Raw genomic sequence first — 57,671 nt, forward strand, 5'->3', positions numbered from 1 at the left:
CAAAAAATCCTTCTTTTTTTATACAAAATCCTATAATCATTGTAATTACTATAAATACTCAAAAACAAAATTGTCGTCGACCTCCCGGGGTTTTTGCGCTACTGATGGTCGACGACATTTTATATAACCTAGTTTTTATTCTTTTTATTGATTCTTTTTTATCTATTTATTCAAAACACCATCAATAAGGATTTCATACTCCCTTGCAACATCCAGCCAAGTTCTTTTCATTACATTTGAAATTGCTTTCTTTTGTTTTTTTATTTCCAAATCATTTATTTTCCATAAACTCCCTATTGCCCTCTTTATTTCTTCAGTTGAATAGGGATCGAAGGTTATAAATTCATCTATATTCGAGATTACTTCCCTTACCACCTCAATATCACTCATAGCCACAGGAGTATTCACCGTTAAGGACTCCAGTATCTGAAAAGGACAGCTTCCTTCAAAGAGTGTTGGAATAATTGTACCCACTGCATAATTATAAAGTAAAGGAAGGTCATCCCAGGGCAGTTTTCCTAGGAAAATAACACTATTCCGCATATTTATATCCTTGCATTTATTGAGTATGGTCTTAATTTCACCCTCTTTGGGGCTATTTTTATAGTTATGAGTTAAAACCAAATCTAAGTTGGTCCCAGCCTCTTCATCACTTTGTTTAAACTTAAAAAATCCTTCAATAAGTCTGTCATGATTTTTATGAAGCCTAACAGCAGAAGGATAAACAATATAATCATTATATAATTTATATTTACTTCTAAAATTATCTTCATCATATAAACTAATAGAATTATACTCTTGCTTTGGAGCAGCTAATCTAATAACCTCTGTTTTTTCTATAGGTAATTTTAAAAACTTAAGACCTTCATTATCCCTTATGAAATAGGAATTAAATACAATTTTTGTGGCTTTTTCTACCAATTTTTTTACAATAAAAGTATATTCCTCATTAAAACCCGATTCATAACTATACATATGTTCAAAATGCATATAAACCAAATCATGTAAACATACTATAATAGGCTTTTTGAGCTGCAAAGCCAACCCCATTCCAATATACGGAACAACCCATGCGTCTACTGGAACATTCATATTTAACCATTCTACGCCATAAAATCTCTGAATAACTAATCTATCCGAAAAATATAACAAGATTTTTTTGAAGGCCTTATTAATAAAATAGAAATTATCACTATCAACTGCAACAGTTATAATTACATTTTTTTCATTATATAATAACCCTTCTATTAATCGTATCACAAATCGACCTATTCCCTCGCCCTCAAAACCGCCTTCCCCTAAAGGTATCGAATATCCTAGAAAAAAACCAATATGTTTTATATCATCTTTATCGTTCTCTCCGTCAATTTTATTGTTACTTTTTGGACTTTTCATTAATCCACAAGAAGGCTCAGTTGATTGACCCCATATTAATTTTGTAGTGGAATAATTGCTTAGATTCATATATAAGACCTCCTTTAAACATAACCAAGGATATTACTTTTTTTAACTTATAATCTCAGTTATAAGATCATAATACTCCATAGCTACATCTGTCCAGGTTCTCTTTAATGTCTGCTGGACTGCTTTTTTTTGCTTTTTAAGATCCTTTCTTTTAGCTTTACACAATTGATTAATCGCTTCTTCAATCTCTTCCAAAGAATATGGATCAAATGTTATAAATGAACGCAAATCCGGTATGACTTCTTCAATAACATCAATTTTACTCATTGCCACTGGAGTATCCATGATTAAAGACTCCAGTATCTGGAATGGGCAGCTTCCTTCAAAAAAAGTTGGAATAATTGTACCTTCTGCATATTTATAAAGCAATGGAACATCCTCCCATGAAAGTCTGCCTAAAAAAATAACACTATTTCTAATACTCATATTCTTACATTTATTAAGTATCTCTCTAATTTCTTTTTCCTTAGGCCTGTTTTTATAATTGTCAGTCAAAACCAAGTTTAGATTTGACACAGCACCTTCATCACTTCCCTTAAACTTTAAAAAACCTTCAATAAGCCTATCATGATTTTTATGAAACCTAATGACAGAAGGATAAACAATATAACTATCATGTAATTTGTATTTATTTCTAAAATCATTTTCATCACATATTCTAATAGAATCGTATTCCTTCCTTGGAGGAGCTAATCTAATAACCTTTGTCTTTTCCTCAGGCAGTTTTAAAAAGTCTATTCCTTCATTATCTCTTACAAAATAAGAATTAAATATTATTTTTACAGCTTTATTAGCTAATTTATTAGCAATAACTGTAAACTCATCATAAAAGTATGGATTGCCCTTATAAATTTCTTCAAAATGAATATATACTAAATCATGAAGACATAGAATAAATGGTTTATTTAGCCTAAGTGCTAATTCCATTCCCACATATGGAACAATCCATATATCTACAAGAACATTTCTATTTATCGATTCTACATCATTAAAGCTTTCAATAGATAATCTTCTATGATAATTAAGTATGTACCCTTTAAATGCTTCTTTAATAACGGGATAGTTTTGATTATTCACAACAATTTTAATAAGTACATCTTTGTTGTTTTCTAATAATCCTTCTATTAGCCGTACAACAAAGCGACCGATTCCTTCTCCTTCAAAACCACCTGACCCTAAATATATTGAATAGCCCAGAAAAAAGCCTATTGTTTTATTACTTTGATCTGCTACACTGATTAATTGATTTTTGCATTCTGATAATTGTCCCCATACAACTTCTGTAATATTGAATTTATTTAAGTTGGGATGATTTTCGCAAGAAATATGATCTTTTATTGACTCTTTTATTTTCATATATAAATTCACCTCTATCTAAAAATACCTGCTTGTTATAATTGAATAATTCAAACTTAACTCGTTATGCTAGTTCCTATATGGTGAGTTTCAATATTTTATTTTCGCAAATCTCCCTTCACTTTGTGTATCTCCATAAGCCTGTAAAATTCACTTTACAATCACAGCAGTTTAAGTTAATTTTTCAACAGTAATACTTAATACATCCAATATATTAATTCCATTCCATACAAACCTTATTTCCTTTAGTAAATCTGAATTCTCAGGTGAAATTTTTACAAATAAATCAATGATGTTTTTGCCAACTTTTATATTAGATACATCCCGACTATTTAATATTTTATATTGGAGCTTCCATATACCTATTGAAAAAGCACCTAGAGAAGATTTAGATTCATTAGAAGAATTTAACTCCATTGAAAACAGATATTCACCCGCTTTCATTTTACCTAAATAATTACCTATAAATATCCCTGCAGAATCAGTTCCCTCTTCTACCCTACGGCCTATAAATTTCCCTTTATGGTCATAGAGCAATTTTCCAGTAAAGGCATTAATATTTTCAATGCTAAAATTAACCCTTTCATCTGGCTGAGTAGGTAAATCCATTTTCATAGAATTATTTCTAAAACAATCATTTTTAGAAATATTATCAAGCTCAATATCTTCTTTATATTCATTTATTCTAAGATTTTTAACATAGGGTTGAATTTTTTTCAAAAAGTTTTTAGTCTTTGATAAAGCTGTTTCTCTACTGAAAATTTTCGAAAAAATATTATGCTGATTTTCTGAAAGCTTTTGCAGTTCATATAAATCATTTATATTTTTTTCCACCTGTCTTTTCATCTCCTGGGGATTAGCACACATTCCCAGTCTTTTCAACTCTTCATTGCTAACTCCAAAGTCCCTAGCCTCCTGGGCAAGGCCTGAGCTTTCAAGAAACATTACTGGCACTCCCATAGTTATTGCTTCAATTGGAGTATAATGCAAATGATAATTAGACCCTACACCAAAATAAACAAAAATCCTGCTCTCACTTATTTTTGAATAAAAATGATCATCATCAAGATATCCAAGAACTTTGTCCGAAATACTTCTAACTACTTCCTTTGAGTTTTTACCTAAAACAATATAGGGAATGTTTTCGAATTTCCTAGAAAACTCCTTAAAAATATGCCTAACTACTGGATTTCCATCTAAATAGGATATGGTAGTACTAATAAATGGTTTAGAGTTTTTACCCTTCCATTTGAATTTTAATCTTTTATTAGAAACAAAGGCATTTAAGTAAAACTTATTTTTTATTATTCTTGGGTCCTCACAATTTTCTAGATTATTCAACATGGGTGCCCAAATATATTTATCTGCTGAAGCTATTTTATTGATATTTACTTTCATTTTATTCATTACTTCAGTATAAGTGGTATAGCCTCCATGGCCAAATACTCTAAATACTATATAGCCCTGAAACCAGCTTATTATATTTTCCAAAATATCAGGATTACTTGAAACAAAAATAACATCAATCCACCTGTTGACTAAATCAGCTTCCTCGACACTTAACTTACCTTTATTTGTCCAAAAATCTATTCTTCTAATTTTTTCAGTAATATAGGTTGGAAGGGTACAAAATTTTCGCCAGTAAGGATATAAGTCATCATTTTCATTATCATATTTACCGTCATATTTTAACCAAAAGGGGTCTCCCAAACATGGTATCACCTCAGCTCCAGCTTCTATTAACATTAGAACCTCTTCATATCTCAGTGTTTGATGGGTACACAACCAAAAAATCCTAGGCGAAAGCATTTCGCAAGCCTCCCTAATTTTTTATATTTTTTATGTTCTCATCTTACTTTTTCAACAATAACTCTTGACAGCTCACATGTGTGAGCTCCATTCCAGAGAAAATTTATTTCCTTCACTGCATCAGAACTCTCCGATGATATACTCACAACTAATCGAACAATATTCCTTCCAGCTTTTAAATTTGATACATTTTGAGAACTTATTACTTTAAACTGAGGATTCCATACCCCTACTGATAGATCACCTATAGAACCCTTATATTCACTAAAATTATTTAGCTCCACAGTAAAAGCATATTCCCCAGGCTCCATCCTTCCCAGATAATTTGCTATAATTAATCCTGGAGAGTCTAGATTTTTTTCAACCCTACGAGCAATAAATCTTCCTTTATAATCATAAACTAATTTTCCAACTACCCCATTAACTTCTTCTATACTAAAAATAATTCTTTCTCCCCTATGAGAGGGTAAATCATTTTGAATTGATAGCCCCTGTAAAGCTTTACTTTCTAATTTTATGAAATCAATTGGCTTTTTATATTCTATTTTTCTATGTTCTTTGATATAGGGCTGAATCTCTATAAAAAACTTCTTTGCCTTTAGTAGAGCAGCTTTTCTGCTGAATATCTTACCAAAAACCTTAGATTGACCATATGCAATTTCCTCCAGCCTATCAAAGTTATTTATATTTTCAAAAATCAATTTTTCAATCTCATCCATACTGCTACACATGCCAATTTTCTTTAATTCTTCATTATTAATACCATAATTCCTAGCCTCTTGTGCAAGGCCCGATTCCTTTAAAAATACAACAGGAACCCCCATACTAATGGCTTCAATTGGAGTAAAATGCAAATGATAATTGGAACCAAGACCAAAATACACAAAAACTCTACTTTCAGCTATTGTTGAATAAAAAACATTATCGTCAACATAGCCAAGAACTTTGTCACAAACTTCCTCAGCTGTATTTTTTGAATTTTTACCTAATACAAGAAAGGGTATATGTTTAAATTTTTCTATAAAGCTTTGAAACATATTTCTAAAAATCAAATTTTCTTCATAGTATGAATCTAAATTTGAGGCTAAAGTACTAATCAAAAGCTTAGAATCTTTTCCCTTCCATTTATATCCTAGCCTTTCACTGGAAACAAAGGCATTTAAATAAAATTTATTTGTGACAAGTCTGAAATCTTCACGTTCTCCTAAGCTATTTAAAATAGGACACCATACATATTTATCTCTTCCAGCTAGATCATTAATATCTATTTTTAATCTCTTTGTAACTTCTGTATAGCTGGTGATACCGTCATTCCATCCAAAGGCCCTAAATACTGTATAGCCTTGATACCATTTTGAAATATTCTCTAAAATATCAGGATAAGTAGCAACAAATATTACGTCAATCCATCTATTAATCAGCTGGGCTTCTTCATCTGTTACTTCACCTTTTTTCTCCCATAATTTTATTTCTCGGATTTTTTCAACAATATTAGATGGCAATGTGCATTTTTTTCGCCAAGGAGGATACAGTTTATGATCTTCATTATTATAGTCCTTATAATATTTTAAAAATATCTGATGTCCATAATTCGGTATAACCTCGGCTCCTGCTTCTATCAATAATGGTACTTCTTCATATCTCAATGTTTCATGGGGACACAGCCAATAAACTCTTGGTGAAAGCACAGACTAATCACCGTCCTAATTTTTTTCTAATTCATAGGTTAAACCCACATTATGCAAGCTTTTTAACAATCAGCCTTGATACATCAATTGTATGGGTACCATTCCACACTATTCTTAATTCCTTTAACAAATTAACTTCCTTAAGGGAAACCTCTACAATTAAATCTATGATATTCTTTCCACTTTTTAAATTTGAAATTTCCTGTGAGTTTAATATATTAAACTGAGGATTCCATATGCCAATTAAAAACATACCCACAGAGTCACTACACTTTTCAAGGCTTTTTATCTCCAATGAAAATAAATATTTACCTGCAGTCATTTTCTTAATATAATTTGCTGCAAACAATCCTGAAGGGTCCAAATTTCTTTCAATCCTTCTAGAAATAAATCTTCCATTATGGTCATATATTAACTTCCCACTAAAGCCTTGGATTTTTTCTAGGCTAAAAACAATTTCTTCTCCTATATTTGTAGGTATATCTTCTTCAATATAATTACTTTGGTAGGTTTTCTTTTTGACAATATTAAAATATATTGGTTTAGTATCCTCCATTTTTCTCTGCTTTGACACATAGGACTGTATTTTATTGAAAAACTCTTTAGTCCTTTCCAATGCCTTTTTTCTGCTAAAAATCTGACTAAAAACATCAGACTGATTATTTGCAATCCTTTTAAGCTCATCAAAATTATTGATATTTTTAATGACCAGTTTCCTCATGTCCTTGATGCTTTCACACATTCCTATTCTTCTGAGCTTATCATTACTAATACCTTTATCCCTAGCCTCCTGAGCAAGACCGGATTTTTCTAAAAAGAATACAGGTACACCCATGCTAATAGCCTCAATGGGAGGATAGTGCAAATGATAATTTGAGCTTAATCCAATATATGCAAAAATCCTACTTTCTGCTATTTTTAAATAGAAATCATTATCATCCAAATAGCCAAGTACATTGTCACATATATCCTTTGCTGCATTTTTTGAATTTTTCCCTAATACAACAAAAGGAATTTCAGAAAACTCATTGGAAAAATTCTTTAAAATTTCCCTAGACACTGGATTTCCATCTAGGTAAGAAATATTGGTGCTAATAAAATCCTCAGATTTTTTATATTTCCATTTATATCTTAAACGTTCTCCAGAAACAAAGGCATTTATATATAATTTGTTCTTCAGTATTCTAGGGTCTTCATCAGCATGTAAGCTATTACGTATTGGAGCCCACACATATTTATCATTTGAAATCAAATTATCTATATCTATATTCATATTTTTCATAAGCTGAGTATAAGTTGTATAATCACCTATTCCAAATACTCTATAGACAACATATCCCTTAAACCATTTTGTTATATTCTCTAAAATATCTGGATAATGGGAAACAAAAATTACATGAATATATTGATTGATTAGATCTGCCTCTTCATCAGTAACCTTACCTCTATTTTCCCAAAAACTTATATCCCTAATTCTTTCGACTATATTAGTAGGCAATCTGCAAGAAATTCGCCAGTGGGGGTATAATCTATGATTTTCATTATTATAATTATTATCATATCTAAGCCAATTTGGATCTCCAATATCAGGTATTACCTCAGCCCCTGCCTCTATAAGCATTGGAACCTCTTCATATCTTAAAGTCTGATGACAGCCCAGCCAGTAAATTCTAGGAGAAATCATAAAATAAACTCCTTTCTAGATTAATCTCCATCACAAGATTCATATTCACAGTACTTTTTTATTCTTTCTGATATATAAGCTATATCTTCTTCCTTAAGCAATCCATGGGTGGGAAGATTTATACCCTTATGCCCTACCTTTTCTGCCACTGGATATTTCTCCTTCGTTTCTCTATACGTAGGCATAGTATGCAATGGATAGAATACTGGCCTAGTCTCTACTTTATCATTTTTTAAATGCTCCATAAATTCATCACGAGATATCTTTACTGTATTCTTAAGTATTATTGAAAACATCCAGTATGAATGAGTCGCCCAATCCTTCTCTGCTTGAAATTCAATATATTCCAAGAGGCTTCCTAGATATTTATAGTATAAATCTGCAATCTCTCTTCTTTTATCTAAATGCCATTGAATATTTTCCAGCTGAGCTAATCCAATAGCAGCCTGTATATTGGTCATTCTATAGTTATAGCCTATAACTTCAAACCAGTATCTCCTTGAAGTATACATTCCCTGGCTTCTTAATATCCTTATCTTTTCATTAAGCTTTTCATTATTTGTTACTACCATACCACCTTCACCGGTAGTAATAATTTTATTTCCAAAAAAGCTAAAGGTAGAAATATCACCTATTGATCCTACAACTCTGTCTTTGTAAAGAGCTCCATGGGCCTCTGCCACATCTTCAATGACAAAAAGATTATACTTTTTGGCAATCTTCATTATAGGGTCCATATCAACGGGATGGCCGTATAAATGAACTACAATTATTCCCTTGGTATTGGAATTGATTTTATTTTCTATTTTATTTGGATCAATATTCCATGTTTCAGGATCACTATCTACAAATACCGGTTTTCCTCCACAATAGGTCACTGCATTGGCCGTTGCAATATAGGTAAGAGTAGGTACCAACACCTCATCTCCGGGACCTATGTTAAAGGCCAAAAGGGCAAGATGCAGAGCCACTGTTCCATTTGAGCAGCTTATTGCATATCTTGACCTGCAAAATTCCGCAAATCTATTTTCAAATTCATCTACATACTTTCCCTTAGAAGAAATCCATGTAGTTTCTAAACATTCATTAACGTACTTTTTTTCATTACCATTTAAAACTGGGCTTGCAACCTGTATTACATCTCCCATTCCACAACCCCCTAAATATTTATCAATTTATTAGTCTATTTAATTAGTTTTTCACTCTAGCTGGAACACCATAGGCTAAAGAATGACTTGGAATATCCCCTACCACAGCAGATCCAACACCCACAACACTCCACTCTCCAATATTTATTTTATCCCTAATCTTGCATCCCGTTCCTAAAAAAGTGCCGGCTCCTATACTTACATTTCCTGAAAGATTAGCTCCTGGAGCTATATGACAACTTTCACCTATATTACAGTCATGGTCAATGGAAGCATTTGTATTTATTATGACATTATCGCCGATAATAGTATCGGGATTTATTACTGCCCCAGCCATTACTGCAATACCACTTCCCAGCCTTACTGATCTGGCTATATAGGATTTTTCACTAATAGCATTAACTAATGAAAAACCCCTGGAAATTAGATTCTTCGATATTCTATGTCTAAGCTTGTTATCCCCTAAAGCAACAAAAGCTTTTTTTATTCCTCTACTGTATAGCTTTGGTATCATGCTATCATCACCGATTACATCACAACCTAGAATTTTTCCTTTCTCTCTATAACTTTTATCAAGACAACCAATAATCTCATAGTTTCCATTTTGATTTAGTATATCTATGATTACCTTGGCGTGACCTCCAGCACCTATTAAGACCACTTTTTCTTTCATATTTACATACCTACTTCATTACTAATCATTTTATAATCTGATTCAACCATTCTTCTTACCAATTCTTCAAAGGATATTTTTCTAGTCCACCCAAGCTTCTTTTCTGCTTTAGATGGATCACCTAATAATATATCTACTTCTGCTGGTCTAAAGAATTTTGGATTAACCTCAATTAACACTTTACCAGTGTTTTTATCAATCCCTTTTTCCTGGGCACCTTCACCTATCCACTCTATATCTATATTTAAAAGTTTAAATGCTATACTGGCAAATTCTCTAACCTTATGGGTTTCTCCCGTTGCTATAATATAGTCATCAGGATTATCCTGCTGAAGCATAAGCCACATGGCCTTTACATAATCCTTGGCATGGCCCCAGTCCCTCTTAGCTTCCAAATTTCCAAGCTCCAGCTTTTCCTGTATTCCCAGTTTGATTTTTGCTGCCGCCTCTGTTATCTTTCTTGTTACAAACTCTTTACCCCTTCTCTCGGATTCATGGTTAAATAATATTCCACAGCATGCAAAAATATTATAGCTTTCTTTATAGTTTTTTGTTATCCAATGGCCATAAAGCTTTGATACACCATAAGGACTCCTTGGATAAAAAGGAGTCGTTTCTCTTTGAGGAATTTCCCTTACAAGGCCAAACATTTCACTTGTAGAAGCCTGGTAGAATTTTGACTCCGGTTTAATAACCCTCAAAGCTTCCAGTAGATTAACAGCTCCAAGGGCATTTATCTTTGATGTTACTATAGGTTGCTGCCAGGATGTCCCCACAAAGGACTGGGCAGCTAAATTATATATTTCATCTGCCTTGGAGTTTTTAAGGGCATTCACTAAGGACACATAATCGCTCATATCCCCATATATAAATTCGATTTCATTCTTTAAATGTTCTACATTACCAAAATCTAATTTGCTTTTTCTCCTCATCAGGCCGTAGACCTTATATCCCTTTTCCAATAATAATTCAGCTAAATACGATCCATCTTGACCAGTTATTCCCGTAATCAAAGCTGTTTTCATTAACATCATCCCCATTTATGAAAATAATCTACTAAATAACCTATCTTTGCTTTTAAATCTTTTTCTTTTATTACATAGTATGTTTAGGGTAATTATTTTGACAGCTTTTAATAATCTTTTTAAGTGAGCAAATTAGAGTTATGCAATTTCCTCAAGTAAAACTATATTATCTAAATTCACTTCTCTTTGCTAAATATTTAATGCAAAATAATAATCCTACCGTAAAGAAAATTATTTTTCTCGTTTACAGCAGGATTATTACCTTGTACCATATATATTATGCAATTCTGCCAAGTTAGAATTATGCAATTTCCTGATCTATATAAATTTGCTAAACTACAAATTATTAAGAATTTTCTTCAATTGTCAACGACCTTTTCTGATATTTCCCCACGGGTTTTAAATCTAATAATTTTTCATCCTTTACTACCAACTGTCCCCTTAGAAAAACATATTGAAGCCTACCGTATTGGCCAAATCCTTCATATAGATTATAATCTACATTTTGAATTTGGTTTTCTGCTTTTATTAAAGACATGCCCTTGGGATTAAAAACTATAATATCAGCATCACTTCCTCTTTGGATAACTCCCTTTTTAGGATATAATCCAAATATTTTTGCAGGGTTTTCTGAAATAACTTCTACTAGTTTTTTCATATCTATAATATTTTTTTCTACACCATAGGTATATATAAGCTTAAATCTATTTTCTACCCCTGGAGCTCCATTGGGAATTTTAGTAAAATCTTCTCTCCCCAGTTCTTTCTGTCTCCTATAATTGAATCCACAGTGATCTGTGGCTATAACATCTATCTTCCCATTCACAATACCCTTCCACAGTACTTCATTACTTTCTTTATCCCTAAGGGGCGGTGACATTACATATTTTGCCCCTTCAAAGGGATCATTTCCCTTTGGTATATAATAACTTTTATCTAGTAAAAGATATTGGGGACAAGTTTCTACAAAAACCTTAAGGCCTCTTTGCCTTGCTGTTTGAATTTCCTCATAACCTTCCTTAGAGCTTAAATGAACTATATAAACAGGAGTATTTACCAGCTCTGCCATGGTAAGAAGTCTTGATATGGCTTCTCTTTCTAAGGATGGAGGTCTAGTCTTCATATGGTAGATTGGCTCTATATTCCCCTTTGATATAGCCTCTTTTCTCATGACATTTATTATATCTCCATTTTCACAATGGAAATTTATCAAAGCCTTCAATTTCTTAGCCCTTTTTAAGGCTTGGTATATTGAACCATCCCCAACCATTAAATCTTCATAGGCAAAAAACATCTTAAAGGAAGTTATACCTTCCTTAACCATTTCCTCCATTTCCCTATAGGTATTTTCATTCCAATGGGATATTGTCATATGAAATCCATAATCTGCGTAGGTCTTCCCTATGGTTTTTTTATTCCATTCCTCAAGAGCCCTTCTCAAAGAACCTCCCTTTACCGGCTCTGCAAAGTCTATAATAGTTGTAGTTCCCCCCATAATTGCAGCTTTAGTTCCCGTTGTAAAGGTATCTGCCGCTATTCCTCCGGCTTCAGAATCAAAGTGAGTATGAACATCTATTCCACCGGGAAGTATATAAAAGCCCTCTGCATCTATTATTTCATCCCCCGCCTTGGCTAGATTTGATCCTATATTTTCTATTTTTTCTCCTACTATACGAATATCCTTTGTAATTACAGTCTTTGAGCTTACTATCTTACCATTAGTTATAATAATAGCCATCTCCTTACCCCCTTACAACCCTCCCTGCTAAAATTTTATTATATTTTTTATTTTCTAAAACTATATTTCCATTTATAATCACATAATCAATTCCTTCAGGATATTCTTTAGGCATTATAAAATTTCCCTTTTCCTTTATTTTTCCTAAATCAAATATAACAATATCCGCAAAATACCCTTCTCTTATTTCCCCTCTATTATCGAGCTTAAAGGTTTCAGCTGCTTTCTTTGTCATTTTATATATGGCTTCCTCCAGGGATAATACTTTTTCCTTTCTTACATACCTTTCTAAAATCCTGGGAAAGGAGCCATATAATCTTGGATGAGGGCTATCAGAAAGCATTCCGTCAGTACAAATATTTTGCTCAGGCCTTTTTAAAAATTTTATAATATGCTCCTCCAATCCATAGAAATCCACCATCTCCACTAAATTTTCTTCTTCATAAATAAGATCCAAAACAGCATTATAGGAGTCCTTTCCCCTTAATTTACCAAGGTCAATAAGATTTTTTCCTATTATATCCTTATTTTTTTTAGTTTTTACTGAAGTTATAAATATTTTATCAGGTCCTGCAAACTCTATAAAATTATCCCAGCCTGGAAGACCAGTTTCTATATCATTTATAATTCTTTCTCTATTTAGTTTACTTTCCAGCCTTTCTAACAGCTTCATCCTCCCTCCTTCATGGACCCAGGGAGGTAATATTACACCTAAACTAGTACTTCCAGCCACATAGGGATATTGGTCAAAGGAAACTTTAATAGCTTCATCCTTAGCCTTTTCTAGTAATTCAAAGATCTCATCTATATATTTCCAATTATTTTTTCCACATACTTTAAAATGGGAAAAATGGATTTTCACCCCTGATTCTCTCCCTATAGTTAAAATTTCTTTCATAGATTCTATAATATCATTGGCTTCGGACCTTTGATGGACTGCAAATATACCATGAAATTCAGCCACCACCTTACAAAGCTCAATTAATTCCTTTGTATCGCCATAAGCACAGGGAAAATAAATAAGACCTGTAGAGAGCCCAAGGGCTCCTCCTTCCATTTCCCTCTTTGTTATTTGAACCATTTTTTCTATCTCTTTTTTACTGGCCTTCTTATTTTCCAGCCCAATAGCCTCTAATCTAATATTACCGTGGGGAACTAAATATCCCTGATTTAACCCAACTCCTCTTTTTTCCATCATATTTAAATAGTTTTCAGTAGTTTTATATTCCCAATTTATATCCTCACTATCTCCATTAAAGGCTGAATTTATCTTTCGCCAGGAAGATATATATTTCCTTGGAAGGGGTGCCATTGATATGCCATCCTGACCTAATATTTCAGTTGTTACTCCCTGCCTGATCTTTATTTCATTATAGGGATTAAGAAGAATTGAAAGATCAGAATGGCTGTGGGTATCTATAAATCCAGGGGAAACTACCTTGTTCCTAGCATCTATTATTTTCTCTGCCCCTTCATCTAAGGCTCCAATTTTTTTAATTTTATCATCTTCAATTAATATATCTCCTTTAAAGGGCTTATTTAAGCTGCCATCTGCTATTAATCCATTCCTTATTAAAATTTTCATTTATTCACCAACTTTTACTTGAGGAAATTGCATAACTCTAATTTGGCTGGGTTGCATAATATATATGGTATGGCTTTGAAGATTTTAAAACTATATGTAGTAGATAATCTTTTTGGAAGGTAATTATGCAATTTGCTCACTTAATTGTAGGGAAATTATAATCATAAAGTTTCTTCATATGAATTTTCTAATTCTATTGCTTTCAAAGCCTTTGTAGGACATATAGATATGCAAAGGCCACAATATCTACATTCATCTTCATCAAATTCCATGGTATCTTTCAATTTTCTTGCCCCGTAGCCACAAACTTTTTCACATAACTTACATCCTGTACATTTATCTTCATGATATACAAATTGAAATTTTGTTCTTTCATTTGATTTTCCTAGGTTTTTCTGGACTATTCCCAGGGCCTCATCTATGGATTCATATCCGAGTCTTTCAAGATGAGCTAAGCAATCCCTATATATTTTATTTATTATATTTTCTCCCTTTAAAATAGGGGCTGTACAAATGCCTATAAAATTAGCTCCTGCCATTATCATTTCCACTGCATCAGCTCCAGTCATACATCCTCCAAGACCAATTATTGGTATATTGACTTTTTTCTTTATTTCATATATTTTGTGTAAAATAATTGGCTTTATCACTTCTCCCGATAACCATCCAAAACCATTTCCCCCAAGAAGGGGCTTTCCTGTTTCTATATTAATACGAAAAGCTGGCCCAACTGAGTCACAGGCGGTAATAGCATCTGCTCCAGCTTTTTCTAATTTTCTAGAAAAGTTACCAATATCATCAATCCTTGGAGGAAGTTTTACTATCACTGGAATATCTACTCTTTTTTTAGTATCCTTAACCATGGGAATAAGATCCTTATAATCATAGGATACCAATTCTATTATATTTGCCCCGGCTTTCTCTATCTTTTCAACTAATTCACTGCTTTCCTCTAAAGTGTGTCCAATTGAAACTATGGTTACAACTCCCATATCCTTTAATTTTGGGATTTCCCTATTAATCCATGTTTCTGGATTAACGTCAGTCCACTTTTCATTATTTATAAGGGAATTATTTGTGGTTAAAGCCATATGAGGGGCTGGATTTATTGCTTTTTCCCTTCTAATAGTTTTTGTTACTACTGCCCCTGCCCCTGCATCAAATAATTTCTTTATAGCCTGGGCATTATAGGATAAAGGTCCTGAGCCTATTATAATAGGAGACTTTAGTTCAATACCAAGTAAATTGTACATTTCATAACCTCCTAACAGGTAAAATGGATAAATTACATAAGATAAGTTCATAATTTAAATTTAGAACAATTCCAAAATTCCTCTGCTATATTCCTCATATCTTTAAAAACTTCTTCTTTATCTATAGTTTTTAATATTTTATTTTCTAAAACTGGTTTTCCATTTATATAAAGGCTATCTATAAATTCTTTCTTTCCCTGTACCACTATTTGATCAAATATATTGTCTAAAGTAACTGGGGTTTTAAAATTGTCTTCCATTATTATAAAATCTCCTTTGCCTTTAGGTACCAACCTTCCTGTGTCATTCCACCCAAGTACCTTAGCTCCATATTCTGTGGCCATTCTAAATACGGTTTTAGCCGGCATAACAGAAGCATCTTCCATAGTGGCTTTATGTAATAAAAATGCAGACTTCATCAAGGTGAAAAAATCATTTATATATCCATCGGTCCCCAGGGCCACCTTTACCCCTTCCTTTAAAAGCTTTGGTATTGGAGCGAAGCCCCCACCAACTTCACAATTGCTCAGGGGCATATGAACTACCTTAACATCCCTTTCTCTTAAAATTTCAATTTCCCTTTCATTTATCTTAACGCATTGAGAAGCTAAGACAGAATTATCCAATAGTTCAAGATCATCCAAATATTCTACAGGAAATTTATTATGATTTTCTAAAGATTTCTTTACTTCATATATACTTTCTGATAAATGAAATTGCCATAATACCCTTAATTTCTTGGCCCTTTCCCTTGCAAGCCTCAAAAATCCATGGGAACAAGTAAAAGTAGTATGGGTACACATCATTCCACCTATTAACCTGCTGTTTTCCCTGCTCCATTCTATGAAGTCTTCATTTTCATTTAGACATTTCATTCCATTTTCATGACTTATCCTCTCACAGCTTTCCAATGAAATGATTGCCTTCATTCCTATCTTTTCTAATATCCTAGCCTGCTCTATCAGTGTACCTTCCTTAGTATTTGGAGCTTCCAGGGTATCACAAAAACCTATGACTCCTGATTCTATAAGTTCTATAGCAGAAGCCCTAGCCGTGGCCTTTACCTCCTTTAATCCGATTCTATTTTCAATAAAGGGCCACCAGTAATCCAATAAAAATTCTTCAAAGTTTTTAAATTCCACATTAATAGGAATGCCTCTGGAGAGAATACCATATTGATGCATATGGGCATTTATAAAGCCAGGCATAAGAATACAATTGGATTTATCGATGATTTTAGCATTGGAATACTTCTTTTCTACTTCTTCATTAGATAATATTTCTATTATATTTTCTTTATCTACTACTAAAGCATGATTCATATAAACCTTTTCTGCCGATGATATCAAATATTTACCCTTAACTATAAACATCTTTACCTCCTAAGACTTTTCCTCTCTCAGTCTTTTCATAGCCATGTAAATTTTTTCTGAAGTCATGGGAAGCTCCCTAATATATACTCCAGCAGCATTATAAATTGCATTTGCTATGGCAGGAGAAGGAGTGTGTATTACTACTTCTCCTATGGATTTTGCTCCAAAGGGACCTGTAGGTTCATAATCCGATTGAAAATCTACTATTATATTACCTATATCCTTCTTTGAAGGAACATTATAGCGAAGAAAGCTATCGGTTAATAATTTCCCTGTGTCAGAATATTTTACTTCTTCATACAGTGCCAGGCCTATTCCCTGGGTTATCCCTCCCTCTACTTGAATTCTAGCTAAATTTGGATTAATAACAGTACCACAATCAACAACCGCAACGTAATTAATAACCTTAACTTCTCCTGTACTTTTATCTAGCTCTATTTCAACAAATCCCACAATGAATGGTCTAGGACTTTCTGTCATTCCATAGGTTGCATTAGCCATTAGCACTTCACTACCAGGCCCAACCACAGATTCTTCTCCTAGGGTCCTTAAAAGTACGTATATACTTTCATCTTCTATGTGACATACCCTATCCTCCTGTAATTCTAAAAATAAAGATGGTATATTGAGCTTCTTTTCCGCTTTTTTTAAGATTTTATCTCTTAATTCCTTAGAGGCCCTTACAATTGCATTGCCTGTTAAATAGGTTGTACATGAAGCATAGGCCCCTGTATCATAGGGGCATGCATCTGTGTCCCCAGAATAGATAGTAACCTTATCCATAGTTGTATTTAATGACTTAGCAGTAATTTGAGCTAAAACCGTGTCTGACCCGGTTCCTAAATCCGATGAACCCGTTAATAATATATATGTACCATCTTCTACCATACGAAGGGTTACCGCAGCAGAATCAATATTAGCAATTCCTGAACCATGGATAGCTATACTCATTCCAACAGATCTTATTTTATTTGTAGAAATTTCCTTTCTTGGATATTTTTCATTCCATCCTATTAATTTTTTTCCCCTTTCAATACATTTCTCTATATTTAAGCTTTTAATAGAGCTTTTTAATATTCCCCCTTTAGCTCCTTTTCTTATTGTGTTTTTAAGCTTTACCTCGGTAGGATCCATTTTAAGCTCATTGGCTAACTCATTGATTATAGAATCTGTAACAAAGGTCCCCTGGGTTGCACCATACCCCCTAAGGGGCCCAGCCGATAAAACATTAGTATATACAGTTTTTCCCTTATATCTTATGGCAGGAACTTTATTATATATAGGCAGTACATTTTGGGCTGCTTCCATGGTTACCACAACTCCATTAGCCCCATAGGCTCCTGTATTATTTATACTTTTAATATCTATAGCCTTAATATTTCCATTTTTATCGGAGCCAATTTTCATATCAAATTTCATTTGATGCCTGCTGGTAGAAGCTGCAAAGGTTTCTTGTCTTGTATAAACAAGCTTAGATGGCCTTTTGGTTTTCCAAGTAACAAAGGCAACATAGGGCTCTGCTAAGGCAACGTTTTTGCCTCCAAAACCTCCTCCAATTCTTGGCTTTATGAACCTCAATTTTGAAACAGGAAGACCAATTGCCCTAGCACTCTGTCTTCTCATATGATAGGCCGATTGATTAGATGATATTACAACAATTCTTCCATTTGAATCAATATATCCATAGGCCCTATGGGTTTCCATCATACAATGGGCTTGCGCCTGGGTTTGGTAGGATCTTTCCATTATGACATCACAATCATTAAATTCTTTTTCAACATCTCCCTTTCCCATCTGAAATCTTGAAACAATATTTTTCTTTCCATGGAATCCAAAATCAAAAGGACAGAATATATCATCCTCTGGATGTAATATGGAGCTATGTCCCTCTGCTTTAGTTAAATCCAGCACCGGCTCTAAAACTTCATATTCAACCTCTATTAATTTCATTGCCTTTTTGGCAGATAATTCATCATCGGCAGCTATTATTGCAACCTCATCTCCTACGTATCTAAGGGTAGGTTCCAAAAGCATTCTATCATAGGGGGTTGGATCGGGATAAGACTCTCCCGATTCTGAATATCTGATTTGGGGAACATCCCTGTATGTATATATATCTAAAACCCCTTCTACTTTCTTTGCTTTTTCAATATCTATACTTTTTATTTTTGCAAAGGCATGGGGACTTCTTAAAAGCTTAATAGTTAAAGTATCCTGATGAAAAATTAAATCATCGGTATATATTGGCTGTCCACTTAATATTGCTTCACTATCGATTTTTTTCATCTTCCTACCTATCACAGTAATCACCTACCCTGTCATACATCCTTTTTACTAAAACCCTGCACATATCCTCTCTATATTCCTTGCTCCCCCTTATATTAGTTCCAAAATCCAATTCTTTAGCCGCCATATCTAAGGCTCTATCTATATTTATCCCATCCTTTAAGGCTTCTGAAGCCTTTACGGCTAACTTCGCCCTTTCAGGTCTTGAGCCAATTGCAATTTTATAATCTCCATCCTTACCTTTAAACATAGCTCCGTTTATTATAGAAAAATCCCCAGAGGTTTTTCTTAAGCAATCAAATACAGCTACTCCCTCTTTTTTAGGTAATATAATTTCTAATAGTATATCCCTTTCATATTCCTTGTCTAAGAACTCCTTTAAATTTATTATTCCGCCTCTATAAAGCCTTACCCTTGCCTCTAAAACCAATAAGGGCGGCAGCAGATCAGAAAATCCATATCTAGAAAACACACTGGCACCTACCCTTGCCATATTTCTAAGCTGTACTCCTCCAATATAAGAAACTCCACTACTAATAACTCCACCACAATAGTTCTTTATAATATTATTAATTTCCAGCTCTCTTAAACTTGTGTCTGCTCCTATTAATATTTCCTTTTCATTTTCTATAATATAGTCTAGGGACAAATTACATAAATCTATGGCTGTATCAATGCTTTTACAATCTAATTTTATGAATCCGCATCCTCCTAATATTAAATTATTACTTCTGGACATTAAAACCTCATATGCTTTTTCTATACTTTCAGGTGCAATATATTCCTTTATATTAATCATCTTTTTTCACCTCTTTGTGCCTTAGATTCTAAATACTTCCTAATAGCTCTAATCTGTCCCTTATATCCTGTGCATCTACAGAGATTACCATTTAAATAATGATATATTTCTTCATCCCCAGGATTGTCTAATTCCTTTTCCATAGCAAGTACCGTCATTATAAATCCAGGAGCACAGTATCCGCATTGATCTGCTCCTTCATCTGCTAAAAAACCAGTAAATTCTTTAGCTTCTTCCCTAACTCCTTCTAAAGTAGTTATACTTTTCCCCACTGCCCGTACAGTAAGATAAGTACAAGACAACACAGCCTTGCCATCGACCCATATGGTGCATAACCCACAGGAAGAAGTATCACATCCCCTTCGGACACTTGTATATCCAATTTTTCTTAGAGTATCAAGTAAAAATTCATCAGGTTTAACATCTACTTTTCTTTTTTTATTATTTATAATTAATACTACGTTCATCTAGCCACCCCCTATGTTAGAGTATTTTAAAAGGATTCAAGTAAATTTTTAAATATTTTTTATATTCCAAAAACAGACTTTAATATTCCATAATATCCTTTAGCACCTTTATACAATTGTTCAATCTCTATATATTCATCAATTGTATGGGCTAAATTCTCCTGAGATGGACCAAATCCAATTGTCTTTATTTTATTTTCTCCTGCATAGTGACTGCCATTGGTACAAAAAGAATAATGGGTTATTTTAGGGTCAAGACCTACTTCCTTTAATCCTTTATATGCAGCTTTTACAAACTCATCGTCTTCACTGAAGAGCCATCCTGGGAAAAACCTTTCTCCTGTAATTGTCTCTCCTGTATAACAAATTTCACTTCCCATTGCATAGGAAACCTTGGCATCTAACTGAGGATCCGCCTTCATCATTTCATCTAAAACTTCCTTTATTGATTTTAAAACCGATTCCTTTGTTTCTCCCATCAACAATCTTCTGTCAAAGGTGGCCTTGCAATATTCTGGTACAACCGAGGCTCCAGGATATGGAGAAGACTTAATATCAGTAAGGACTAAAATTCCTTCTCCTAATCCTTCTTGAAAATTCGGGTTAAATTCTTGAATTTTTTGTATGATATTAGACATTTTGTAGACTGAATTGACACCTTTTTCCGGATTAGCAGAATGGGCTGGCTTACCAAATACTTCTATTACAATTTCTGCCCTCCCCCTTTGTCCTATCTTTAAATTTAATTCTGAAGCTTCTCCTATTACTACGTAATCAGGATTTACGGCATCACTGATTTTTCTCGATGCTATTCCTTCAAATAATTCTTCATGGACAACTCCCGCTATATAGATATCTCCATCAAATTCTCTATTAGTATCCTCTGCAAAATAAGCTGCTGCAGCTATCATGGCACTGACCTGGCCCTTCATATCCGAAGCACCACGGCCATAAATTCTTCCCTTTGATATTTCTCCTCCAAAGGGAGGAAATTTCCATTTTTCTTCATCGCTTACAGGTACATGGTCCAAATGTCCATCAAAGAGAATAGCCTTACCTTCACCTTTTCCCCTGATATGCCCAATTATATTCCCGTAACTATCTACAAAAAAATCATCAAATTTGAATTCTTTAAAAATCTTTTTAATATACTCAGCCACCTTGTTCTCTTGACCAGAAACACTGGGTCTTTTTATTAGATTTTGACATAAATCTATCAGTTTTTCTTTTCTTATTTCTGTCAGCATTTTAAACCTCCTAAAACCTTAAATATATTTAATCCAAAACGATAGGATTATTTCCTCCATTTAAAATTCTCCTTCTAATTGACATTATCCGTCATATTTAATAACCCTAATATGTTTCAGTTTTGACAGATAAAATTATTCACAAAAACGGATTCTGGAGAATCCGTTTTTGTATTTTAAGGCAATGTTTTTCTTTATTTTTTATAGTTTTTAATCAAATCAAAGGCAGTATACTCATCGGTTACTAAAACATCTATCCAATTACCCTTTATACAAGCTAAAATTCCTTCTGATTTGTATGTTCCTGATGCTATTGCCATTACTTTTTTGGTTTTTCTAAGTTGAGACAAGTTTATAGCAACTACTCGATCTTGAAATTCAACAGGATTTCCAAAGGGATCTATTAAATTAATACACAAATCAGCAACTACTTTTTGCTTAGTTTCTGCCTCGGCCTTTAGTACTAAATCCTTATAATAACTGTTACTATATTGAAAAATAGCTCCTATACCAACTACCGCCCAATCTAGTCTGTTCCATAAATCAAAGGTTGGTTTTAATTCAGGATCCGATAATATAGCATCCTTTGTAGCCTTATTGCCTAAATAGACAGGAGAATAAACATAATGGCAAATACCACCTAAACTACAGGCTGCTTTTCTAGCTGTTTCATTTACTTGATAAATAGAATCTATATTTCCCAAACCCCCGGCTAGTGGAACTATTTCCATTCCTGTTCGCTTATTACCTGATAAATTATTTACTACTCCGTAAACAGAAGCTCCTCGACCAATTCCTATTATTTCATTATCACAAAGATTAGTTTCTAAATAATTAGCCCCTGCCTTATATACTCTGTTTAAGGTCAATTCAGTTTCACTAGATGAGGGAACAACAATTACCTTAAGGGGTTTATCCTTGAAAGAAAAAATTTCTTCCATCTGACTTGATAATTTTTCAGCTTCTGTATTGGGATTTTTAATACTAATCGAAACAATTCCTAAATCATGAGCATTTGATAATAGCTTTGAAATCATAGGTCTAGAATAATTCAATTTATCAGCTATTTCCTGCTGAGTTTTTCCCATTTCATAATAAAGCTCTGCCACTTGAACTATTACCTCTATGCTGGCCTCTATTTTTGACATTATTACTAGCCCTCCTTTGCCAGTGGAAATATTTTTTATCTATTTTTTCTTTCCACTTAAAACATCCTCTAGGGAAACTCCTTTATTTGAAACTATAACTCTAAATTCCACCTTAACTCCCAATTCTGACAGCTTCTTAAAAACTTCTATTTCTTCTGGAGAAGCTTGTATGTTTCTAAATAATTTTTTCCTGCCGGGTTTTGATCCCATACCACCTACATTTAAATACTTTATATCAACACCGGCTTCTACTAAAGCTAATATTACATCGGGAGTTTTTGCAAGAACAAGCACTTTTTCATTTGGAGACTTTGGCTCTCCCTTTAAAAGTTTTATGCCGTCTTCAAGGGTATATGCATTAACGGCAACCTTTGGTGGAGCAGCCATTTTTAATATCTTTAACATAAAGGGATCCTTAGCAACCAAATCATCAACAATAACAATTCGATTTGCCAATGTTTGACGCATCCATCCTGTAACCACTTGACCATGGATCAGCCGATCATCGATTCTAACAAAAACTATATCCAACATAATTTTACCTCCTGTCTATTTACATATTATCACTATTTATTTCAAAAATACCAGTATTTCCTATTTTAATTGCCCCGGAAATTGAATTTTCAATAGTCATACCGCTAAGACGGCTCCCAAGAATTTCTAAAAGCATAGGTAAATTTGCTCCTGTTATACATTTACAATTTTTATTCTTTACCAAGAAAGAGGCTAAATTGGCAGGTGTACCTCCTTTAAGGTCAGCCAATATTACAAATTCTTCATAGGGTTTTACTGCTTCTCTTAATTTTTCAAGATAAACTTCAGGACTATCTATAGGTAATAGTGGAACAGCTACCAGCTTTTCCTGTTCTCCTAAGATCATCTCTGCGGCATTTTTAAGTCCAGTGGAAAATTCTCCATGTCCAATAAGAATTACAGCAAACATAATATATATCCTCCTATTAATCACATAGTTACAACAATTCTGTAACTTCCAGGTTCTATGGCCATATCAAAGGCTTTAGAAATATCTTCAAAGGGTACCGTTGTTCTTATAAACTTCTTTAAATCAATACTCTTATTATTTACTATGGAAACCGCCCTTGCAAAGTCATATTTAGTTGGACTTATAGTACCTACCAGCCTATATTCCTTATAATGTAAATCATTTAAGTCTATTAATGTCTTTGCCCCTTCCTTTTGATAATAGGAAGTGTAAATTACTATATCAGCTCCACCAGATAAATATTTAAATAAAGTGGGAACAAGCTTAGGTGCCCCTGCTGTAACAAATACACTATCAAAACCATATCCATCTGTAATTTCCTTTATGGTAGATTCCATATTTTCTTTTGGATTTATTACCCAATCGGCAAAATCTTCTGCTATTTTACGTCTTTTTTCATCCATCTCAGAAATTGCAACCTTTGCACCCCTTAAACGTAAGATTTCCCCATGGATAAGTCCCATTATACCAGCACCAATTACAAGCACCTTATCACCCAGTTGTATATTTGCTTTATCAACACTTCCAATACAACAGGCAACGGGCTCAATAAGAGAAGAAGCTATCATATCTGCATCTGCACTTAATTTAAAAACCTGATAATCTGGAACAATAAGATACTGAGCAAATCCCCCCGGTCCTGCCGGTCGTCCCTTTCTATGTAAAGTGCTCATCTTTATACAGCGATTGTCATCTCCCCTTCTACATGGAGGACATTGGCCGCACCTGTTCATACGGCAAACAACGACCTTATCCCCTACCTTTGCCTCAGTGGCTGCTAACATACCTATTTCTTCTACAATTCCTACTACTTCATGGCCAGGATAATTGGGATATTTATCACCACGGGCTCCCCTATAAATTCCTTGATCTGAAGTGCAAATGGCACAAGCAGAAATTTTAACCTTTATTTCATCAGGATGTAATTTAGGCATTTTCCAATCACAAAGTTCAATATTATTTTCTCCTTTTATTTTAGCTATTTTATAGTTTTCCATTATATCTCCTCCTTAAGCTTTCCCTGATGCACCTAGAATTTTTATATAATTTCTTATTACAGGAATTGCTGCTTCATTGGCAGGCTTCCATATTGTTGCAGCCTTTAATTTTTCTAAAGGATTATTATCCAATATTTCTTTAGCCTTTTCTACTATTGGAATTTGTATATCTGTAAAAATATTGACCTTTGCTATTCCCAATGGAGGAGTTTTTTCTACCCCTGGTGTTCCGGAAGAACCGTGTAAAACTAAAGGTATAGGTACTTTTTTGCTTATTTCTTCAAGCCTTTGCAAATCCAATTTAGGCTCATATTTATAACGTCCATGGGCAGTGCCTATTGCAACAGCTAAAGCATCTATATTGGTAAGCTGGACAAATTTAGCTGCCTTATCTGGATCAGTATAAAATTTTCTATTATCTGTTTCATCATGGATTCCCTGTCCCACATGACCTAGTTCTGCTTCCACTGAAACTCCACAGCCATGGGCAATTTTTACAATTTCTTTAGTTTTCTTTACATTTTCATCAAAGGATTCTTTAGAAGCATCAATCATAACTGAGGAAAAGCCCTCTCTAATCGCTTGAATAAAAGATTCAAATTCATATCCATGATCTAGATGAAGAGCCACTGGAACTGTCGCATTTCTTGCAGCGACTTTAGCAATAGCAGCTATATAATCAGCTCCATATATTTTTATAGTTTTTTCACCAGCCTCTATTAAGCAGGGTGCCTTTTCCTTCTGACAAATTCCAACTACCGTTTGAATGCTCTGCATATCAGTTATATTAAAGGCTGGTAATGCATAGCCTCCTTTTCTTGCTTTAACTAATAATGTCTTTGTACAAGCTAAAGTCATTTTACTCCTCCTCTTTCACTAATATAATGATATCTGAAGCAGTATTTTTTACTGCTTCAGATATGAAAATCCTAAATTACGCCTAAAGCTCCTAGCAATATACCCACTATAAAAATTCCTAAAATAAGTTTGCCAACACTTAATTTGCGGCGTAATCCAATCCAACAACCAATAACAAGAAGTAAGGGTAAGAAATTAGGGGCAATTTTATCAAGTATATCGGTTTGGATACTTATGGGCTCACCTACGGAAAGAGGAATCTTATACTTAACAGAAAAACTGATATAACGTGCAGTTAAAGTCCCAGCTGCTAACAGTCCTACCAGACTTGCACCTTCTGTTACATTATTTAAGAGTCCTGTTTCCATAAGCTTAGATAATAATGGTCTTCCTTCCTTATAGGACTTTTTAAACCACCAATAATCCAGGGGATAAGAAATACCTAACACCAATAGGGTAAATAATAGGGGACCAATAACATTCCCTTGAAGTCCTAAACCAATACCTATTGATAATAATATTGGAAATATTGTTGCTTGAAAAATAGAATCTCCAAGACCAGCAAGGGGACCCATTAAGGAAACCTTAACGGCATTTATAGTTTCATTTTCTATTTCAGCTCCGTTTGCTTTTTGTTCTTCCATAGCAGTTGTAATTCCTAATATTATAGTTCCTGTTGTTGCATTGGTATTGAAAAAAGTTAGATGTCTTTTAAAGGCTGAAATCCGGTCTTCCTTTTTACTATAAAATTTCTTTATAGCTGGTGAAATTGCGTGACAAAATCCAACCCCTTGCATCCTTTCATAATTCACCATCCCATTTAGAAAACATACCCATCTTGCCCAAATTCCAAATAACTCACCATCATTTAAAGTTACTTGTACATTTTCCTTTGATTTACTCAAGACTAGCCACCTCCTTAGCTTTAGGCTTGTAAATCATAAATGCTGCACATATACCCATACCCACAACTGCCAGTATGTCTAAGCCTAAAAATGCTGCTAAAATAAATCCAATAAAGAACATTGGTAGCATTGCCAAGCTAGTTGCTGTCATATAATGTAGTAACATTGCATATCCTACTGAAGGTAAAAGTTTTCCTGTAGCTTGCAAACCTGCAATCAGTTGCTTGGGTAAAAAACCAAGAACGCTTTGTACTGCTTCTGGACCATAATATACCGCAAGGAAAGTGGCAAGCCCTGGATATATGATGGCAAATACTGTAGGGGGAATAACATTAACTAGGGCAATTCCCCTAGGATTATCCTCCTGGGCATATTTATCGGCCCTATGGGCAAGAACAGAAAATAAGGATTGCCTAAGGGTTCTAAAGGAAACTCCTACTAAGGCAATAGGTATTATAACAGCAAGGGCCATTTCAGGTGTCATATCAGCCAATATACCTAGGGCAGATCCAAGTACTCCAGCTATTCTAGTATCTGCAGGTGTTTGATCTCCAACAACTATTACCCCTATATATACAGCGTTAATAGTTGCACCAATCATTGTACCCTTTACAGGATCTCCCAATATAAGACCAATAATAAATCCAGATACCAGTGGTCGTCCAAAAGCAAAAAAACGAGTGTTGAAGGTCAAAGGACTTTCAATCCAAAATGCATAAAGGGCCACTAATAAAGCTTTAATAAACATTTTGATTCCTCCATATTTTTATTTTTTTAACTTGATTTCAACTACCCTCCTTTATAATAGATTCTTTAAAATATATTACTATTTGAGATAATTGGACAATTAAAATTGGGAACAATTCCATGGTATTAGTAATGTTTGAGAGATTTTAAAGCCATATGTACTATTTAGTTTCTGGAAAAAGCAATTATGCAATTTTTTATTTTATCATTTGTCATGACGTTTGTATAAATAGAATCAACTATCCTCATTTATAATAAGTTTTCTGAAATATATTTTTACTTGAAATAATGGATAATTAGAATTTGAATCAATTACATAATCTAGTAGTACTTTAGAGATTTTAAAAGTCATATCTACTAATTAATTTTTTAAAGACAATTATAAAATTTTTTCTTTAAACATTTGTCATAACATTTGTATAAATAGAATCATTTATATTTTAATGCAAAGTATATGCCAATCTATTAAGAAAATATAGATAATTTAATTTTATAGAATTTTTCTTATAATCTAATGTTTTCAATGTCTATAGCTATTGAAAAACATATTAAAATTTTTATGAATCTTCAATAGGAATCTTATTCCCCTTTCAAAAAAAAACAAATTCTCAAAATGATAAAGCTTTTTATCATTTTGAGAATTTGGCTTTCGTATATATATATACATTTAAACTCATTTTTAAATTTTCATTATCATAATAATAATTATATTATACAATCTTCCCAATTAAGTTTTAATTTTTCTATAAAGAGTAGCTATACCGATGCCTAATTTTTCTGCTGCTTTTCTTTTCCCATCTGTACTTCTTCCACAAATATCCAAAACTTTTTCTATATATTCCTGTTCTATTTTTTCCAGAGGTTCTATTTCTTCTTCATTATAAAATCCTATATTCTTATTATGATTATGTAAAATATTATCTGGAAGCATATCCTTTGTGAGTATACCCTCATTATCTACTATATTTATCATATATTCTATAGTGTTTTGAAGTTCCCTCACATTTCCTGGCCAAGGATATTTTAATAATATGTTTTTACATTCTTCTTTAATATGATAAATGGATTTATTAAATAAAATACTATACTTTTCAATAAGTTTATCTATAATTAATTCTATATCTCCTTCTCTTTCCCTTAAAGGAGGTATTTTTATAGGTATTACTTTTAATCTATAAAATAAGTCCTTTCTAAATTTGTTTTCTTTAATTCTCTCTTCTAAGTCTAAATTGGTGGCAGCTAAAACTCTAATATCTAAATCAACGGATTGATTAGATCCTATCCTAGTAACATTTCTTTCTTGGAGAACCCTTAAAAGCTTTACCTGCATATATAATGGCATATCCCCTATTTCGTCTAAAAGTATAACTCCACCATTGGCAAGTTCAAACTTACCTATTTTCCCATTGGGATTAGCCCCTGTAAAGGCCCCCTTTACATATCCAAACAATTCCGATTCCATAAGAGCTTCAGGCATGGCACTACAGTTTACAGCCACAAAGGGTTTACATCTTCTATCACTTAAATCATGGATTGCCCTTGCTACTAATTCTTTTCCCGTTCCACTTTCCCCTGTTATTAATACCGTTGATTGAGTAGAAGCTATCTTTTTTATCTTTCGCTTTAATATTTTCATTGGTTTTGAATTGCCAATTATTGTGTCTAAGCCTATTCTTTTTTCACTGGCTGTTATATTATATATCTCTGAATTTATCTTTCTCATATTATTAAAAATGAATACTTTAGAATAATCCTTAGAGATAAAGTCAACAGGTATAATATTTCCTACAAGTAAAAAGCTCTTATTATTTATTGTTAATTCATAAAGTTCTCCACCCATTATATATTCATCTTTATCTGCTAGCTTTACTTCTTTGTCTAAGTCTGTAGAAAAAAGTTTCAATTCCCTCATAGCATTATTATTAAGCATTGTAATTCTATTATTGTCATCTAATACTATAACCCCTTTATCTACATTATTTAGTATTTTGTTTAAAACCTTAGTTCTCTCTCCTTGGATTTTTAATTCATTATACTGATATACCTTAGAACATATAAAATCACTTATTTGATATAAAAATTGTAAATGGGAATTTAAATTTTCCAATATAAGTTGTTTTTGTTCATCGGTAGAGCAAACTAAACCTATTACTCCAATAATTTCTCCTTCATAAATAAGAGGTGTTGATATTTCTAGTTTTTCAATACATATATCTCTATTAATACATCCTTTACAAATTTCATGTTCCCTTGGATTTCTAATTATTTTAGATTTTCCAGTTTCAATTACCTTCCTATAAACAGAACCTTCATTTATTGTACCAATCTTATCCTTGAATATTCCAGTTCCGGCAACCCTCCTCATATCTTTATCTACTATTTCAACATCTACTTTTATAACATTAGATATTACCTCAGCATACTTCATCACATATTCCTCTATTTCATGCAATAATGAAGTCAAAGGAATCACTCCTTTAAAATCTATTGGTGTATCTGAAAACTTTTATTCCCATCATATATAATAACTTTCTTGGAAATATTATATCAAAATACTCTATATTTGTAATCTTAACAAATATAATCAAAATAGGTTTTAAAGGATTCCAATGAAGGATATGTGACAGTATGACTTTTTACTTCCATTTCTTTGCACTGCTATAATTTATGGGATATTTCCTTTACCTTATAGGAACTTCCCTTTTTACTTATTAACAATCCATCCTGTGTATCAACTATTATTAAATTATCTACATCAATTACAACAATCCCTTTATCTTTTGATATGATTAAATTATTATAAGAGTTTTCCAATATAACTTCATTGGACAAAATACAATTAGAATCCTTATCATGAGTTAGATTTTCATATAAAGCTTCAAAGCTTCCTAAGTCAGCCCATCCTATATCAGACAATATGACTTTTAATCTATCACTTTTTTCCATAACTGAATAATCCAGACTAATAGAAGGAATTTGAAGCATATCCTCTAACCTTATTTTAAGTGGTTCATAGGATTTAACATTCTTAAATGCTTTATTAGCAAATTTATAGATATCTGGAGCATAAGTTTTTAACTCATTTAAAAAAATGGAAGCCTTAAACATAAACATCCCACTGTTCCAATAGTAATTACCCTTAGCTAAGTATTTTATCGCAGTTTCTTCATCGGGCTTTTCTTTAAAAGATACAACATCATTTCCTTTAGCTTCTATATATCCATAATTTGTATCTGGACTATCTGGTTTTATTCCAAAGGTTACTATATAACCTTTGCTTGCTAATATTTCAGCTTTTCTTAATACATTACTATACTCCTTTTCATCACTGATTAAATGATCTGAAGGAGTAACTAATACTATATCATTGGGTTTTAATGTCAAACACCCTAAAGTAACTGCTGCCGTAGTATTTCTTCCTACTGGCTCCAAAATAAAATGACTATTTTTTATATTCATATTATTAATTTGATTCAGAGCTAAATCATATTGCTTAATATTTGTTACTATAATCTCTTTATCACAAAATTTATTGTTTCTAATTATTGTTTTTTCAAATAATGATTTGTCTTCTAAAAATCTATAAAATTGCTTTGGATACAATTTTCTTGAAAGTGGCCACAATCTCAAGCCCCATCCTCCACAAAGTACTATATTTATCATTTTTTCACTCCTATATATAAACAATATTTACATTCAAATTAAATTTCAAATAAAATATATGAGCAAGTCCTTATTACCTAGTATTAGAATATGTTTAAAACACTATAATGTGATATTATTTACGACCTTTTACATCGGTTACTATTTTCCCATAATGAAAAGAGTGCATAGGAGTTTAATTCTAAAGCACTCTTTTATATCTAAAAATTTAATTGAGGAAATAGCATAACCTACAATAATTTTAAATCCTCTAATCTATCTTTTATCATTTTACCAATTCTCTCTGGACTATATAAGCTTCTAATAGTTTCTTTCCCATTTTGTGCAATTTTATCATAGTAATTTCTATTAAGAATCAATTCTTTCATGGAATAAGCACAATGAACATTATCTGGCTTTGCCCAGGTTTGATATGCCTTATATGGTCCTAAGTCTTTACCTATCTTTACTAATTCATAGTCAACTAGACAAGAATTTTCATGATTCATAAAATCAAGATTACCGGACCAATTTGTTGCAATAACAGGCAACCCCAAATACATGGATTCCGCCATAGCTAAACCAAAGCCTTCTGAGCGGTGTAGAGATACAAAACAGTCACACATACTTATCAATGCATTTACATCAGAGCGACTTAATATTTCTTTTATTAAATAGATATTTTTATACCCTTTTAATGATTTAATTAAATTATTAACCTCCCCTGGATTAGAATTTGCATTATTTATCTTTATCACTAATCCAACACTCATATCATCTGGTGAAAAGGCTGCTTTAAAGGAATCTATCGCTCCCTGAGGATTTTTTCTGATTTTATAGCTCCAGCTATCATACATTGTCAAAAACAAAAATACATCCTGGGGCAAATTAAAATCCTTTCTTGTAACTTTGCCTATAGAATCCACCTTAATACAAGGAGGTATAAGCTTAACCGGCACTGGAGATTTTTCTTTTATACTATTTAAAGTGAATTTTGAAGATGTCCAAACTTCATCAAGGTAATCAAAGGCTTTTATCCATTCATCTGGAAAATCCATAAGTTCCCAATACCAATATCCTATATTATAGCGCTCTTTACAAAAAGCTTTTCCCAGCCATTTATGGACATATGGAGTCTCCTTTGGATTTACGTGGAAAATATTTGTATTATATATTAATTGATCAATATTTTCATATGTCCACAAATTGCTATTTAAGTCTTCAAAACCCTTAACTTTGAAGTTAATATCAGCAGCACCTAATGCTTTAGCTGTTAATCTACAGGATTCTCCCAAACCCGTCTCTTTTTTATAACAGGTTAGTAAATTAACACCCTTTTTATTATCATCCTTTGATTTATCACTTCTTTCATTATTCCACTCAAGGATAAATCCACTATTATTAAAAATATTGTTTTTTCTCAATAGAAAATCTCTGTCCAAACCCTCTCACCCTTATAATTTAATACTTTAACAAAACTCTTTATAATTTCTTGAAAAAGTCTTCAAATACTCCTAAAATATAATCTATTCTTTCATTGTCAATTCCAGGGTATACACCGATAAAAAAGGTATTATTCATAACAAAATCAGTATTGGAAAGTTCTCCTATGGCCCTATAATCAATATCCTTATATGCTGGCTGCCTAATTATATTTCCTGCAAAAAGCTGTCTTGTCATAATTTTTTTATTCTCTAAAAATTCAATTATTTCTTTTCTGTTAAATTTATTGTTTTCCCTTACTGATATAGGAAAAGCAAACCAGGAAGGATCAGATTTTTCAGTTGCAGTAGGTAATACTAAAAACTCTTCAAACTTTTTTAGCCCTTCATATAATCTTTTAAAATTTTCCTTTCTTGTTTTAATAAATTCAGGCAGTTTTTTTAGCTGTTCTACTCCAATAGCTGCCTGCATATCTGTAATTTTTAAATTATATCCTATATGGGAGTAAACGTATTTATGATCATATCCATGGGGTAGTGTCCCAAACTGACCTTTAAACCTTCTGCCACATGTATTATTTATGCCTGGCTTACAATAGCAGTCTCTTCCCCAATCCCTTAGGGATTTTAATGCTTTATAAATAAGCTCATTATTAGTTAAAACTGCTCCACCTTCACCCATTGTTATGTGATGGGCTGGATAAAAGCTCACAGTGGCAGCATCCCCAAAACTGCCTACAATTTTCCCATCATACTTTGACCCAACTGCATCACAACAGTCTTCTATTACATATAAATCATTCTCCTTAGCAAAGTCCATAATAAAACTTAAGTCAAAAGGATTCCCCAAAGTATGGGCTATCATTATGGCCTTTGTTTTATTTGATAATGCCTTTTCAAGCTCCTCAACTTTTATATTATAGGTTCCCAGCTCCACATCTACAAATACTGGAATAAGCCTATTTTGTACTATAGGATTAACCGTTGTTGGAAAGCCTGCTGCCACAGTGATGACCTCATCACCGGGTTTTAACCTTCTTTCTCCCAGCTTAGGAGATGTAAATGCAGTAAGAGCCAGTAGATTTGCAGAAGAACCGGAGTTTGTTAGAAGACAATGTATCACATTCATAAATCTACTAAAACCCTTTTCAAATTCCTCTGCATATCTGCCAGAGGTTAACCAAAAATCAAGACAGGAATCAACCAGTGACATAATTTCCCTTTCATCATATACTCTTCCAGCATATGGAATTATACCCTTCCCCTTTTCAAATTTTAGTTTATTTTCGTGTTCAGTTAAAAACAGCTCCCTAACCTTTTCTGATATTTCCTTTCTAAGCTTCATATTTTTTTTCATCAATATTTCCCCTTAAATCCATGAGGTAAATATAGAATTTCCTCAGATAATCAAAGTCATTTTATATTTAAATCTTTTTTCTATTCCATATTATCTTTTTAATTCCATCCTCTATACTTATCCTTGGCTTCCATCCTTCCAATGTCCTTCCCTTATCCCATGGGTACATTACTTCTCTATTTCTATAGGGCAGTCCGCCCCATTTTACATTAAGTTTTCTTCCAGAGATTTTTTCAAATATTTCAACTAAGTCCTTTAATTTTATTGGTTTCCCCGATGAAACTACATAGCTTTCCTGTTTTATATCAATACTAGCTCTTATTATGCTGCCAGCTCTTAAAAAAGCTTCTATAACATCATCTATATATACTAAATCAAGGTATTGCTGCCCTGGAGACATTAATAATTCTTCCTTACTTCCACTTATTCTATTAAGTAAATTCATAATTTTAGGTCTCCTATCATTTGGCCCATATGTGTCAAAAAGCTTTAATGTAATTACCTTTAATTCTTCCGCCTCAATATAATATTTTAGTATATCTTCAAAGGCTTGCTTTGTGGCAGCATACAAACATACCGGATTGTAATTGCAATTTTTATAATGCTGCCAGGCTGTCCCGGTATTTATTAAATATTTTATATTATTTTTTGACATTGCCTCTATAAGCTGGGTGCCAAATAAAATATTACTCTCTATAAGGGGCTTTATATCCTCTGACTTGTGCTTAGAAATAAATTTTGAAGCCAGATGAAATACAATATCTGGCTGTACCTTTTCAAGAATTTTCATCATCCCTTCAGTAGTTCCATCATGTACATGTATATTTATTTTATCTACTATATCCTTAATGAGATTTAACTTAGAATTTGATCGTGTTATTATGCTTACATTATTATCTTCATTTACCAATCTTCTTGTTAAGTTTGAACCAATATAGCCAGTGGCACCTGTAATTAAAATATTCATTTTATCACCCTAATCAAAATGGAATCCTAAATTCTGCAAAATCTTTGAAACCCTTGTCTCTATTTGAAACTATAGGATTATCTATTTCCCAATCCATGCCAAAGGAGTCCCATCTAACACCACTATCATAATCAGGATTATAAGCTGTTGACACATTATATACTGTAATAGTATTATCCTCTAAGGATTTAAATCCGTGGGCACAGCCTTTGGGAATGTATATACTTAATTTGTTTTTCTCTGATAACTCAATATCTACATATTCACCAAAGGTTTGGGACTTTTTCCTCATATCCAGTACTACATCGATTATCTTACCCTTAGGTACATAAACTAACTTTTCATGGTCAAAGGGAGGCAGTTGAAAATGCATACCCCTAATGACATCTTTTTTTGATATGGAATAATAGCTTTCCTTAAACTCAGTACATAAATTATATTCCTTGAAGATATTTTCATTATAAGTTTTATAGAAAGCTCCTCTTTTATCAGTCCTAATTTTACTTTTAATTATATAAACATCTTTGATTCTTGTAGGTAAAGTTTTCACTTTTCTACCCCTTTAGAATTATATTTTTTAATTTGCTCCTTACAAAGACCATAGACATCTTCCCTTTGATATCTTTTATACCAATCGATAGTTAATTCAAGGGCCTTATCAATGCTTAGCTTAGGCTTCCATCCAAGCTTAAATAATGCCTTGCTTATATCTAGATTTAAAAGTTTTGCTTCATGGAATTTATTATTCTTTGATACATCCCTTATTTCTCCATATCCATATAAATCTATTACCTTCTCTACCATTTCTTTGACAGTAATTACTGACTCAAAACCAGGTCCAAAATTCCATGGTTCACAATAAACTTTAGGACTTTCTAATAATCTTTTCGCTAAAAGTAAATATCCACTTAATGGTTCTAAAACATGCTGCCATGGTCTTACTGCTAGGGGATTTCTTATTTCAATTGGTCTATTTATTTCTAAATATCTAATACAATCCGGGATAATTCTATCCTTAGCCCAATCTCCACCGCCTATTACATTGCCTGCTCTGGCAGAAGCAATGGATTTACCATGTTTTTTATAATCCAGTGGATTCATAAATGAAGCTCTATATGAATTAATTAAAATTTCTGAGCATCCCTTTGAAGAACTATATGGATCATATCCTCCCATAGAATCTTTTTCTCTATATCCCCACAGCTGCTCTTTATTTTCATAACATTTGTCTGAAGTTATCATTATTCCCACCTTTACACTATGGCTTTTTCTTATACACTCAAGTATATTTAAAGTTCCCATAAGATTTACTTCATAGGTTTCCCTTGGCATTTTATATGAAAGACCAACCAATGATTGAGCAGCGAGATGAAATACTATTTCCGGTTTATATTTTTTAAATACATCTTCAAGTTTATTAATATCTCTTATATCTCCACGAATATCTATAATTTTTTTATTTAATCCCGATAAAATAAAATTATCTCTATTTGTATTTGGATCCAATGCATATCCTATAACCTCAGCTCCTAATCCCTTTAACCATATCGATAGCCATGAACCCTTAAAACCTGTATGCCCAGTTACTAAAATAGTTTTACCTTCAAATACATTGTTAAATTCCTTCATTTTACCAGACCTTCCAAAAACCTTTATTATTTTTCCATAGATTATTTAGGTACTTAACATCCCTTTCATGATCCATACAGGCCCAGGCTCCTTTATGCTTATATACAGCAATTTCGCCTTTTTTAGCAAGATTTTCAAATATTCCTGTCTCTAAATCACAATCTTCCTTATCCGTTAAATAATTTAAAAGCTCTTTATTAAACACCATAAATCCACCATTAATAAGGCCCTGGGAAGCTTGAGCCTTTTCCTTAAAGGAGCTTAATATATCCCCATGGGCTATTAATTCTCCAAATCTTGCTGGAGGATATACCCCTGTTATTGTAACAATCTTCCCTATCTTTTCATGAAACTTTATAAGCTTCTTAATATCTACATCAGCAACTCCATCCCCATAGGTTAATAGATTCGTATCATCTTCTAAATATTTCTCTACTCTTTTCAGTCTGCCACCCTTTAAAGTATTTAGTCCAGTATCAACTAAGGTTACCCTCCAATTCTTTTCATCGTGTTCATTATGGAATTCTATGCTTAAATCCTTTAAATTGACAGTAAAGTCATTATTCTTTGAATTGTAATGTAGAAAATAATCCTTTATCACATCACCCTTGTATCCTAAACAAATTACAAAATCCTTAATTCCATAGGCAGAATAAATCTTCATTATATGCCAAATAATAGGCTTTTCTCCTATAGTAACCATAGGTTTAGGTATAGATAATGTTCGCTCACCAAGCCTTGTTCCATATCCCCCTGCCAAAATAACTAATTTCATATATATCACCTGCTTTTACTTATTACCTTTTATAAAGCTCAAGCTATCCTCTAATAACCGAATACTCTTATTTTATATTACGCTTAACTGGACTTTTTTGTCACATTGAAAAGCCAAATATATTTTCTTACAGGTTATTAAAATGAACCTTTACAAAACATATTTGACTTCTTAAGTTTTAACTATCATATTCCTATAAATTATAATTTCTAATCTGCAATCTTATGGGCTATCATTTCAATAATTTTATTATCTACATCTATATCAAATTTTCTGGCAAATAGTCTATCGCTTGAAATTAATTTATTATAATCATATTCTCTAAAAATATTGGGATGAGATTGCCATGCTTCCCATTCTATATGTCTTAAATTATTATTTATCACTTTGTCTTTAAAATGAGAATTTAATATAATGGTTTGAAAAAATCCTTCATCGGGTAACAGGGTGTATTTATAGTAGTCACAAAAAGTTTTGTTTTGATTAACATAGTCAATTATATATTCTCCGCATTCCCTTGTTATTGTCCACCACATAGAACCACCATAGGGCTCCATATTATGAAAAAACTTTCTTTTATGATTTAGTCTCTTTTGTTCTTCTAATATTTTAGATGCTCCATCATAGCCAAATTCATCAATTAACCAATAATAATTTATTCTCCTTAGCCCTCCATCCACTTCCCATCCAGGTTTAGGTATTTTCCAAAATTCAACAAATTCTTTTCCCCTATTATTGCTCAAAAAGTCTAGTATTTGGGCTTTACTTTTTATAGGTAAATCTTGACCACTATGAAGACTTATATATCCCCCCTGATTTATTTCTAAGGCTTTCCTTAATAAAAGCAAAGTGGCTTTAACTAAACTATAGCCTCCCCATCTTACCTCTTCTCTTTCATCAAGAAAATAAACATTCTTTCTATTTTTTATTTCTTCTAACACACCGTTATTTCCTATATCACTTTTTTTGTTGATGTGAATAAAAAATTTGAAAGATTCACAATCCAGCGCATTTACAAAGGTAACTATTTGAGAAGGATTTTTATGTCCCAATATCAAAAAAGATATCTTCATTGGATCGTTTACTGTTATAGAATCCCTTTTTATTTTATTAATTCCTTCGTCCTTTATTTCTCTATTAAATTCCAATGAAAAGCTCACTTCCTTACCACCCTTTACTTTCTTTTCCCATAAATAATTTATTTAAAATACAATATAAGCAGTATTACAACAAATTAATTTTATATTAAATGAGGAAATTGCATAACTCCAATTTGCTCAAATAACAATCACATAACCCTGTTTTTAATAATTTCTATAATTTCATTATCCACATTAGTATCAAATTTTCTAGCAAATAACATATCCGACATCATTATATAATTATAATCATCCCTAGTAAGAGTCTTAGGATGAAGATTTTCTCCTCCGCCGGCAATGAACCTTAAATTATTATTTATTACTCTATTTCTAAAATGTGAATTCAATACTATGGTTTGGAAAAATCCTTCATCGGGTATTAATGTATATTTATAATAATCACAAAAGCTTTGATTTTGATTCAAATAATTAATAATATACTCTGTGCATTCTCTTGTTATTGTCCACCACTGCCAACCTGCATAGGGTTTAATATCTTTTAAAAACTTCCTCTTATCCTTTAATTTCTTCTGTACTTCATATAGTTCCCATGATTTTTCCAGTCCAATTTGATCTATAAACCAATAATACCTGATTCTATCAAGGGCATTATTAGGCCACCACCAATTAACATTTAAACTAAAATGATTTATAAACTCTTTCCCTCTATTTCTTTTTAAAAAATTTATGATTTCATATTTATTTTTAATAGGTAAATCCTGACCACTGTGCAAACTTATATAATCACAATCACTTTTTTTGAGTGCTTCCTTCATTAAACCTATAGTGGCTTCTATCATTTTATAGCCACCCCAGCTAATGTCATATCTTTTCTCTATAAAGAATACATTGTTTCTATGCTTTAATTCTTCTAGTGCTGTATGGTTTATCATACTGCTTTTCTTGTCTACATGTATGAAAAAATTCACATCTTCACAATCTAATGTATTTATAAAAGTAATTAATTGAAATGGATCCTTATGGGCTAATATTAAAAAAGAAATTTTTAGTTTCTTTTGGTCATTCATATTACTAACTTTACTTTTATTCATTTTTTTATAATAATCTTGTTCACCAAAATCTAATGAAAATGTCATTATTGTACTTCCTTTCATATTCATCTTATTTTTCTATGAATAACCAAATTAAAAGGTAAATTTATACATTGGTTATCTTTAATAGAACAAATTTATACTTCCCTTCTTTATATATATTCCTTTTAAAACAAAGATGTGAAGTTTAGTAATATATACTGGATATCTTGAAAATTCTTCCTCCTTAGATCAATATAAAATCTCCCTCCCCACTTTTAGATTAAATTTAAAATCAATTCTTTACACCATATATATTAATTTTTCATATACATGTAATGAGAGACATTACTATAAAAAACAGGTTCATTACATGAAGGAAAAGGAAATATTAAAACTCCCTATACGGAAATCATCACAAGGGGTTAATTTATATTCTATGGAGCAATATGAAAGGTGGAAAGTAAATGTCTTTTTCCCTAGAATTTGGAGAAAAAATAAATGAAAATGAAAAAAATAATTTGATAATTGATAATACAAAATTTGATAAAGCAATAATAGATTTCAAAAAATATATTTTAAATGAAGAATATTTACAGGCCCAGTGGCAGATGAATTTTGGAGAAAAAATTACTATGCTGTATCTATTGGATAAAATCAAACCAGAAATATCCATAGAAATAGGAACCCAATATGGTGGAAGCTTAAAACCAATTTCCGACTACTCAAGATATGTATATGCCTTTGATTATTTTCATGATAAGGTTGACAAATCAAGCTTCAGTAACGTAAACTTCATAACTGGAAACTCTAGAATAACTGTACCTAAAATAATTAATAATCTTAATGAAAGTAAACTTAATTTAGAATTTGTTTTAATAGATGGAGATCACAGCAGCGAAGGAGTTAAAACCGATATTGAAAACATTCTCAAGTATGAACCCCAAAAACCCCTGTACATTTTAATCCATGACAGCTTTAATCCCATTGTGCGGTCAGGAATATTAAAGGCCCATTGGAATACATGTCCCTATATTCATTTTGTAGATATAGATTTTTTACATGGAACTGTTTTTAAAAATAGCTATCAATTATGGGAAGGACTTACATTGGCATTGATGCTACCTGAAAAGAGAAAATCTCTATTATCAATATCTAAATCCCAAGAAACATTATTTAATTTAGTCAATAAATTTTTAAATCATAATTAGAAAAATTCAGAGGGTGTATCTTCTTACACCCTCTGAATCCCTCAAACAAACTTAAAACACTTTATTATTTATTTGGCGAGAAATTGTCCCCGTAATTCTGCATATGCTCTAGCCAATTTTTCACAATTTTCAAGTAAATTTTTCAGTGGATTGATTTCCTCATCCTGTGTATACCTAGTCTCTATATCCTTGCAAAAAGATAAATCCATTGGCTTTTCTATAATTTGAATATAACTATTTTTATCTTCACTGCAATACTCTTTAGCTATTTTAATTATATCCTCCTGCTTAAGTACCCCACCACATTTGATTTTCTCAAAAAGCCCTCTCCAGTGCCATGCTTCATCTTCATTTCTATTATGCCTACTCAAATTATTTATCCATCCAACGAGAATTTTAGATTCAATTTGCTTAATGGACCTTACTGGAAAATGTGCTATCCTTAATTCGTTGAGTCTTTCCTTTTCCCAGTCATTTATATTTTCAACCCCATGATTTCCCTGCCATAGTTTAATAGGATATTTATTTACAATTTTTGTTGAAACAATAACCTTTTCAAAGGAAGCTCTGTCTACCCTTGCAAATTTCATTCTTTTAGGAATAAATTTCTCACTCAAATCATCTGCCATATGAGGGATATAATTCACCCATTTTAAATGATATACTTTACTATCATCGATTTCATTTAAAATATTCACCGGGTTTCCAATATTCTTGTGTGATGTAAGAAATTCATCGGCATCCAGAGGAACAATAATATCTGGGTTGTACTTATTTGCAGTGTAATATAGAAGCTCTGTCATTTTCTCACTTTGAGCAAATTCAGTGCTTGTATCCTTTAAAATATATATAGGTTTTCCCTCATTCCTTAAAGCTTCTAAAATCTCTAATGTATTATCACTGCTGTAATTGTCCTTTATAATCATGCCATCGAATATATTGCAATGATACCTTACAAAGGATTCTATTATATCAGCTTCATTTTTCACCATACTTATAGAAAAAATTTTTCTTTTCCTTATGTTATTGTTATTTTTGGGTGGCATTTTTCTTTTGCTTTTATATGAATTGTCTCCAAATTCTATAATCAAATTATCATCCCCATTATCTTAATAAAATCATACTACATACTAAATCTCTCACAATTACATAGTTCCCCACAAATCTCAAAGGATTATTTTTTTGAAATATTCTATTGTATTTTTAAGCCCATCATCCAATTTAGTTTCTGGTGTCCAATTCAATTTGTCTTTTGCCTTCTTAATATCCGGTTTTCTTCTTACAGGATCGTCCTGTGGAAGAGGTTTATATACTATTTTTGAATTGGATTTCGTTAAACATATTATTTTGTTTGCAAGCTGTAAAACAGAGTATTCCTCTGGATTACCTAGATTCATTGGTCCTAAAATGTCATTTTTCGATTCCATCATTTTTATAAGTCCACTTATTAAATCCTTCACATAACAAAAACTGCGAGTTTGCCTTCCATCACCATATACAGTAATATCCTTATTCCTAAGTGCCTGTATAATAAAGTTTGATACAACTCTTCCATCCCTTGGACTCATCCTTGGCCCATAGGTATTGAATATTCTCACTACCTTTATATTCAAATCGTACTTTCTATGATAATCAAAAAATAATGTTTCGCTGCATCTTTTGCCTTCATCGTAACAGGCTCTAGGCCCTATAGAATTTACATTTCCCCTATATTCCTCAGATTGCGGGTGCATATGAGGATCACCATATATTTCACTTGTACTGGCTTGAAGAATTTTTGCTTTATATTTTTTAGCTATCTCCAGCATATTCATTGAACCAATTATATTTGTTTTAATAGTATGGATAGGATCTCTTTGATAATGAACGGGACTTGCTGGACATGCCAAATTATATATTTCATGGACTTCTATATCTAAAGGGGCTATTATATCATGCTCAATAAATTTGAAATCCCTATTTTCAAGTAAATATCTTATATTTTCTTTGCTTCCAGTTAACAAATTATCTACACATATCACTTCATTTCCTTCCTTCAAAAGCCTCTCACATAAATGGGAGCCTAAAAATCCTGCTCCCCCTGTTATTAATATCCTTTTCTTCATATTGAAACTCCTATTTGATAATATTCAAATCCAAATTTTTTTAAAACTTCATAATCATATTGATTCCTTCCGTCAAATATGATTTTTTCTTTTAAATATTTAGCCATTATATCAAAATCAGGTTCTTTAAACTCTCTCCACTCAGTAATCAAAATGAGAGCATCGGCTTCTAATAATGCATCATACTTATTTTCAGCATATTCTATATTAGAGTTTTCCCTTAGAAAAATCTCCTTTGCATTATTCATTGCCTTGGGATCATAGGCTCTGATTTTTGCACCCCTGTTAATTAGTCCCTTTATAATGTCTATAGAACTTGCTTCCCTCATATCATCGGTATTGGGTTTAAAGGATAAACCCCATACAGCAAAGGATTTTCCATATAAGTCCTTGTCAAATCTCTCTATGACTTTTTGTACTAATACATACTTTTGAGCATCATTTAAACCTTGTACCGATTCCATAATTTTAGGAATATATCCATTGTCCTTGGCAGTTTTTATCAATGCTTTAATATCCTTTGGAAAACAGCTTCCTCCATATCCGCATCCAGGATTAATAAAGCTGTACCCTATTCTACGATCACTTCCTATGCCTATGCGAATCTTGTTTACATCTGCCCCTACCCTTTCACATATATTTGCCATTTCATTTATAAAGGATATTTTTGTGGCAAGCATTGCATTTGCAGCATACTTTGTCATTTCTGCACTTTTTATATTCATAGTAATAAACTTATCCGCATCATCAATCAAAGGAGTATACAGTTCTTTCATAACTTCTACAGCTCCTTTATTATCTGCCCCTACTATCACCCTATCGGGTTTCATAAAATCTTCAATTCCACTGCCTTCCTTTAAAAACTCCGGGTTCGATATTACATCAAATGTAAGCTTACTTTTCCTTTTATCAAGTTTTTTCTGAATAGCTTCCTTTACCTTATCTGCTGTACCAACTGGAACAGTTGATTTGTTAACAATATACATATGATGATTCATTTTTTCTCCAATGCTTTCAGCAGCAGACAGTACATATTTTAAATCTGCACTACCTCCCTCACCAATAGGAGTTCCGACTGAAATAAAACATATATCACTGTTATCAAGGGCTTCTTCTATATCTACAGTAAATTTCAAATTTTTGTTTCTATAATTTTCTTCAACCAAGCTTTCAAGTTCCGGTTCATATATAGGTATAATACCTTTCTTGAGCTTTTCTATTTTTTCTATATCATTATCCACACATATTACACTATTTCCCATATGTGCAAAGCAAGTACCAGTAACCAATCCCACATATCCAGTCCCTATAACTGAAATCTTCAAACTTTAACCCCCTATTCATATCTTTCATCAATTTATTCTATGCATTAGTAGATACAAAAGTGAAATAAGGTAATTACCAGTTAAATGATCCTTTTAAAAATAAATCATGCAACTATTCTTCCAGTAATACATACTAATTAAATAAGGAACTTGCATAATATATATAGGGATTTATTATTTTATTTGAGTGATTCTTATAAATAAAACGAGGAGTGTGACATTTGAAATATGAATAGGAATAATTATATTAACAATAGTAATTATTATTTAGAATTTGGCCCTTCTTCATCAGAAAATAAATCATCAGAAATTGATCGTGGCGTTTCCGTTATTACTATAACTTGCAGACCAAACAATATAAATTATATATTTGAAAATTATATTAGCCAATCCTTTGAAAATAAAGAATTGATAATCCTTTTAAATAATAATGAGATGGATATAGAAAAGTATAAAGAAAATGCCAGTAAGTACAAAAATATTAAAATTCTAAAATTAGATGAATCCTATACATTAGGTCAATGTAAAAATTATGCTATAGAAAGCTCAACTAAAGATTATATAGCTTTCTTTGATGACGATGATTACTATGCTCCCAATTTTTTAAAACAATCTCTTGAAACATTCGATAAAGTTAACGCCGATATAGTAGGTAAGGCCTCCTTCTATATTTACTTTGAAGAAAGTAAAACTCTAGGAATTTTTCATCATAATTATATAAATCAAGAAAATAGATATGTCACCCATGTTGCAGATCCTAGTATGATTTTTAAACGCAAAATCCTTGAGGTAATAGGTAAATATCCAGAAACCCAGGTAAATCCCGATGCAATTTTCCAGGGCAACTGTCTAAACTACGGTTATAGAATATATTCTACAGACAGGTATAATTTTGTACTTAATAGACATCCAAAACCAAAACTTAATCATACATGGCAAGTTGAAGAAGATGATTTGCTAAAAAGCTGTGATATTATCAAAAAAAATATTACTGAATACCAAAAATATGTTGATAGCTAAACTATCCCAGATTACTCATGGGAAATTTAAAACTACTTAAACTCTTTCAAACTTCCTATGAATAATCTGGGGTCTTCTCTGAATATACATTATAAAAGACACTTTCAAGGTGGTGGTATTGGAAATGAGAAGCATTAGAGATAAACAATATATTGCTGGGGTAAAGGAGCTAAAATGTTATCTCTTAAAAAATGGGTGTATATATGAAGAAAACTATTTTAATCCAATTGAAGATAAAATAATTGTTGAAAAAGATGTTTTAAAGTTTTCCCTTGATATAGATAAAGATAACAAACTCCATATAGCTTGTGTTAACAATGATAAGAATCTAATATATATAACAAAAGATAAGAATAAGTGGAATAAACGTATACTTTCAAAAGTAAAAAGTTACTATAAAATTAAGGATATTAAGCTTTATACTAATTTAAATAATAAAACTACAAATAATATCTTATTATTAGTTAAGGATACCAGAAGTAGAGATATGTACAGTGTTTTTTTCTACTATATTAAAAATTCAAACTGGAACTTAAAAAAAATCGTAGATTTATATTATGACAAATATCAACCTTCATTTAAGTCGGATATTGATTACAAAGGAAATCTTCATATTCTATTTAAAACCAAGGAAAATGCTAAATATAAAATATATTATAAAACCTATGATGCTTTCCACAATAAATGGGGACTGGCTGAAAAAATAACAGAAAACACACAGGATATAATAAACACTCTAATCCTATGTGATACAAATAATAATGCAAATATAGTCTGGTGTTCTCTACTTGATAAAAATATAAATATAAACTTTATTAGACGTAAAATTAATTTATATAAAAGAACAAGCTGGAAAGAATTTAGCACCCTTCCTAAGGATATCTCTAATCTAACATACCCTACATTAATCCAAGTAAATAATAATCTGAAATTTGGATGGAAACAAAATAATTTTTATAATATTATTAAAACCAGTCTTGATAAAGATAATTGGAAAAAATCTACATCAATAAAGCTTGACAGCAAAGATTTATTAATGCCTATTGAAATTGCTGGATATAATTTTAAAAATTTTGATATTATAAAAGCTCCATATACATACATCTACCTTTCGGAAAATGATAGAATAATACCTGGAATAGATGAAATACCTACTATTAAGGATACAAAGCAAGACAAAATTCAAAACTCCGATAATATTACTGATTTTAATGATATCGGAGAAAGTTTAAATGATAAAAATAGTTGTGATACTACTAACCATAATTCAGAACTAGGCTATTTGCCATACTTAAATAATATGGGAAAGTCCATTGAAGAAAGCTCTATTGTAAATGATATATATCCCAATTATAATTTTCAAACTCAAAGTAATGATTTACAGGGCTTTATAAATAAACTTAATAGTTTATACAAAGAAATAGAAGATGTAAAAAACAAAGAGCTTACACTTTTAAACTCTATTTTGGATTTGCGAAAAAAGAATAATAAGATTTATAGAAAAATTGAGGAAATCCTTAGTGATTATAATGAATTTGATACAGCTATATCAAATCAAGATTAATCTTATTATTAATTTCTTCCTTTATTTTTTTTGCATTTTTTATCATTTCAAAATTATTAATTTTATTTCTAAGATTCTTATAGTGGCTTCTAGTTTTTACCAAAGGTTTATTAATATATTTAAATCTATATTTAGACCCTATTCTCAACCATAAATCAAAATCTTCAAGGTATCTATATTTTTCATTGAACAGCCCTATATGATCTATACAGGCTTTAGGTATCATAGTTGTTGACGTATTAATATAGTTATAATTTAATAAATACCTGATCGCTTCACCATGACTTTTAAATCCCATACTTTCATAATATTGGGTTATTTTAAGCTCCTTTGATACACAATAATAATCAGAGTACATTAATCCTATATTTTTATTCTCTTTCATATAAGCAATCTGAAGCTCTAATTTTTTAGGCAAAAAAACATCATCAGCATCCAGAAAACAAATATAGTCTCCAGTAGCTTTTTTAATTCCATAATTTCTAGCTGAAGATGGCCCCCCATTTTCTTTATAAAAATACAATATTTCATTTTTATACTTTTTTATAATTTCTGCTGTATTGTCTTTGGAACCATCATCAATTACAATAATTTCATAATTTCTATATGTCTGATTAATAACACTTTCTATACAATCACATATAAATTCTCCATAATTATAGGTTGGTATTATTACACTTATCTTAGTAATATATATCACCTCCAAGATTAAAAGAATTATAAATCCTTGTAAATAATTTAGGTTCAATTCATATTATGTATAAAAAAATATCTTGTTCCCATAAAATTCTACTTCTTTTATAATTAAACTTTTCATATGTATATAATAATAATACTTTGGAAGGTGATGGGTATGGATAGAAAAAACAGCCTTCATATCATTAATGATATTTCATATGATAGCTCATGGAGTTTCTATTTACGTGATAATACTTTATATTACTATAAAGGAGAAAATCAGCATGAAAAACCTAAAAAATTAATAGATGATGTAAAACTCTTTGATTTATCCATCGATGATAAACAAAGAGTTCATATTCTGTGTGTAATAAATTCTGGCGAACTTATCTATATTATGCTCCAGAAAGACATCTGTAATAAAAAGATATTACAAAGCTTTCCAAAGGAAGTAAATAGTATTGAACAAGTCAGAATATTATCACTTGGAGATGTCGTACATATATTTTACGACTTTAGAATTACTGGAAAAAATGCAAAATATTATAATTATAAATCCTTTATAATCCATTTATATAAAACTGAACATGAATGGATTCAATCATATATAGGTACATTTTATAAATCTATTAATCCAAAATTCTTTGTAGACATTGATAAAAATAAAAATTTATACTTTTTTTACTTAGATTCAGATCAAAAAGCACAATATATCAATTCCTTGACATTTACTAAAAAGAAATCAAAATGGTTTAATTGGAAGAAAATAAAATTGAATACTAATAATAATAAATTACTCAATATTATTATAGATTCCAACAATAGAATACATAGTATTTTTGCAAATTATAATTGCATGGATATTTATTACGGGTATACTGAATCTTCATCTACCTTTAACAGATTTAATAAGCTAATTGACTGTGAAGAAACAAAATCTTTAGAATTCAGTATTTTTGAATTTAATAGTGAAATATGGATAGTATGGTTGTGTGAAGAAAAGATTTACTATTCATCTTCAAAGAATTTTGGAGAAACCTGGAGCAATATTTTAGAATTTACATCTGATGCACTTGAAAAAATAAATTATTCCTCTATCGATTGTATTTCAAATGTCTCTAAAACAATTTCTTCCTTTGGTTTCATAAATGATAATGAAACCTTTATATTAGGAATAACTAAAATTCCTGAAATTAAAAATGAATATCCCGATGTCAATACAGATAGTAATGAATTATTTAATATTGATAGTATAGAGGAAACGGAAAACAAAAATGCTGAAACAAATCAGAATCTATCTAATACTAACTCAAATATAGAAAACGAATTTTTAGATAATGAAAATTCAGATGCTTCAGATATATTAAAAACAAAGGAAATAAACAATAATTCTATTTGGAAAAAAATTGCTAATTACCTTACATTAAAGGAATAAATTTCTTATGAAAATAAAAGAAAATAAAAAGCTCTAACAGTTATGTTAATATATTACCTCCCAGATGGAAAGAAAAAGATCTATGTTAGAGCTTAATAAATAAAATATTAACTTTGGTTTTAACACCTAATAATATAGATATGTGACTGAGAAAAGAAGCTAAAGAAAGGGAAATAGCCCCTGGAGTTAGTTATCTTTAGCACATAAGTTCATCCTATCATGAAACTTTTTAATTTTATTTTTAATTGATTTAACATCCAATCCATATTTTTTATATAATTCACCATAATTTCCTGATTCTCCAAACTTATCTTCAACTCCAATTATTTCCATAGGCACTGGATTATTTTGTATTACTGTTTCAGCCACAGCACTTCCCAAACCACCATATATACTATGATCTTCTACTGTAACAATAGCCCCGGTTTTTTTAACAGATGATAATATCAATTTCTTATCTAGCGGTTTAATACTGGCCATATTTATAACTTCTAAGCTTATATTTTCTTTCAACAATTCTTCAGCAGCCAATAAAGCATAATACGTCATAATACCGTGAGCCACTACAGTAATATCCTTACCTTCTTTTAAAATATCACCTTTCCCAATTTCTGCTCTGTGATCACTACTATATAAATTAGCCATCTCTGCCCTTCCTACTCTTAAATAAACAGGACCTTCATATTCCAGAGCTTTTTTTATAAAACTTCTTGTTTCTACTGCATCAGAGGGTGCCAGCACACTCATATTGGGAATAGTTCTCATAAGGGAAATATCTTCTAATGCCTGATGTGTAGCTCCATCACCTCCAACTGCCAATCCTGGGTGTGTAGCAATAATTTTTACATTATTATTACTATAAGCAATACATTGTCTTATTTGATCATATGCCCTACCCGTTGCAAAAACTGCAAATGTACTGGCAACAGGTATATACCCCTCACTTGCTAATCCACCTGCCAATGACATCATATTTTGCTCGCATATACCTAAATTAAAATATCTATCGGGAAATTCATTCATAAATTTAATTGTCTTTGTTGAAGTGGCTAAATCTGCACTTAGAACAACTATTTTATCATTTTTTTTCCCAATCTCAACTAATGTATCTCCCAAAACATCCCTTGGTGACTTCATGATAAAACCACCTCCCTATGCCTTTCAATGTCCTTTTTAGCAATTTTATACTGCTTCTCATCAATTTTATTGCAATGCCAGCCTATTTGATTTTCCATAAAGGAAATCCCCTTTCCCTTTATGGTATTTGCAATAATTGCTGTTGGTCCTCTATTATTTTTATTAAGGCTATCCAAAATCTCTTGCATATTGTGTCCATTAATAGTTTCTACATTCCATCCGAAAGATAAGAATTTGTCTTCTAAATTTTTAAAGCTTAATTCATCAATTAATGTTTGATCTAGCTGAAGCTTATTGTGATCCACTATTACAGTTAAATTGTCAAGCTTTAAATGATTTGCGCCTGCAACGGCTTCCCAATTTTGTCCTTCTTGAAGTTCTCCATCACCCACCATAACAAATACTCTACTTTTTAAATCCTTAAGCTTTAATGCCAAAGCCTTTCCCATTCCATAAGATATTCCCTGACCTAAAGAACCTGCTGTCATTTCTATTCCTGGAGTTTTTCTAGTATCAGGATGTCCTTGTAAAATAGAGTTTATGCTTTTATATCGATAAAGGTTTTCCATTGGAAAATATCCTAAATCTGCAAGTATAACATATAAGCCTAAAACTCCATGGCCTTTACTTAGAATAAATCTATCTCTATCATCATTTTTAGGTTCATTAGGATATATTTTCATGACCCTATAATAAAGAGCAGTTAAAATATCTATTGTAGATAAAGCACCTCCAACATGACATTTACCAATCTCATATGCAAAATCAATAACTTTTTCTCGTATGTAAGCAGCTTTCAATTCTAAGTCTTTCATTTGTTTTTTCTACCTCCCTTTAAAGCTTTTTACTAAATTAACCTGTTGTGCTATTAAATCAAGTTTTCTGTTTTAAAATATAACTTAGGAAATATTAATACTCCCCATATAAAAACTAGTACAACAAGTTAAATTAGAGTTATACAATTTCCTCAACTACCAAAAATTCTTAATATATTCCCTAACAAAATTCCTACAACACCAAAGTCTGCATCGCTAAATGTTGCATTGGCATAACCTAAATCTCCTAAAACCGGCATTAATAACACTGGTAAAAAGGTTATTAAAATTCCATGGGCAAATGCCCCTAATATAGCTCCCCTTTTACCACCGGTGGCATTACCGAATACCCCCGATGTAGCCCCACAGAAAAAGTGTGGAACAACTCCTGGAATAATTACTGGCAGCCCTAATATCATTAATATAAACATTCCTACAACTCCAGCCGCAAAGCTAGATAAAAATCCAATTAATACAGCTGTAGGTGCATATGGGAATACAACAGGGCAGTCCAAAGCAGGTTTTGCGTCAGGCACCAGCTTTTCTGCAAATCCTTTAAAGGCTGGAACTATTTCAGCTAGAATCATTCTAACTCCTTGCAATATAATGAATACTCCTGCAGCAAAGGTTATTGCCTGAATTATTGAAAATACTATGAAATGTTGGCCTCCACTTACCTTTTCTGTAAATTCCTTTCCAGCTGCAATAGCTGAAATCAAATAGATTATACCCATGGTAAATGCAATAGCCACTGGTGTATCCCTTAAAAAGGACAGTCCCTTTGGTAATTTCATATCTTCAGTTGAATTTTCTTTATTACCAAACCACTTACCTATATAGCCTGCTAAAACATAGCCTGTTGTACCAAAATGAGCAAAGGCCACTTCATCTGTACCAGTTATATCCTTCATGAATTGCTGTGCAATGGCTGGAAAAAATACCATTACAATACCTAAAATAATTGATCCTAATGCCACTAAAGCTACTCCTGACATTCCACCTGCTGCCAATATTGCAGCTATCATAATTCCCATATATAAAGTATGATGGCCAGTTAAAAATATATATTTCCACTTCGTAAATCTTGCTATAATTATATTTACAATCATCCCAAAAAACATAATCAATGCCATTTCTTTTCCAAATGCTTTTTGAGCAATTGAAACTACAGCTTCGTTATTTGGTACTATACCTGTTATGTTGAAGCCATGCTGGAACATTTCAGAAAAATTATTCAATGATCCTACTACTACATCTGCTCCAGCTCCAAGAATAATAAATCCCATTATAGTTTTTAATGTGCCTTTTATACAATCTGTCGATGACTTTTTCTGAGCCAATAACCCCAATAATGCAACTAGTCCAACTAGAACTGCAGGTACACTTAAAACATCATACATTAAAAATCTAAAAAATGACATTTCTTTCCCCCTCCACTTTTTTAAATCTTTAAATTATACTTATGCCGTCTAAAATAGACTACAAAGCCCCAAGCTTCTTAAATGTTTCTTCAAGCTGTTTTTTCATATCAGCCTTGTCTATCATACTCTTTAGAGAAATAACTTCACCATCTATTCCCTCAAGTTGACTGGTAATATCCTTTGTACCAATATAAATATCAGCTCCTTCTCCTTTTGCTGATCCTAAATCTGTATGATCCACTTGAGCATTTACTCCTAAATCTTTAATAATTTCTTTTATGCTCATTTCCATCATGAAACTGCTCCCTAATCCACTTCCGCATACTACTAGTATTTTCACATATGACACCTCCCTTCTATTTTGAATATTTTTCTAAAATCTTAATAACTTCTTTCTTTTCTTTTGCATTTAAAATTTTTTTTACATCTTCAGAATTATTTAATAATCCCATGAGCTGAGATAAAGCCTTTAAATGCGTTTCATTATCTATTGCAGCAAGGGTTATTATAAGATTAACGGGATCATTATCTTCATTGCCAAATTCAACTGGATTTTTCAATGTCATAATACTCATGGATAATTTCTTTACTCCTTCCTCTGGTCTGGCATGGGGTAATGCTATTCCCGGTGCTATCACAATGTATGGTCCAATTTCCTTTATTTTATTTATAATTCCATGGATATATCTTGGTGTAATATAGTCTTTATCTAAGAGTATTTTCCCACCCTTGTATACAGCATCTTCCCAATCAACTACTTCCATGTTTAATTCAATATTGTCACATGTTATCAAATCCTTCAGCATAGGCTTTCCTCCTTCAAATTCATTACCCTTTTCACTATTTTTCAAAATAAAAGTTATCTCATTTTGTAACTGTTCATAATTCCTTACATCACAATGATTCGATATTGAATTCATTATTCTTATTACTATATTTTCTGTTAAACTATTATTTTTAATTTGAGATACATTAAGGGTATTCTCTATTAATTTACAATCCTCCCAACTCAGTAGAGGATTTACAACCAATGTGGCAAAAAATTTATTCTCTATGTCTATCGTTGATATTATAAAATCTATTTTTTCATCCTTGTATTTATTACAGTCAAATATTGATATTGTATCTACTATATTTATCTGGGGAAATTTAACTTTTAACTGTGCCTCTAAAAGTTTTGATGTTCCAACTCCACTACCACAAACTACCAGAACATGCACTTTGCCATCATGGCTATTTTCTTGATTATGTAATGCACAAGCAAAATGCATGGCTATATAGCCAATTTCATCGTCATTTGCCTTAAAGTCATAGGTGTTTTCTACTATCTTAAATACTTTTTTAGTTGTTAAATATATATGTTTATATCTATTTTTAATATCCTTCAATAATGGATTTTCTATCTTAATATCAAATTTAATTCTATATATAGCTGGTCTTAAATGAAGAGTTAAATTTTTAGTCAAAAAATTTTTATTTGTAATAGTAACACCATATTCCTTTTCAAAATTTCTAATCAACATCTGAGTCAAATCAAATACTAATTCATTTTCAAACTGACTATTAAGATCTTTTTGAACCCTCGTTCCAACAAGATGCATAGTCATATATGCTATTTCATCATCGGGAATTTTTATATTAAATTTCTCTTCTAATTTTTCAGCTAATTTTACAGCAATTTTAAACTCAGAAAATTTTTTGATCTTATTTAAATTATCTCCTGACATTTTAATTTCCTTATTGGAAAGTAATCTTTTTATGGCAATAGCTAAATGAGTAATTAAATTCATATAAGAATTATATGTAAATTCCTTTTTTAATAATTTTTCAGCATATTTTACACACTCTTCAATATAATTTATATCTATTTTATTAAATAAATTTTTCAGCTCCTTTGATATACAATTATCTACTTCGTACATCCCATTAATTACTTTTATAATATCTATGGCCATATCTTTGTTAAGAATCTGCGTCATTAATTCTTTTACCGAACTTCTTTTTTTGTTTTCTTTACCCTCGAGAAAATATCCAATTCCTGTTTTCCCAACTAATTTCACTTCACGTTCTTTAAACCATAATCTAAGAGCTTTTAATTCTTTCAATATTGTATTTTTACTTACAAATAAAATATTTTGTAATTCTTTAATAGTAATAGGTTCACTTGAATCTAAAAGCTTCAATGCTATAATTTTTTTCCTTTCATCACTTGAATTTACATATGAATATGCTTCAATATCCCTTAAAGACTCTTTTATAACATTTTTTTCTTCATTATCAATTGTTATCCCTTTACCATGTAGCCTTTGCAACTTATTCATATTTTTGCTGACTAGCCAATCATCAATCTTTTTTAAATCATATCTAATAGTTCTCTGGGAAATATTTAATCTTCTTGATAAAGTTTTTACAGTAACTGAATCTCCTTCATCAATTATATTCAATAAAATAGCAGAAGATCTTTTATCTAAAATCATTTAATCTCATCCTTTACTTTAATTTTATCTCTAGAATCTATTCTATAAAAGTGCATAATATGTTGATTATCATCCTGCAAAATTGGAATATCTAATTTTTTATGGCAAAATTAATCAAAATGAATATAAAATTCAATTGTAATAAAAAAAGATAAATCATGTAAAAAATTGGATGTCGAATTTTGTAGAATCCTTTTCTATCTTTTGGTATCATATATATATGAAAAAAATCTAACTAGAAGGTGATGAAATGAATTTCAAAAAAAATCTCTCGAAGATTACTTCGATAGCTATTCTTTCCACTTCACTAATTTCTTTTATTCCTGTAAATTCTTATGGTGCTACATATTACACTTCAGACGGATATAACTCTTCTAATCCATATACAACAAACTATACTTCAACAAATACTACAATTACTAGATATTATTCAAAAGATAACAGTACTACCTCTAATCCAAGCAACAACAATTCTGTTGAATCTAATTATTCATCAAATGAAAACATACAGTCTAATCCACAAAGCTATGGAAATTATAGTGTATCATCAAGTGGTTCTGTAACAAGATATTACTCAAAAAATACACAACCAGATTACAACACTAATACTTCAAATACTTCAAATACCTCAAATACTTCAAATGAAAATACTAATTATACAAATAATACTGATACCTCTAATAGTAATTCGACTTCCACTGATACAAGTAGCTCTTCTTCCTTTAAAGGAGATGTAGAAACACAAAAAATGCTTTCTTTAATTAATGAAGAAAGAACTAAAAAAGGTCTAAAACCCCTTATACTTCATGAAAAGCTCACTTCTGTGGCAGAGCTTAAGGCAAAGGATATGGTAAAAAATAATTATTTATCCCATACTTCGGCTACCTATGGAAGTATATATACTATGATAAAAAATGCAGGTATAAGCTATTATAACGCTGGAGAAAATATCGCCAGGGCCTTTAGCATTGAAAGTGCCCATAATAATTTTATGAACTCCTACATGCATAAAAGAGCAATTTTAGCCGATCATTTTACCCATGTAGGTATAGGAATTGAAAAAGAAAGTGGTGGCATGTATAAGATTTCTGTAATGTTTATAGAAGAAAAGTAAAAAAGGCTGAATTTTTCAGCCTTTTTCTAATATTTACTCATTTTCATCTGGAGATGGTGGGTCAACAATTTTAGCATTTATCTGTTCTGGGAATAATCTTGGGAATTCTACACATAACCCGCCTTGGTCTTCGAATTCACAGAATCCTGTAGATAATACACAAAGCTGCACTGGAACTTTAACTTTCTTTTCACATATAATACAAAATACTAATATAGGTCCAGTAATTACTAAAGTATTACCATCTACGCTAAGACTTCCTAATCCAAAAGGAAGTATCAAATCACATAATACTCCACAGAATATAGCTAAGGATGGTTTTGTTGCTGCTGCCGTTGATGGTGTACAAAGTCGCGCAAATTTCCTAAGGCTTATTGGATCTAGCATTGAAAGATCAATAGTTTCACTAACTGAGAATTTCTTTTCTTCTCCATCGGTTTTTAAAACTGTTCCTTTAACCTTAATTTCTACTTCTCCTTCAACGGTTATTCTCTGGTCAACAACTATTGGTGTTCCCTTTCCCTCTGCATCACATTCTGATGTATCTACACATGCTAGATTTATCTGGTTTATACCTCCAGGACCTGGTACAAAAGTAGGATCACATGGTGTAGTTTGCCCATTAATAGATAATACATTGTCCCTTATTATAAGTCCAGCACTATTACATGTTATAGTCACATCAATAAACTCTTCAATGTCAGTTCCAGCAATCGGAAAATTACTAATCCTTAATTCTGGAATTACTCTGTCTACTTCATCTCTAAGTTGGATAGCGTCATATACTTTTTCAACAAATATACATTCATTCGTTATTACCTCTGGATCATATTTTGCTGGAGTAATACATCCTGTATTTGCTCTACAACAATCATTCTTACTTTGTTCCATGATTCCAGATTTATTGTATATTCTCTTACCCATAATCTAAAATAACCTCCCTACTAATAATTTTGATTTCCAATTAATCACTTCGATTTTTATAACCTAATTATTAAACAACGAAGTCTTTATATCTACTTCAGTATATGAAGTCCTCTTTTTATTTGTTACAAATTGAGTTATATATTTTTAATCTTACGAATATATTTTTATAAGTCGAGGAAATTGCATAATTACCTTTTATAAAAACTAACTATCATATATAGTTTTAAAATCTCAAAAGCACTACAATATATATTATGCAATTGTCCCAAATTGAAATTATGAAATTATTTCAAGTCTAATACTTTTAAGGTGATAATATGACTTTTATTAATAATATTCAAACAATTATTAGGAAATCCAATGGCAATATTATAAATTGTTATGTAATAGATAGCTCCCTATATATTAGAAATTTTCTATATAAAACTGGCTGGGAAGATCCTGTATCAATAATAGAAAATACTAAGCATAATGAAGTTGATATAAAAGTTGATAATAATGATTTGGTATATGGGATTGTAAATAATATAGAAGGTGAAATACTTTATCTCTTTTCAGATAAGAAATCGATTTATCCTAAAAAACTATTTGAATATGATAAAGATAAATATTTAATAAAATATCCCTATATAAAAAAATATGAAAATACTATTATCATAGCTTACTATTTACAAGACCTGACAAATAAAAAAGACTGGACAATCGCATTTCATTTTTTTGATGGCGCTAGGTGGTTACATAACCATATATATTCAGTTAAAGCTTTTCCTATTATTAATCCTTTTATCATATACAGTTCAAATAATTACATTGACCTTTTTTATTTTGATTTAATTAATAGCAAAGAAGAAGTATTTATTAGACAATTTTCAAAAGAAACAAAATCCTGGAAAAATCCTGTGCAACTTACATCTTCTAATAATCAAAAGCTATATTTAAATGTACTAAAGGATGGTTTAGATTTTTATCATATTACATGGTCTGAATTCATAAATGAAAATTTGATTGTCAGATATCTTAAAGGTAATTTTCAAAACAACGACTTTCTAACAAATGAAGTAAAATCTCTTTCTATGCCTGCCAATTGTTCTTTTCCTACCTTCATAAAAACCGGCAAGGCTTTATGGTGTATTTGGGTACAAATGAATAATTTATATAGCTGTTATTCAATGGATCATGGTAATACTTGGTCTAAGCCAATAATTG

At 31.4% G+C, this 57,671-nt stretch carries 49 protein-coding genes (1 of these 49 only partly in view); 6 read left to right on the forward strand and 43 right to left on the reverse strand.

Annotated elements, in window-relative coordinates:
• Positions 1-162 precede the first annotated feature (162 nt).
• The 33 genes from B5X81_RS11145 to B5X81_RS11305 all read right to left on the reverse strand — a co-directional run bounded on the left by B5X81_RS11145 (position 163) and on the right by B5X81_RS11305 (position 39,302).
• Positions 163-1,464: a glycosyltransferase gene (locus B5X81_RS11145; RefSeq protein WP_079491781.1), complete on the reverse strand. Its 1,302-nt coding sequence runs from the start codon at positions 1,462-1,464 to the stop codon at positions 163-165.
• Positions 1,465-1,506: 42 nt separating this feature from the next.
• Positions 1,507-2,820, reverse strand: a complete 1,314-nt coding sequence (locus B5X81_RS11150; protein WP_079491783.1) for a glycosyltransferase — start codon at positions 2,818-2,820, stop codon at positions 1,507-1,509.
• Positions 2,821-2,991: 171 nt separating this feature from the next.
• Complete coding sequence (locus tag B5X81_RS11155) at positions 2,992-4,629, reverse strand: glycosyltransferase (RefSeq protein ID WP_079491784.1); 1,638 nt, start codon at positions 4,627-4,629, stop codon at positions 2,992-2,994.
• A gap of 38 nt (positions 4,630-4,667) precedes the next feature.
• A complete protein-coding gene (locus B5X81_RS11160) occupies positions 4,668-6,317 on the reverse strand; it encodes a hypothetical protein (protein WP_079491786.1) in 1,650 nt (549 codons plus the stop codon).
• Between the two features lie 49 nt (positions 6,318-6,366).
• Positions 6,367-8,001 (reverse strand): glycosyltransferase, encoded by a 1,635-nt coding sequence (locus tag B5X81_RS11165; protein ID WP_079491787.1) that lies wholly within the window; start codon positions 7,999-8,001, stop codon positions 6,367-6,369.
• A 20-nt stretch (positions 8,002-8,021) separates the two neighbouring features.
• Positions 8,022-9,149, reverse strand: coding sequence for a DegT/DnrJ/EryC1/StrS family aminotransferase (locus B5X81_RS11170; RefSeq protein WP_079491789.1), 1,128 nt, complete (start codon positions 9,147-9,149; stop codon positions 8,022-8,024).
• A 43-nt stretch (positions 9,150-9,192) separates the two neighbouring features.
• On the reverse strand, positions 9,193-9,822 hold the full coding sequence (locus tag B5X81_RS11175) for an acetyltransferase (protein WP_079491790.1): 630 nt from the start codon (positions 9,820-9,822) through the stop codon (positions 9,193-9,195).
• A 2-nt stretch (positions 9,823-9,824) separates the two neighbouring features.
• Complete coding sequence (gmd, locus tag B5X81_RS11180) at positions 9,825-10,847, reverse strand: GDP-mannose 4,6-dehydratase (RefSeq protein WP_079491792.1); 1,023 nt, start codon at positions 10,845-10,847, stop codon at positions 9,825-9,827.
• A 346-nt stretch (positions 10,848-11,193) separates the two neighbouring features.
• Positions 11,194-12,585: a dihydropyrimidinase gene (hydA, locus tag B5X81_RS11185; protein ID WP_079491793.1), complete on the reverse strand. Its 1,392-nt coding sequence runs from the start codon at positions 12,583-12,585 to the stop codon at positions 11,194-11,196.
• 4 nt (positions 12,586-12,589) lie between these two features.
• Positions 12,590-14,170: an N-acyl-D-amino-acid deacylase family protein gene (locus tag B5X81_RS11190; RefSeq protein WP_079491795.1), complete on the reverse strand. Its 1,581-nt coding sequence runs from the start codon at positions 14,168-14,170 to the stop codon at positions 12,590-12,592.
• A 161-nt stretch (positions 14,171-14,331) separates the two neighbouring features.
• Entirely contained in the window at positions 14,332-15,423 is a 1,092-nt protein-coding gene (locus B5X81_RS11195) for a 4Fe-4S binding protein (RefSeq protein ID WP_079491796.1), read from the reverse strand.
• Between the two features lie 47 nt (positions 15,424-15,470).
• Positions 15,471-16,796 carry an amidohydrolase family protein gene (locus tag B5X81_RS11200; RefSeq protein ID WP_079491798.1) on the reverse strand — a complete coding sequence of 442 codons (1,326 nt, stop codon included), beginning with the start codon at positions 16,794-16,796 and terminating at the stop codon, positions 15,471-15,473.
• A 9-nt stretch (positions 16,797-16,805) separates the two neighbouring features.
• Complete coding sequence (locus B5X81_RS11205) at positions 16,806-19,082, reverse strand: xanthine dehydrogenase family protein molybdopterin-binding subunit (protein WP_244282069.1); 2,277 nt, start codon at positions 19,080-19,082, stop codon at positions 16,806-16,808.
• Positions 19,083-19,086: 4 nt separating this feature from the next.
• Complete coding sequence (locus B5X81_RS11210; protein ID WP_079491799.1) at positions 19,087-19,881, reverse strand: FAD binding domain-containing protein; 795 nt, start codon at positions 19,879-19,881, stop codon at positions 19,087-19,089.
• Positions 19,878-20,348: a (2Fe-2S)-binding protein gene (locus B5X81_RS11215; RefSeq protein ID WP_079491801.1), complete on the reverse strand. Its 471-nt coding sequence runs from the start codon at positions 20,346-20,348 to the stop codon at positions 19,878-19,880. Before B5X81_RS11215 ends, B5X81_RS11210 begins: the two co-directional genes overlap by 4 nt.
• Positions 20,349-20,407: 59 nt before the next feature.
• On the reverse strand, positions 20,408-21,595 hold the full coding sequence (locus B5X81_RS11220; protein ID WP_079491802.1) for a YgeY family selenium metabolism-linked hydrolase: 1,188 nt from the start codon (positions 21,593-21,595) through the stop codon (positions 20,408-20,410).
• Positions 21,596-21,789: 194 nt separating this feature from the next.
• Entirely contained in the window at positions 21,790-22,743 is a 954-nt protein-coding gene (locus B5X81_RS11225; protein ID WP_079491804.1) for a sugar-binding transcriptional regulator, read from the reverse strand.
• 39 nt (positions 22,744-22,782) lie between these two features.
• Complete coding sequence (locus B5X81_RS11230) at positions 22,783-23,277, reverse strand: PTS system mannose/fructose/N-acetylgalactosamine-transporter subunit IIB (protein WP_079491805.1); 495 nt, start codon at positions 23,275-23,277, stop codon at positions 22,783-22,785.
• 19 nt (positions 23,278-23,296) lie between these two features.
• Positions 23,297-23,686 (reverse strand): PTS sugar transporter subunit IIA, encoded by a 390-nt coding sequence (locus B5X81_RS11235; RefSeq protein WP_079491807.1) that lies wholly within the window; start codon positions 23,684-23,686, stop codon positions 23,297-23,299.
• 20 nt (positions 23,687-23,706) lie between these two features.
• Positions 23,707-24,744, reverse strand: a complete 1,038-nt coding sequence (locus tag B5X81_RS11240) for a zinc-dependent alcohol dehydrogenase (RefSeq protein WP_079491808.1) — start codon at positions 24,742-24,744, stop codon at positions 23,707-23,709.
• Between the two features lie 12 nt (positions 24,745-24,756).
• On the reverse strand, positions 24,757-25,602 hold the full coding sequence (locus tag B5X81_RS11245; protein WP_079491809.1) for a class II fructose-bisphosphate aldolase: 846 nt from the start codon (positions 25,600-25,602) through the stop codon (positions 24,757-24,759).
• A 71-nt stretch (positions 25,603-25,673) separates the two neighbouring features.
• Positions 25,674-26,507 carry a PTS system mannose/fructose/sorbose family transporter subunit IID gene (locus tag B5X81_RS11250; protein ID WP_079491810.1) on the reverse strand — a complete coding sequence of 278 codons (834 nt, stop codon included), beginning with the start codon at positions 26,505-26,507 and terminating at the stop codon, positions 25,674-25,676.
• Positions 26,500-27,255 (reverse strand): PTS mannose/fructose/sorbose/N-acetylgalactosamine transporter subunit IIC, encoded by a 756-nt coding sequence (locus tag B5X81_RS11255; protein WP_079491811.1) that lies wholly within the window; start codon positions 27,253-27,255, stop codon positions 26,500-26,502. The genes B5X81_RS11250 and B5X81_RS11255 overlap by 8 nt, the downstream gene beginning before the upstream one ends.
• Positions 27,256-27,981: 726 nt before the next feature.
• A complete protein-coding gene (locus B5X81_RS11260; RefSeq protein ID WP_244282070.1) occupies positions 27,982-29,718 on the reverse strand; it encodes a sigma-54-dependent Fis family transcriptional regulator in 1,737 nt (578 codons plus the stop codon).
• A gap of 194 nt (positions 29,719-29,912) precedes the next feature.
• Positions 29,913-30,917: a mannose-1-phosphate guanylyltransferase gene (locus B5X81_RS11265; protein WP_079491812.1), complete on the reverse strand. Its 1,005-nt coding sequence runs from the start codon at positions 30,915-30,917 to the stop codon at positions 29,913-29,915.
• Positions 30,918-31,147: 230 nt separating this feature from the next.
• Positions 31,148-32,338, reverse strand: coding sequence for a glycosyltransferase family 4 protein (locus B5X81_RS11270; RefSeq protein WP_079491813.1), 1,191 nt, complete (start codon positions 32,336-32,338; stop codon positions 31,148-31,150).
• A gap of 40 nt (positions 32,339-32,378) precedes the next feature.
• Positions 32,379-33,695, reverse strand: a complete 1,317-nt coding sequence (rfbH, locus tag B5X81_RS11275) for a lipopolysaccharide biosynthesis protein RfbH (RefSeq protein WP_079491814.1) — start codon at positions 33,693-33,695, stop codon at positions 32,379-32,381.
• Positions 33,696-33,762: 67 nt separating this feature from the next.
• Positions 33,763-34,662, reverse strand: a complete 900-nt coding sequence (locus B5X81_RS11280) for an NAD-dependent epimerase/dehydratase family protein (protein ID WP_079491815.1) — start codon at positions 34,660-34,662, stop codon at positions 33,763-33,765.
• Between the two features lie 13 nt (positions 34,663-34,675).
• Positions 34,676-35,212 (reverse strand): dTDP-4-dehydrorhamnose 3,5-epimerase, encoded by a 537-nt coding sequence (gene rfbC / locus B5X81_RS11285; protein ID WP_079491817.1) that lies wholly within the window; start codon positions 35,210-35,212, stop codon positions 34,676-34,678.
• On the reverse strand, positions 35,209-36,291 hold the full coding sequence (gene rfbG, locus B5X81_RS11290) for a CDP-glucose 4,6-dehydratase (protein ID WP_079491818.1): 1,083 nt from the start codon (positions 36,289-36,291) through the stop codon (positions 35,209-35,211). Before rfbG ends, rfbC begins: the two co-directional genes overlap by 4 nt.
• A 1-nt stretch (position 36,292) precedes the next feature.
• Positions 36,293-37,066: a glucose-1-phosphate cytidylyltransferase gene (gene rfbF / locus B5X81_RS11295; RefSeq protein WP_079491820.1), complete on the reverse strand. Its 774-nt coding sequence runs from the start codon at positions 37,064-37,066 to the stop codon at positions 36,293-36,295.
• A gap of 209 nt (positions 37,067-37,275) precedes the next feature.
• A complete protein-coding gene (locus tag B5X81_RS11300; RefSeq protein WP_079491821.1) occupies positions 37,276-38,226 on the reverse strand; it encodes a beta-1,6-N-acetylglucosaminyltransferase in 951 nt (316 codons plus the stop codon).
• Between the two features lie 128 nt (positions 38,227-38,354).
• Entirely contained in the window at positions 38,355-39,302 is a 948-nt protein-coding gene (locus B5X81_RS11305; RefSeq protein WP_170917382.1) for a beta-1,6-N-acetylglucosaminyltransferase, read from the reverse strand.
• Positions 39,303-39,703: 401 nt separating this feature from the next.
• On the opposite strand from B5X81_RS11305, the gene B5X81_RS11310 reads away from it, so the two are divergent.
• A complete protein-coding gene (locus B5X81_RS11310) occupies positions 39,704-40,447 on the forward strand; it encodes a class I SAM-dependent methyltransferase (RefSeq protein ID WP_079491824.1) in 744 nt (247 codons plus the stop codon).
• Between the two features lie 68 nt (positions 40,448-40,515).
• On the opposite strand, the gene B5X81_RS11315 is transcribed toward B5X81_RS11310, so the two are convergent.
• The 3 genes from B5X81_RS11315 to B5X81_RS11325 form a co-directional block, all read right to left on the reverse strand.
• Entirely contained in the window at positions 40,516-41,538 is a 1,023-nt protein-coding gene (locus tag B5X81_RS11315; protein ID WP_079491826.1) for a glycosyltransferase family 2 protein, read from the reverse strand.
• A gap of 75 nt (positions 41,539-41,613) precedes the next feature.
• Positions 41,614-42,552 (reverse strand): UDP-glucuronic acid decarboxylase family protein, encoded by a 939-nt coding sequence (locus B5X81_RS11320; RefSeq protein WP_079491827.1) that lies wholly within the window; start codon positions 42,550-42,552, stop codon positions 41,614-41,616.
• Positions 42,549-43,877, reverse strand: a complete 1,329-nt coding sequence (locus tag B5X81_RS11325) for a UDP-glucose dehydrogenase family protein (RefSeq protein WP_079491829.1) — start codon at positions 43,875-43,877, stop codon at positions 42,549-42,551. Before B5X81_RS11325 ends, B5X81_RS11320 begins: the two co-directional genes overlap by 4 nt.
• Before the next feature lie 228 nt (positions 43,878-44,105).
• On the opposite strand from B5X81_RS11325, the gene B5X81_RS11330 reads away from it, so the two are divergent.
• Together B5X81_RS11330 and B5X81_RS11335 are read left to right on the forward strand one after the other, a co-directional pair.
• On the forward strand, positions 44,106-44,897 hold the full coding sequence (locus B5X81_RS11330) for a glycosyltransferase family 2 protein (RefSeq protein WP_079491830.1): 792 nt from the start codon (positions 44,106-44,108) through the stop codon (positions 44,895-44,897).
• A 124-nt stretch (positions 44,898-45,021) separates the two neighbouring features.
• A complete protein-coding gene (locus B5X81_RS11335) occupies positions 45,022-46,461 on the forward strand; it encodes a hypothetical protein (protein WP_139380307.1) in 1,440 nt (479 codons plus the stop codon).
• Here the strand turns inward: B5X81_RS11335 and B5X81_RS11340 are convergent.
• Positions 46,442-47,161: a glycosyltransferase gene (locus tag B5X81_RS11340; RefSeq protein ID WP_170917383.1), complete on the reverse strand. Its 720-nt coding sequence runs from the start codon at positions 47,159-47,161 to the stop codon at positions 46,442-46,444. The two genes, B5X81_RS11335 and B5X81_RS11340, sit on opposite strands and share 20 nt — an antisense overlap.
• A gap of 153 nt (positions 47,162-47,314) precedes the next feature.
• On the opposite strand from B5X81_RS11340, the gene B5X81_RS11345 reads away from it, so the two are divergent.
• A complete protein-coding gene (locus tag B5X81_RS11345; protein ID WP_079491835.1) occupies positions 47,315-48,574 on the forward strand; it encodes a hypothetical protein in 1,260 nt (419 codons plus the stop codon).
• A gap of 186 nt (positions 48,575-48,760) precedes the next feature.
• On the opposite strand, the gene B5X81_RS11350 is transcribed toward B5X81_RS11345, so the two are convergent.
• The 5 genes from B5X81_RS11350 to B5X81_RS11370 all read right to left on the reverse strand — a co-directional run bounded on the left by B5X81_RS11350 (position 48,761) and on the right by B5X81_RS11370 (position 54,424).
• Entirely contained in the window at positions 48,761-49,711 is a 951-nt protein-coding gene (locus tag B5X81_RS11350) for a transketolase family protein (protein ID WP_079491836.1), read from the reverse strand.
• A complete protein-coding gene (locus tag B5X81_RS11355) occupies positions 49,708-50,526 on the reverse strand; it encodes a transketolase (protein ID WP_079491838.1) in 819 nt (272 codons plus the stop codon). Before B5X81_RS11355 ends, B5X81_RS11350 begins: the two co-directional genes overlap by 4 nt.
• A 152-nt stretch (positions 50,527-50,678) precedes the next feature.
• On the reverse strand, positions 50,679-51,947 hold the full coding sequence (locus B5X81_RS11360) for a PTS ascorbate transporter subunit IIC (RefSeq protein WP_079491839.1): 1,269 nt from the start codon (positions 51,945-51,947) through the stop codon (positions 50,679-50,681).
• A gap of 58 nt (positions 51,948-52,005) precedes the next feature.
• Complete coding sequence (locus tag B5X81_RS11365) at positions 52,006-52,287, reverse strand: PTS sugar transporter subunit IIB (protein ID WP_079491841.1); 282 nt, start codon at positions 52,285-52,287, stop codon at positions 52,006-52,008.
• A 16-nt stretch (positions 52,288-52,303) separates the two neighbouring features.
• Positions 52,304-54,424, reverse strand: coding sequence for a BglG family transcription antiterminator (locus B5X81_RS11370; protein WP_079491842.1), 2,121 nt, complete (start codon positions 54,422-54,424; stop codon positions 52,304-52,306).
• A gap of 250 nt (positions 54,425-54,674) precedes the next feature.
• Here B5X81_RS11370 and B5X81_RS11375 point away from each other — a divergent pair, with 250 nt between their 5' ends.
• Positions 54,675-55,538: a CAP domain-containing protein gene (locus B5X81_RS11375; protein WP_079491844.1), complete on the forward strand. Its 864-nt coding sequence runs from the start codon at positions 54,675-54,677 to the stop codon at positions 55,536-55,538.
• Between the two features lie 33 nt (positions 55,539-55,571).
• Here B5X81_RS11375 and B5X81_RS11380 read toward each other — a convergent pair whose 3' ends face one another.
• Positions 55,572-56,462, reverse strand: coding sequence for a hypothetical protein (locus B5X81_RS11380; RefSeq protein ID WP_079491845.1), 891 nt, complete (start codon positions 56,460-56,462; stop codon positions 55,572-55,574).
• A gap of 320 nt (positions 56,463-56,782) precedes the next feature.
• Here B5X81_RS11380 and B5X81_RS11385 point away from each other — a divergent pair, with 320 nt between their 5' ends.
• Positions 56,783-57,671, forward strand: the 5' portion of a protein-coding gene (locus B5X81_RS11385) for a hypothetical protein (RefSeq protein ID WP_079491847.1). Its footprint extends 143 nt past the window's final position; the window shows 889 of its 1,032 coding nt (coding positions 1-889); its start codon is at positions 56,783-56,785; the stop codon falls past the right edge of the window.

It is taken from the genome of Maledivibacter halophilus (assembly GCF_900167445.1).
In the GTDB taxonomy this organism is placed as follows: domain Bacteria; phylum Bacillota; class Clostridia; order Peptostreptococcales; family Caminicellaceae; genus Maledivibacter; species Maledivibacter halophilus.

Bases quoted from the DNA above. Each gene is read 5' to 3' on its own strand.
- B5X81_RS11205 (WP_244282069.1), bottom strand. From the start codon at position 19,082: ATGAAAAAAATCGATAGTGAAGCAATATTAAGTGGACAGCCAATATAT.
- B5X81_RS11375 (WP_079491844.1), top strand. From the start codon at position 54,675: ATGAATTTCAAAAAAAATCTCTCGAAGATTACTTCGATAGCTATTCTT.
- B5X81_RS11310 (WP_079491824.1), top strand. From the start codon at position 39,704: ATGTCTTTTTCCCTAGAATTTGGAGAAAAAATAAATGAAAATGAAAAA.
- B5X81_RS11210 (WP_079491799.1), bottom strand. From the start codon at position 19,881: ATGATTAATATAAAGGAATATATTGCACCTGAAAGTATAGAAAAAGCA.
- rfbF (WP_079491820.1), bottom strand. From the start codon at position 37,066: ATGAAATTAGTTATTTTGGCAGGGGGATATGGAACAAGGCTTGGTGAG.
- B5X81_RS11150 (WP_079491783.1), bottom strand. From the start codon at position 2,820: ATGAAAATAAAAGAGTCAATAAAAGATCATATTTCTTGCGAAAATCAT.
- B5X81_RS11165 (WP_079491787.1), bottom strand. From the start codon at position 8,001: ATGATTTCTCCTAGAATTTACTGGCTGGGCTGTCATCAGACTTTAAGA.
- B5X81_RS11330 (WP_079491830.1), top strand. From the start codon at position 44,106: ATGAATAGGAATAATTATATTAACAATAGTAATTATTATTTAGAATTT.
- B5X81_RS11235 (WP_079491807.1), bottom strand. From the start codon at position 23,686: ATGTTTGCTGTAATTCTTATTGGACATGGAGAATTTTCCACTGGACTT.
- B5X81_RS11230 (WP_079491805.1), bottom strand. From the start codon at position 23,277: ATGTTGGATATAGTTTTTGTTAGAATCGATGATCGGCTGATCCATGGT.
- B5X81_RS11145 (WP_079491781.1), bottom strand. From the start codon at position 1,464: ATGAATCTAAGCAATTATTCCACTACAAAATTAATATGGGGTCAATCA.
- rfbG (WP_079491818.1), bottom strand. From the start codon at position 36,291: ATGAAGGAATTTAACAATGTATTTGAAGGTAAAACTATTTTAGTAACT.
- B5X81_RS11370 (WP_079491842.1), bottom strand. From the start codon at position 54,424: ATGATTTTAGATAAAAGATCTTCTGCTATTTTATTGAATATAATTGAT.
- hydA (WP_079491793.1), bottom strand. From the start codon at position 12,585: ATGGCTATTATTATAACTAATGGTAAGATAGTAAGCTCAAAGACTGTA.
- B5X81_RS11255 (WP_079491811.1), bottom strand. From the start codon at position 27,255: ATGTTTATTAAAGCTTTATTAGTGGCCCTTTATGCATTTTGGATTGAA.
- B5X81_RS11220 (WP_079491802.1), bottom strand. From the start codon at position 21,595: ATGCTGACAGAAATAAGAAAAGAAAAACTGATAGATTTATGTCAAAAT.
- B5X81_RS11350 (WP_079491836.1), bottom strand. From the start codon at position 49,711: ATGAAGTCACCAAGGGATGTTTTGGGAGATACATTAGTTGAGATTGGG.
- B5X81_RS11355 (WP_079491838.1), bottom strand. From the start codon at position 50,526: ATGAAAGACTTAGAATTGAAAGCTGCTTACATACGAGAAAAAGTTATT.
- gmd (WP_079491792.1), bottom strand. From the start codon at position 10,847: ATGAAAACAGCTTTGATTACGGGAATAACTGGTCAAGATGGATCGTAT.
- B5X81_RS11245 (WP_079491809.1), bottom strand. From the start codon at position 25,602: ATGACTTTAGCTTGTACAAAGACATTATTAGTTAAAGCAAGAAAAGGA.
- B5X81_RS11280 (WP_079491815.1), bottom strand. From the start codon at position 34,662: ATGAATATTTTAATTACAGGTGCCACTGGCTATATTGGTTCAAACTTA.
- B5X81_RS11170 (WP_079491789.1), bottom strand. From the start codon at position 9,149: ATGGGAGATGTAATACAGGTTGCAAGCCCAGTTTTAAATGGTAATGAA.
- B5X81_RS11225 (WP_079491804.1), bottom strand. From the start codon at position 22,743: ATGTCAAAAATAGAGGCCAGCATAGAGGTAATAGTTCAAGTGGCAGAG.
- rfbH (WP_079491814.1), bottom strand. From the start codon at position 33,695: ATGAAAAAAAATATGAAGCTTAGAAAGGAAATATCAGAAAAGGTTAGG.
- B5X81_RS11320 (WP_079491827.1), bottom strand. From the start codon at position 42,552: ATGAAGAAAAGGATATTAATAACAGGGGGAGCAGGATTTTTAGGCTCC.
- B5X81_RS11305 (WP_170917382.1), bottom strand. From the start codon at position 39,302: ATGACATTTTCATTAGATTTTGGTGAACAAGATTATTATAAAAAAATG.
- B5X81_RS11200 (WP_079491798.1), bottom strand. From the start codon at position 16,796: ATGTTTATAGTTAAGGGTAAATATTTGATATCATCGGCAGAAAAGGTT.
- B5X81_RS11175 (WP_079491790.1), bottom strand. From the start codon at position 9,822: ATGAAAGAAAAAGTGGTCTTAATAGGTGCTGGAGGTCACGCCAAGGTA.
- B5X81_RS11380 (WP_079491845.1), bottom strand. From the start codon at position 56,462: ATGGGTAAGAGAATATACAATAAATCTGGAATCATGGAACAAAGTAAG.
- B5X81_RS11345 (WP_079491835.1), top strand. From the start codon at position 47,315: ATGGATAGAAAAAACAGCCTTCATATCATTAATGATATTTCATATGAT.
- B5X81_RS11240 (WP_079491808.1), bottom strand. From the start codon at position 24,744: ATGGAAAACTATAAAATAGCTAAAATAAAAGGAGAAAATAATATTGAA.
- B5X81_RS11360 (WP_079491839.1), bottom strand. From the start codon at position 51,947: ATGTCATTTTTTAGATTTTTAATGTATGATGTTTTAAGTGTACCTGCA.
- B5X81_RS11265 (WP_079491812.1), bottom strand. From the start codon at position 30,917: ATGATAAATATAGTACTTTGTGGAGGATGGGGCTTGAGATTGTGGCCA.
- B5X81_RS11195 (WP_079491796.1), bottom strand. From the start codon at position 15,423: ATGTACAATTTACTTGGTATTGAACTAAAGTCTCCTATTATAATAGGC.
- B5X81_RS11335 (WP_139380307.1), top strand. From the start codon at position 45,022: ATGAGAAGCATTAGAGATAAACAATATATTGCTGGGGTAAAGGAGCTA.
- B5X81_RS11215 (WP_079491801.1), bottom strand. From the start codon at position 20,348: ATGAACGTAGTATTAATTATAAATAATAAAAAAAGAAAAGTAGATGTT.
- B5X81_RS11155 (WP_079491784.1), bottom strand. From the start codon at position 4,629: ATGCTTTCGCCTAGGATTTTTTGGTTGTGTACCCATCAAACACTGAGA.
- B5X81_RS11190 (WP_079491795.1), bottom strand. From the start codon at position 14,170: ATGAAAATTTTAATAAGGAATGGATTAATAGCAGATGGCAGCTTAAAT.